The organism is Stenotrophomonas cyclobalanopsidis (genome assembly GCF_008710035.1).
GTDB classification, from domain to species: Bacteria; Pseudomonadota; Gammaproteobacteria; order Xanthomonadales; family Xanthomonadaceae; genus Stenotrophomonas; species Stenotrophomonas cyclobalanopsidis.
Map to the genome: position 1 here is coordinate 1 of NZ_VYKI01000018.1, position 56,583 is coordinate 56,583.

50 protein-coding genes, 1 pseudogene and 1 riboswitch are annotated in these 56,583 nt (G+C 67.4%); of the genes and pseudogenes, 27 read left to right on the forward strand and 24 right to left on the reverse strand.

Translation table 11 applies throughout. From position 1 onward, the window contains the following. From FJU31_RS19470 to FJU31_RS13645, 3 genes are all read left to right on the forward strand, one after another. A partial coding sequence (locus tag FJU31_RS19470; RefSeq protein ID WP_246161340.1) for a hypothetical protein occupies window positions 1–309 on the forward strand: 309 nt, incomplete at its 5' end. Between the two features lie 57 nt (window positions 310–366). Further along, entirely contained in the window at window positions 367–594 is a 228-nt protein-coding gene (locus FJU31_RS13640) for a helix-turn-helix domain-containing protein (RefSeq protein ID WP_425473706.1), read from the forward strand. A 103-nt stretch (window positions 595–697) separates the two neighbouring features. Further along, window positions 698–1,369, forward strand: a complete 672-nt coding sequence (locus tag FJU31_RS13645; RefSeq protein ID WP_150455237.1) for an Ivy family c-type lysozyme inhibitor — start codon at window positions 698–700, stop codon at window positions 1,367–1,369. Between the two features lie 540 nt (window positions 1,370–1,909). Here the strand turns inward: FJU31_RS13645 and FJU31_RS13650 are convergent. Beyond that, window positions 1,910–2,275, reverse strand: coding sequence for a hypothetical protein (locus FJU31_RS13650; protein WP_150455238.1), 366 nt, complete (start codon window positions 2,273–2,275; stop codon window positions 1,910–1,912). A gap of 521 nt (window positions 2,276–2,796) precedes the next feature. Here FJU31_RS13650 and FJU31_RS13655 point away from each other — a divergent pair. Continuing rightward, complete coding sequence (locus tag FJU31_RS13655; protein WP_150455239.1) at window positions 2,797–3,234, forward strand: hypothetical protein; 438 nt, start codon at window positions 2,797–2,799, stop codon at window positions 3,232–3,234. 30 nt (window positions 3,235–3,264) lie between these two features. Here FJU31_RS13655 and FJU31_RS13660 read toward each other — a convergent pair whose 3' ends face one another. Continuing rightward, a complete protein-coding gene (locus tag FJU31_RS13660; protein WP_150455240.1) occupies window positions 3,265–3,504 on the reverse strand; it encodes a hypothetical protein in 240 nt (79 codons plus the stop codon). 124 nt (window positions 3,505–3,628) lie between these two features. On the opposite strand from FJU31_RS13660, the gene FJU31_RS13665 reads away from it, so the two are divergent. Next, window positions 3,629–6,280: an excinuclease ABC subunit UvrA gene (locus FJU31_RS13665; RefSeq protein ID WP_150455241.1), complete on the forward strand. Its 2,652-nt coding sequence runs from the start codon at window positions 3,629–3,631 to the stop codon at window positions 6,278–6,280. A 180-nt stretch (window positions 6,281–6,460) separates the two neighbouring features. Continuing rightward, entirely contained in the window at window positions 6,461–9,454 is a 2,994-nt protein-coding gene (locus FJU31_RS13670) for a TonB-dependent receptor (RefSeq protein ID WP_150455242.1), read from the forward strand. Between the two features lie 440 nt (window positions 9,455–9,894). Here the strand turns inward: FJU31_RS13670 and FJU31_RS13675 are convergent, their stop codons facing one another. From FJU31_RS13675 to msuE, 3 genes are read right to left on the reverse strand one after another with little or no spacing between them, the layout of a single operon-like run. Beyond that, on the reverse strand, window positions 9,895–10,926 hold the full coding sequence (locus FJU31_RS13675; protein WP_150455243.1) for a methionine synthase: 1,032 nt from the start codon (window positions 10,924–10,926) through the stop codon (window positions 9,895–9,897). Window positions 10,927–10,968: 42 nt separating this feature from the next. Beyond that, the gene (locus tag FJU31_RS13680) at window positions 10,969–11,946 is read right to left on the reverse strand and encodes a DUF1852 domain-containing protein (protein ID WP_150455244.1); all 978 of its coding nucleotides are present in this window, start codon (window positions 11,944–11,946) and stop codon (window positions 10,969–10,971) included. Next, a complete protein-coding gene (gene msuE, locus FJU31_RS13685) occupies window positions 11,943–12,554 on the reverse strand; it encodes an FMN reductase (RefSeq protein ID WP_150455245.1) in 612 nt (203 codons plus the stop codon). The genes FJU31_RS13680 and msuE overlap by 4 nt, the downstream gene beginning before the upstream one ends. Window positions 12,555–12,629: 75 nt before the next feature. On the opposite strand from msuE, the gene FJU31_RS13690 reads away from it, so the two are divergent. After that, on the forward strand, window positions 12,630–13,541 hold the full coding sequence (locus tag FJU31_RS13690; RefSeq protein ID WP_150455246.1) for a LysR family transcriptional regulator: 912 nt from the start codon (window positions 12,630–12,632) through the stop codon (window positions 13,539–13,541). Next, window positions 13,541–14,398 carry a methylenetetrahydrofolate reductase gene (locus FJU31_RS13695; protein WP_150455247.1) on the forward strand — a complete coding sequence of 286 codons (858 nt, stop codon included), beginning with the start codon at window positions 13,541–13,543 and terminating at the stop codon, window positions 14,396–14,398. The genes FJU31_RS13690 and FJU31_RS13695 overlap by 1 nt, the downstream gene beginning before the upstream one ends. Here the strand turns inward: FJU31_RS13695 and FJU31_RS13700 are convergent. Then, complete coding sequence (locus FJU31_RS13700) at window positions 14,389–15,051, reverse strand: L,D-transpeptidase family protein (protein ID WP_246161342.1); 663 nt, start codon at window positions 15,049–15,051, stop codon at window positions 14,389–14,391. The two genes, FJU31_RS13695 and FJU31_RS13700, sit on opposite strands and share 10 nt — an antisense overlap. Window positions 15,052–15,204: 153 nt before the next feature. Beyond that, window positions 15,205–15,471 carry a hypothetical protein gene (locus FJU31_RS13705; RefSeq protein ID WP_108763660.1) on the reverse strand — a complete coding sequence of 89 codons (267 nt, stop codon included), beginning with the start codon at window positions 15,469–15,471 and terminating at the stop codon, window positions 15,205–15,207. Between the two features lie 397 nt (window positions 15,472–15,868). Here FJU31_RS13705 and FJU31_RS13710 point away from each other — a divergent pair, with 397 nt between their 5' ends. The 3 genes and pseudogenes from FJU31_RS13710 to FJU31_RS13720 all read left to right on the forward strand — a co-directional run bounded on the left by FJU31_RS13710 (window position 15,869) and on the right by FJU31_RS13720 (window position 18,325). Further along, window positions 15,869–17,065, forward strand: a complete 1,197-nt coding sequence (locus FJU31_RS13710; protein WP_188115505.1) for an MFS transporter — start codon at window positions 15,869–15,871, stop codon at window positions 17,063–17,065. Between the two features lie 52 nt (window positions 17,066–17,117). Beyond that, window positions 17,118–17,507, forward strand: a pseudogene (locus FJU31_RS13715) (DUF4291 family protein); the annotation flags it as partial. A 242-nt stretch (window positions 17,508–17,749) separates the two neighbouring features. After that, window positions 17,750–18,325 (forward strand): OmpO family porin, encoded by a 576-nt coding sequence (locus FJU31_RS13720; protein ID WP_150455250.1) that lies wholly within the window; start codon window positions 17,750–17,752, stop codon window positions 18,323–18,325. 190 nt (window positions 18,326–18,515) lie between these two features. Here FJU31_RS13720 and FJU31_RS13725 read toward each other — a convergent pair whose 3' ends face one another. The 10 genes from FJU31_RS13725 to FJU31_RS13770 form a co-directional block, all read right to left on the reverse strand. After that, a complete protein-coding gene (locus FJU31_RS13725) occupies window positions 18,516–19,118 on the reverse strand; it encodes a hypothetical protein (RefSeq protein WP_150455251.1) in 603 nt (200 codons plus the stop codon). Next, the gene (locus FJU31_RS13730; protein ID WP_246161344.1) at window positions 19,115–19,618 is read right to left on the reverse strand and encodes an RNA polymerase sigma factor; all 504 of its coding nucleotides are present in this window, start codon (window positions 19,616–19,618) and stop codon (window positions 19,115–19,117) included. The genes FJU31_RS13725 and FJU31_RS13730 overlap by 4 nt, the downstream gene beginning before the upstream one ends. A gap of 9 nt (window positions 19,619–19,627) precedes the next feature. Beyond that, entirely contained in the window at window positions 19,628–20,359 is a 732-nt protein-coding gene (locus tag FJU31_RS13735; RefSeq protein ID WP_150455252.1) for a hypothetical protein, read from the reverse strand. A gap of 377 nt (window positions 20,360–20,736) precedes the next feature. After that, on the reverse strand, window positions 20,737–21,294 hold the full coding sequence (pnuC, locus tag FJU31_RS13740) for a nicotinamide riboside transporter PnuC (RefSeq protein ID WP_150455299.1): 558 nt from the start codon (window positions 21,292–21,294) through the stop codon (window positions 20,737–20,739). A gap of 8 nt (window positions 21,295–21,302) precedes the next feature. Continuing rightward, the gene (locus FJU31_RS13745; protein ID WP_150455253.1) at window positions 21,303–23,492 is read right to left on the reverse strand and encodes a TonB-dependent receptor; all 2,190 of its coding nucleotides are present in this window, start codon (window positions 23,490–23,492) and stop codon (window positions 21,303–21,305) included. A 70-nt stretch (window positions 23,493–23,562) separates the two neighbouring features. After that, window positions 23,563–23,657: riboswitch (TPP riboswitch) on the reverse strand. 61 nt (window positions 23,658–23,718) lie between these two features. After that, complete coding sequence (locus FJU31_RS13750; RefSeq protein ID WP_150455254.1) at window positions 23,719–24,846, reverse strand: phosphotransferase enzyme family protein; 1,128 nt, start codon at window positions 24,844–24,846, stop codon at window positions 23,719–23,721. 141 nt (window positions 24,847–24,987) lie between these two features. Next, window positions 24,988–25,359: a glycine zipper 2TM domain-containing protein gene (locus FJU31_RS13755; protein ID WP_079224772.1), complete on the reverse strand. Its 372-nt coding sequence runs from the start codon at window positions 25,357–25,359 to the stop codon at window positions 24,988–24,990. Window positions 25,360–25,633: 274 nt separating this feature from the next. Next, on the reverse strand, window positions 25,634–27,643 hold the full coding sequence (locus FJU31_RS13760) for a peptidoglycan-binding protein (protein WP_150455255.1): 2,010 nt from the start codon (window positions 27,641–27,643) through the stop codon (window positions 25,634–25,636). Window positions 27,644–27,747: 104 nt separating this feature from the next. Further along, on the reverse strand, window positions 27,748–28,689 hold the full coding sequence (locus FJU31_RS13765) for a hypothetical protein (RefSeq protein ID WP_246161346.1): 942 nt from the start codon (window positions 28,687–28,689) through the stop codon (window positions 27,748–27,750). 214 nt (window positions 28,690–28,903) lie between these two features. Continuing rightward, a complete protein-coding gene (locus FJU31_RS13770) occupies window positions 28,904–29,542 on the reverse strand; it encodes a response regulator (RefSeq protein WP_150455256.1) in 639 nt (212 codons plus the stop codon). A 75-nt stretch (window positions 29,543–29,617) separates the two neighbouring features. Here FJU31_RS13770 and FJU31_RS13775 point away from each other — a divergent pair, with 75 nt between their 5' ends. Further along, window positions 29,618–33,226: an ATP-binding protein gene (locus FJU31_RS13775; protein WP_150455257.1), complete on the forward strand. Its 3,609-nt coding sequence runs from the start codon at window positions 29,618–29,620 to the stop codon at window positions 33,224–33,226. Between the two features lie 8 nt (window positions 33,227–33,234). On the opposite strand, the gene FJU31_RS13780 is transcribed toward FJU31_RS13775, so the two are convergent. Continuing rightward, window positions 33,235–33,636 carry a c-type cytochrome gene (locus FJU31_RS13780; protein WP_150455258.1) on the reverse strand — a complete coding sequence of 134 codons (402 nt, stop codon included), beginning with the start codon at window positions 33,634–33,636 and terminating at the stop codon, window positions 33,235–33,237. A 65-nt stretch (window positions 33,637–33,701) separates the two neighbouring features. Then, window positions 33,702–35,378 (reverse strand): electron transfer flavoprotein-ubiquinone oxidoreductase, encoded by a 1,677-nt coding sequence (locus FJU31_RS13785; protein WP_150455259.1) that lies wholly within the window; start codon window positions 35,376–35,378, stop codon window positions 33,702–33,704. A 223-nt stretch (window positions 35,379–35,601) separates the two neighbouring features. Between FJU31_RS13785 and FJU31_RS13790 the strand changes: the two genes are divergently transcribed. Continuing rightward, a complete protein-coding gene (locus FJU31_RS13790; protein WP_150455260.1) occupies window positions 35,602–36,765 on the forward strand; it encodes an acyl-CoA dehydrogenase family protein in 1,164 nt (387 codons plus the stop codon). A 99-nt stretch (window positions 36,766–36,864) separates the two neighbouring features. On the opposite strand, the gene FJU31_RS13795 is transcribed toward FJU31_RS13790, so the two are convergent. Together FJU31_RS13795 and FJU31_RS13800 are read right to left on the reverse strand one after the other, a co-directional pair. Beyond that, window positions 36,865–37,344, reverse strand: a complete 480-nt coding sequence (locus tag FJU31_RS13795) for a tRNA (cytidine(34)-2'-O)-methyltransferase (protein ID WP_150455261.1) — start codon at window positions 37,342–37,344, stop codon at window positions 36,865–36,867. Window positions 37,345–37,415: 71 nt separating this feature from the next. Then, window positions 37,416–37,892 carry an XAC0231 family protein gene (locus FJU31_RS13800; RefSeq protein ID WP_150455262.1) on the reverse strand — a complete coding sequence of 159 codons (477 nt, stop codon included), beginning with the start codon at window positions 37,890–37,892 and terminating at the stop codon, window positions 37,416–37,418. A 405-nt stretch (window positions 37,893–38,297) separates the two neighbouring features. Between FJU31_RS13800 and FJU31_RS13805 the strand changes: the two genes are divergently transcribed. The 4 genes from FJU31_RS13805 to FJU31_RS13820 all read left to right on the forward strand — a co-directional run bounded on the left by FJU31_RS13805 (window position 38,298) and on the right by FJU31_RS13820 (window position 43,805). After that, entirely contained in the window at window positions 38,298–41,147 is a 2,850-nt protein-coding gene (locus FJU31_RS13805; RefSeq protein WP_150455263.1) for a M16 family metallopeptidase, read from the forward strand. Between the two features lie 203 nt (window positions 41,148–41,350). Beyond that, window positions 41,351–41,668, forward strand: coding sequence for a DUF4156 domain-containing protein (locus FJU31_RS13810; RefSeq protein WP_108767322.1), 318 nt, complete (start codon window positions 41,351–41,353; stop codon window positions 41,666–41,668). A 101-nt stretch (window positions 41,669–41,769) separates the two neighbouring features. Then, entirely contained in the window at window positions 41,770–42,786 is a 1,017-nt protein-coding gene (locus FJU31_RS13815) for a 3-oxoacyl-ACP synthase III (protein ID WP_150455264.1), read from the forward strand. Window positions 42,787–42,914: 128 nt separating this feature from the next. Next, window positions 42,915–43,805 (forward strand): alpha/beta fold hydrolase, encoded by an 891-nt coding sequence (locus FJU31_RS13820; RefSeq protein WP_150455265.1) that lies wholly within the window; start codon window positions 42,915–42,917, stop codon window positions 43,803–43,805. 89 nt (window positions 43,806–43,894) lie between these two features. Here FJU31_RS13820 and FJU31_RS13825 read toward each other — a convergent pair whose 3' ends face one another. Then, the gene (locus FJU31_RS13825) at window positions 43,895–44,266 is read right to left on the reverse strand and encodes a YkgJ family cysteine cluster protein (protein WP_108767324.1); all 372 of its coding nucleotides are present in this window, start codon (window positions 44,264–44,266) and stop codon (window positions 43,895–43,897) included. A 104-nt stretch (window positions 44,267–44,370) separates the two neighbouring features. On the opposite strand from FJU31_RS13825, the gene oleC reads away from it, so the two are divergent. The 3 genes from oleC (at window position 44,371) to FJU31_RS13840 (ending at window position 47,289) form a co-directional block, all read left to right on the forward strand. Beyond that, the gene (gene oleC, locus FJU31_RS13830; protein ID WP_150455266.1) at window positions 44,371–46,029 is read left to right on the forward strand and encodes an olefin beta-lactone synthetase; all 1,659 of its coding nucleotides are present in this window, start codon (window positions 44,371–44,373) and stop codon (window positions 46,027–46,029) included. Then, window positions 46,026–47,012 carry a 2-alkyl-3-oxoalkanoate reductase gene (gene oleD, locus FJU31_RS13835; RefSeq protein ID WP_150455267.1) on the forward strand — a complete coding sequence of 329 codons (987 nt, stop codon included), beginning with the start codon at window positions 46,026–46,028 and terminating at the stop codon, window positions 47,010–47,012. Before oleC ends, oleD begins: the two co-directional genes overlap by 4 nt. Before the next feature lie 121 nt (window positions 47,013–47,133). Continuing rightward, window positions 47,134–47,289: a DUF1328 domain-containing protein gene (locus tag FJU31_RS13840; RefSeq protein ID WP_005407633.1), complete on the forward strand. Its 156-nt coding sequence runs from the start codon at window positions 47,134–47,136 to the stop codon at window positions 47,287–47,289. Between the two features lie 108 nt (window positions 47,290–47,397). Here the strand turns inward: FJU31_RS13840 and ddlA are convergent, their stop codons facing one another. Beyond that, a complete protein-coding gene (ddlA, locus tag FJU31_RS13845) occupies window positions 47,398–48,483 on the reverse strand; it encodes a D-alanine--D-alanine ligase (protein ID WP_150455268.1) in 1,086 nt (361 codons plus the stop codon). A 173-nt stretch (window positions 48,484–48,656) separates the two neighbouring features. Between ddlA and FJU31_RS13850 the strand changes: the two genes are divergently transcribed. From FJU31_RS13850 to FJU31_RS13865, 4 genes are all read left to right on the forward strand, one after another. Continuing rightward, window positions 48,657–49,292, forward strand: coding sequence for a ubiquinone biosynthesis accessory factor UbiJ (locus tag FJU31_RS13850; protein ID WP_150455269.1), 636 nt, complete (start codon window positions 48,657–48,659; stop codon window positions 49,290–49,292). Next, complete coding sequence (gene ubiB / locus FJU31_RS13855) at window positions 49,289–50,944, forward strand: ubiquinone biosynthesis regulatory protein kinase UbiB (protein ID WP_150455270.1); 1,656 nt, start codon at window positions 49,289–49,291, stop codon at window positions 50,942–50,944. The genes FJU31_RS13850 and ubiB overlap by 4 nt, the downstream gene beginning before the upstream one ends. Further along, entirely contained in the window at window positions 50,941–51,528 is a 588-nt protein-coding gene (locus FJU31_RS13860; protein ID WP_150455271.1) for an O-methyltransferase, read from the forward strand. The genes ubiB and FJU31_RS13860 overlap by 4 nt, the downstream gene beginning before the upstream one ends. 97 nt (window positions 51,529–51,625) lie before the next feature. Beyond that, window positions 51,626–52,360, forward strand: coding sequence for a pseudouridine synthase (locus FJU31_RS13865; protein ID WP_150455272.1), 735 nt, complete (start codon window positions 51,626–51,628; stop codon window positions 52,358–52,360). Between the two features lie 116 nt (window positions 52,361–52,476). Here FJU31_RS13865 and FJU31_RS13870 read toward each other — a convergent pair whose 3' ends face one another. Then, on the reverse strand, window positions 52,477–53,004 hold the full coding sequence (locus tag FJU31_RS13870; protein ID WP_150455273.1) for a DUF2059 domain-containing protein: 528 nt from the start codon (window positions 53,002–53,004) through the stop codon (window positions 52,477–52,479). Between the two features lie 134 nt (window positions 53,005–53,138). Here FJU31_RS13870 and arfB point away from each other — a divergent pair, with 134 nt between their 5' ends. From arfB to dcp, 3 genes are all read left to right on the forward strand, one after another. Next, window positions 53,139–53,570 (forward strand): alternative ribosome rescue aminoacyl-tRNA hydrolase ArfB, encoded by a 432-nt coding sequence (gene arfB, locus FJU31_RS13875; protein ID WP_108767332.1) that lies wholly within the window; start codon window positions 53,139–53,141, stop codon window positions 53,568–53,570. 4 nt (window positions 53,571–53,574) lie between these two features. After that, complete coding sequence (locus FJU31_RS13880) at window positions 53,575–54,177, forward strand: lysophospholipid acyltransferase family protein (RefSeq protein ID WP_150455274.1); 603 nt, start codon at window positions 53,575–53,577, stop codon at window positions 54,175–54,177. A gap of 111 nt (window positions 54,178–54,288) precedes the next feature. Further along, window positions 54,289–56,445, forward strand: a complete 2,157-nt coding sequence (gene dcp, locus FJU31_RS13885; RefSeq protein ID WP_150455275.1) for a peptidyl-dipeptidase Dcp — start codon at window positions 54,289–54,291, stop codon at window positions 56,443–56,445. Window positions 56,446–56,583: the final 138 nt, after the last annotated feature.

The following is a 56,583-nucleotide window of genomic DNA, read 5'->3' on the forward strand; positions in this document are numbered from 1 at the left end:
GTCGGAGAAGTTGAACAGGTCACCAAGGTCGAGCAATTGCTGTTGGATGGGCACAAAAAATCCGATGCCAGAAGACTGGCATCGGATTCTGATTGGCCCGGCTGCTTAAGTGAACAGCATTACGGCCACGCGCCGGGGTTTTTGTTTGCGGGTGAAACCCGACGGTATCGCCGGGCCATGCCCGGTGGCATGTATCGCTTCGCCCATAGAGGCGCGTTGATAGACCTACTTGTTTCGGGCATGTTTTGGGGAAAAGACTTTGCGCGAAGGCAAGCCGCACTGAGGTGCATTGTGAGCAAGATCATTTAATCGCTGCGCGGCGATCTGGCCACACTCGTTGAAGCGGGCGCGATCAACAAGGTGACGATGCGCGAGTTCGACGCGATTTGTCCCCCGCCGGTACGCGCGTTCGGCGCTGCCGATATCAAGCGCCTGCGCGAACGGTTGAAATTCAGTCAGCCGGTATTTGCGCTTCATCTGCATACGTCGGCATCGACCGTGCGCAAGTGGGAGCAAGGGGAAACCCATCCCGCCGGCCCGGCACTCAAGCTGCTGAACATCATCGCTGACAAGGGCTTGCAGGCCATCATCTGATGCCCGCCGATGCAATCCGGTCGGTAGCGCCGGGCGATGCCCGGCGGAATGCCCGCACCACGTAGAATCCCTCCGTCGCACTCTACACACCCAAGGACAGGGAATGACGTCTCGCCATATCGGCCTCTCATGGATGATCGCGCTGCTGGCCGCGTGTTCGCAGGCCCCGGCACCGCAGCCGGGTACCGAGCCTGCACCGGCCGCTGCAACGCCAACCGACGCGCCCGCCGCCGCCGCCGTGGTCGAGCCCGAACCGAATATCGAAGAGGATGTGGACCCTTCGGTGTGGGACAACGAAGGCGAGCCGGAACAACAAACCCCCGGCGCGGAACTCACCTGCAAGGACAATCCGCTGGCCACCCACTTCTCCACCCTGGTGGGCGGCAACACCGTGGACGACTGCGGCCGCGAGGACCCGAAGGTGCTGGCCGCGTTCAACGCACTGATGCAGAACACCGTAGCGGCCGAAGCCAGCGACAAGGACATTCCCTCACTGCGCAAGCGCCTGCTGAGCGGGCCCAGTGGGCCGGGCGAGCTGGTGGTGCTGCAGGGCGAGCCGTGGTGGTTCTATACCGCCTGCCAGGCCCACGATTGCCCGGGCACCGCGCTGGCGATGCTGTACTCGCCCGAGCAGTCGAAGATGGTCGGCCGCCTGACCGCGCGCTGCCGGGTGTGGTGGCTGGGCGAGCCTACGGCTGCAGAACGTGAGCAGATCGAGCAGCTGCGCCCGCTGGATGATGCTGCGTTGACGGAAGACAGCGCGCTTTGCGAGTGAGGCAGCGGAATGCATGACCGCGCGTGGCCCATCCACGCATGGCGTGGATCTACCGCGGGAATCGCAGAGGTAGCGCCGGGCCGTGCCCGGCGGAATGCTGGCACCGCGCGTGGCCCATCCACGCATGGCGTGGATCTACTGCGGCAACCGCACAGGTAGCGCCGGGCCATGCCCGGCGGAATGCCGGCACCGCGCGTGGCCCATCCACGCATGGCGTGGATCTACCGCGGGAATCGCAGAGGTAGCGCCGGGCCGTGCCCGGCGGAACGCCGGCACCGCGCGTGGCCCATCCACGCATGGCGTGGATCTACTGCGGCAATCGCAGAGGTAGCGCCGGGCCGTGCCCGGCGGAATGCTGGCACCGCGTGTGGCCCATCCACGCATGGCGTGGATCTACTGCGGGAATCGCAGAGGTAGCGCCGGGCCATGCCCGGCGGAATGCCGGCACCGCGCGTGGCCCATCCACGCATGGCGTGGATCTACTGCGGGAATCGCACAGGTAGCGCCGGGCCATGCCCGGCGCATTGCCTGCACCGCGCGTCATTCCTGCGGACGCATGCGCGCGCTGGCCTGCCCATTGATGGCCATGCAGGCCATGATCAGACCTTCCATCACCCGGTCGCCGGGGTAATCCTCATCCGGACCGTTCTGGCGGATGCGTTCGCCTGCCAGCAGCATTTCCAGGGCGATGGTCAGGCCGGCGCGTGCGCAATCTACATCGGCCAGAGCAATGCGGCGGCCGATGCGCAGGTCCGGTTCGGGCCACGGCTGGCCATCGGCGGCGGCACCACAGCCGATGTCTTTCAGGGCGTTGATGAAGGCGCTGCCCGGGCGGGTGGGTGGGATGTCGCTGTCGTCGTCTTCATTGTTGGCAGGCGTGTGGGCGGGAAACTTCGGTGTGGTCATGGCGAGAGCTCCGTGCAGACAGTCGGTAGCCGCCACACGAAGGTGGCGGGCGGAGACGTGGCTCGAAAACCGGGACATTGCGCAAGACCGGCAGGCACAAGGCCTCCACGCTCCGCCCGCCATAGCCGGCAGACGGATTGCCGGCCGGCGCCACGTGGAGTGACGCCGACCGGCAAGCGTAAACAACTTACGCAGTGTCACGGGTTTTCGATGCCCGGCCACCCGTTGTCGGTGGCACGTCATCTGTACTCGCTTGCTTGCGCCGCGCCTATCAGACGAGTTGCAAACCCGTCCGACGCAAGACGCTTTCGGCATTCTTGCACGCTGTTAAGTCGCGCCAGAGGTAGGCGCCGCAAGGCCCGCCGGGGTGTGGGGAATATGCGACATGCGTCGAGGTTGCCGGGCAGGCCACGGGCGCCACTGCCGGTCGATGGCGACATGTCTGGCGGTCGCGCGGGGTACGCGCTGGCAGCTGATACGCTTGGGCCCAATGGTCCGTGCGACCAAGGAGTGGATCGGCAATGGAGTTTGATTCGATCAGCCCTGCCATCAGCGGGGTGATGGGCGGAATGCTCGCCACGTCGCTGGTCGCGCGCTGGTCGCGCAATCTGCCTGGCGGCTACAGAGGTAAATCCCGCCAGCGCCTCGGCCGCGAGCATCGTGCGTCCATCTGGACGGCGAATGCACTGTTCTTTGTCGGCCTCTTTTCTGGCGTGGCGCTCTACCCGCTAGGTGGTTTCGCGAATACGGATTGGCGGCCACTCCTCTGGGGCTTCGGCCTGGCATCCGTGCTTCCCCTGCTTGCGATTGCCGTTGTTTCGCTTCTCTCTGGTCGCAGGCTGAAAGAGGGATTTGTTGCGTTCGCGCTGGGCCAGGGCAGCCCTGTGTGGGTGACCTATCTTCCCTTGGGTGCGGGTGTCGTGGCATTTGGATTTGCGGTTGCAGATCTGGCGAGCTGATTCATGTTGGCGATGCGCGTCTGCCGCCCACTACTTCCCCCAGCGCCACCCCGGCGGCGCGCCTTTCAGCCAGCAGACCAGCACAAGCACCAGAATCACCGCCCACGTGTACACCTGGAATGCCACGGGCCGTTGGATCGGGGAGAACAGGATAGGACCCGCCGACAGCAGAACCAGTGCAATGGTATAAACCACCCAGCCTTGCCAGGCGCAGGGCAAGCCCCAGCCCCAGCCGTATCGCTTCCGTGTGAACCAGTATTTCTTGTCCATGCGTGTCTTGTACCACCTTGTGGACGCGGGACCAACCGTCACCTCCGCTCACCCCGACAGCAGCGAGAATAGGGCACCGGGCACGCGCTGAAGCGGGCCGCTCACTGCCTGCAGGATAGCAACGATGTCCAACACTCCTTTTGGCGAGTCGTCATGCGCTGCCGCCACCAGCGGTTGCGTCGAGGTCCGCGGTGCGCGCGAGCACAACCTGAAGAATGTCGACGTCTCCATTCCGCGCAACGCACTGGTGGTGTTCTCCGGCGTCTCGGGTTCCGGCAAGTCATCGCTGGCCTTCGGTACCGTTTACGCGGAAGCGCAGCGACGCTACTTCGAGTCCGTCGCGCCCTATGCGCGGCGGCTGATCGACCAGGCCGGCGTGCCCGATGTGGATGCGATCGATGGTCTGCCGCCTGCGGTGGCGCTGCAGCAGCAGCGCGGTGCCAGCAACGCGCGGTCATCGGTGGGCAGTGTCACCACGCTGTCCAGCCTGGTGCGCATGATGTATTCGCGGGCCGGTACGTATCCGGCCAAGCAGCCCATGCTGTACGCCGAGGATTTCTCGCCCAACACGCCGCAGGGTGCCTGCACCACCTGCCACGGCCTTGGCCACGTGTACGAGGTGACCGAGGCGCTGATGGTCCCCGATCCTTCCCTCAGCATCCGTGAGCGCGCCATCGCCTCCTGGCCACCGGCCTGGCACGGCCAGAATCTGCGCGACATCCTGGTCACGCTGGGCTACGACATCGATGTGCCGTGGAAGAAACTGCCGAAGAAGGACCGGGACTGGATCCTGTTCACCGAGGAAGCGCCGAGCGTACCGGTCTATGCCGGCTTCACCCCCGCCGAGACCCGTGCCGCACTCAAGCGCAAGCTCGAGCCCAGTTACATGGGCACCTACACCGGCGCGCGACGCTACGTGCTGCACACGTTTGCCAACACGCAGAGTGCGCTGATGCGCAAGCGCGTGTCCCGCTACATGGAAGGCAGGCTGTGCCCGGCCTGCGAGGGCAAGCGGCTCAAGCCCGAAGCCCTCTCGGTCACCTTCGCAGGCGTGGATATCGGCGAGTTCATGCGGCTGCCGCTGGATCAGCTGGCAGAGCTGCTGGATCCGATTGCGGCGGGGGATTTCAGCGCGCACAACCCGGGCGCAGGCACCAGCCGCACCGCTACCGGTCGCGATCGCCGCCAACGGGCGGCCGCTGGCCGTGCAAGCCACGCGGCAGCACCGGATGCGCGGCGTACGTCGGCACTGTCCGAAGAAAAGCAGCTGGCCGCCCAGCGGCTTGCGGGCGGGGTGATGGCGCGCGTGCACCAGCTGCGTGGCCTGGGCCTGGGGTATCTGTCACTGGATCGCGCAACACCGACGCTGTCTGCCGGCGAACTGCAGCGCCTGCGGTTGGCCACGCAGCTGAGCTCGCTGCTGTTCGGCGTGCTGTATGTGCTCGATGAACCCTCGGCGGGCCTGCACCCCGCCGACAGCAACGCGCTGTACGACGCAATGGACCGGCTGCGCGACGGCGGCAACTCGGTCTTCGTTGTCGAGCATGATCTGGAGCTGATGCGCCGCGCGCAGTGGCTGGTAGACGTGGGCCCGGAGGCGGGCGAGCACGGTGGACATGTTCTTTACAGTGGCGAGCCCGAAGGCCTGCGCCAGATCGCGGACTCGCGCACGGCCCGCTATCTGTTCGACCAGGTACCTGCACCCGCCAGCCGGCAACGCAGCGCGGAAAGCTGGTTGGAACTGCACGACATCCACCGCCACAACCTGAAGGGGGTGGACGCGCAGGTGCCGCTGGGCCTGCTGACCGCGGTGACCGGCGTTTCCGGCTCGGGCAAATCCAGCCTGATGGCGCAGGCCTTGCCGGAGCTGATGCTGTTGCACCTGGGCCATGAGCCGGTGGAGGACACCGCCGAGAGCACGCCGACCGATGGCCCCACGGTGATTGAGGCAACGCGCGGCCGGCTGGCTGGCGATGTGGATGCCATCCAGCGGGTCGTGCAGGTGGACCAGAAGCCGATTGGCCGCACGCCGCGTTCCAACCTGGCCACCTACACCGGACTGTTCGACCACGTGCGCAAGCTGTTCGCCGCAACGCCGGCCGCGCGTCGTCGAAAGTTCGACGCAGGGCGCTTCTCCTTCAACGTGGCCAAGGGCCGCTGCGAAACCTGCGAAGGCGAGGGTTTCGTCAGCGTCGAGCTGCTGTTCATGCCCAGCGTCTATGCGCCGTGCCCCACCTGCCATGGGGCGCGTTACAACGAGGCCACGCTGAAGGTGCTGTGGAACGAGCGCACCATCGCCGAGGTCCTGCAGATGACGGTGGACGAAGCGCATGCGTTCTTCAGCGAAGAGGATGCCATCGCGCGCCCGCTGCACCTGCTGCAGGAAATCGGCCTGGGCTATCTGCGGCTGGGGCAGCCGGCCACCGAGCTTTCAGGTGGCGAGGCCCAGCGCATCAAGCTGGCCACCGAGCTGCAGCGCAGCCAGCGTGGGCGCAGCCTGTACGTGCTGGATGAACCCACCACCGGTCTGCACGCATCTGACGCGGACCGGCTGATGGTGCAGCTGCAGCGCCTGGTGGAGGCGGGGAACACGGTGGTGATGATCGAGCACGACATGCGCGCGGTGGCGCAGGCGGACTGGGTGATCGACGTCGGGCCGGGCGCAGGCGGGGCGGGCGGCACCATCGTGGCAAAGGGAACGCCGCACCAGGTCGCGCGTGCGAAGGGCAGCAGGACGGCGCCGTTCCTGGCGCAGGAGCTGACGAGGAGCGCTTGAGTTGAGTTCTGCATGACCGAGCGTGGCCTGCCGGGCAACCGGGTATGGCCATCGGCCAGCAGCACATAACCACTCGGCATTTCTGCAGTGGGGCGCGAGCGGGGTTAATGAATGTGCAATGTCTGACACGCCCATTGCGGCGCGCGGGCAGCGCTTCCCCCACTACCCGTACGCCCCACGATGACGACTGCTCGTTCCTCTCTGCGCCCGCGATTGCTGGCGTTGGCGGTGTTGCTTGCCACCGCGTCCCCCGCACTGCATGCCCAGTCCACCACCGGCGCCATCGCCGGCCTCGCGCCTCCTTCGGCGCAGCGCATCTTCGTCCGCAGCGACACCGGCCTCACCCGTGAAGTGACGGTGGATGCGCGTGGCCGCTACACCATCAGCCAGCTGCCGCTGGGCCGCTATTCGGTGCAAGCACGCGATGCCGACGGCAAGGTGCTGCAGACCCGCGAGGGCGTTGCGCTGACGGTGGGCACCAGCACCGAGGTCTCGTTCGGCGAGGTCACGCGCCTGGAGGGCGTGCAGGTCAGTGCCGACCGCGCGGCCGCCGCGATCGACGTCAGCAGCGTGGATTCGCGCACGGTGATCACCGCCGAGCAGCTGCAGCGCCTGCCGCTGGGCCGCTCGGCCGAGGCCATCGCCCAGCTTGCACCGGGCGTGGTCGGCAACGGTGGCAATGGCAGCTATGCCGGCCCGACCGGCGCGCAGCTGGTCAGCTTCGGCGGCTCGTCGGCGGCCGAGAACGCGTACTACATCAATGGTTTCAACAGCACCGATCCGCTGCGTGGTCTGGGCGGCCTGACGCTGCCCTACGGCAGCATCGACCAGCAGGAAATCTATACCGGCGGCTACAGCGCCAAGTACGGCCGCTCCGATGGCGGCGTCATCAATGCCGTCGGCAAGCGCGGCACCAACGACTGGCACTACGGCGGGCAGTTCACCTGGGAACCGGCCTCCACCCGCTCGGACAAGGACGACGTGCGCTACCCGGGCGACGGTGCGCTGTACTCGCCGGAGAGCAAGGACCGCGACTGGGTGACCACGCAGAGCCTCTACGCCGGTGGCCCGCTGATCGAAGACAAACTGTTCTTCTTCGGATCCTACGAACTGGAGCGCCGCGAAGGCACCGACGTCAAGAACGTCGAGGCGACCAACTCCTACTCGAAGTATGAGTACAACCGTCCTCGCTGGTACGCCAAGCTGGACTGGAACATCACCGACAACCACCTGCTGGAACTGACCGGCGCCTCCAGCCGCAACGTGTTCCGCGGCGACATCTTCGCCTACGACTACGACACGCTGACCCGTGGCGCGCAGCGCGGCAAGGAAGACACCACCAAGACCGGCGGCGACCTGTGGACGGCCAAGTACACCGGCTACCTGACCGACCGCCTGACGGTCAGCGCGCAGTACGGCGAGATGAAGACCGATGACTACATCGGCAATCCCGCCTACGACGGCAGCCTGACCTACATCAACAGCGCCAACCTGCAGAACCCGGCACTCAACGGTGGCACGCCGATCACCAATGCGCAGACCACCTCGCTGCTGGTCGATCCCGCGCGCGGCAACCGCAGCAACAACCTGCGCCTGGATGCGAACTATGTGCTGGGCGACCACAGCATCACCGTGGGCATCGATAACCAGAACGCCCGCGCGCTCAACCGTGGCTCTGTGGCATCGGCCGATGGTTACTACTGGATCTACGGCCAGTCGAACCCGAACGTGCCGATCAACACCGGCCTGGGCGTGCCGGCCACCGGTGGCATCCGCAATGGCCAGGACGGCTACTACGTGCGCCAGTACATCTACAGCGCACTGGCCTCGGTGCGCGCATCGCAGCGGGCGCAGTACATCGAGGACAACTGGCAGGTGACCGACCGGCTGCTGCTGAACCTGGGCCTGCGCCTGGACCAGTTCACCAACTACAACCGCGATGGCGACGCCTACATCAAGCAGACCAGTGGGCAATGGGCGCCGCGCTTGGGCTTCAGCTGGGATGTCGGCGGCGACGGTCGTTTCAAGGTGTTCGGCAACGTGGGCCGCTACTACCTGGCGCTGCCGCTGAACCCGGCGTTCAATGCGGCCGGTGCGACGTTGGCGACGTCCACCTACTACACCTACGGCGGCATCGACAGCAACGGCTACCCGACCGACCTCACCCAGTTCTCCGATGCAGTGTCGTCCAACAACAACTACGGTCTGCTGCCGGACGCGAAGACGGTGGCCACCTCCGGTATCAAGCCGTCCTTCCAGGATGAGTTCATCGTGGGCTTCACCAAGGCACTGGGCCAGGACTGGGTGTATGGCGCGAAGGCGACCTACCGCGTGCTGCGCAGCGGTGTGGATGACTACTGCGATATCGATGCAGTGCTCGGCAAGGCCAGCAGTCTGGGCTACAACGTGACCAAGGACAGCAATCCGGTCAGCTGCTGGCTGATCAACCCCGGCCGCGCGAACACCTTCAATCTGGTCGACACCGGCGGCAACTACGTGAGCGTGCCGCTGACCAATGCCGAGATGGGCTTCCCGAAGTTCAAGCGCAACTACTACGCGGTGAACCTGTCGCTGGAACATCCGTTCGATGGCCGCTGGTACGGCCGTGCGGACTATACGTGGTCGCGCAGCTACGGCACCACCGAAGGCCAGCTGCTGTCGGGCATCGGCCAGACCGCGGTGTCGACCACGCAGGCCTGGGATTACGCCCAGCTGATGGAGCACACCAACGGGCCGCAGAGCAACGACCACACCCACCAGTTCAAGCTGCACGGCTACTACCAGCTGACGCCGGAATGGCTGGTCTCGGCCAACGTGCGGGTGATCTCGGGTACGCCCTTCAGCGCACTGGGTTCGTATGGCCCGGACTTCGAAGATCCCTCCGGCTATGGCATCGCCTACCACTTCTACAACGGCCAGCCGGCGCCTCCGGGCAGCCAGGGGCGCCTGCCATGGCTGAAGCAGCTGGACCTGGGCGTGTCCTACCGCCCGGCTGCGGCGGATGGCCGACTGGGCTTCAACCTGGATGTGTTCAACGTGTTCAACAGCCAGGTGGCGCTGTGGAAGTCGCCGTACTCCGAGCTGGACCCGGGCCAGCCTGACCCGCTGTACGGCGCAGCGACCGTGCGCCAGGCACCGCGCTCGCTGCGGGTGAGCGTGAGTTACGACTACTGAGGGAGGGGCTCGGCGCTAGCGTGGTGGGAAGCCCCGTGTAGAGCCGAGCCCATGCTCGGCTGCGGTCAGCCGGATGAAGAGCAGCCGAGCGTAGGCTCGGCTCTACAGCTGAGCAACCGGGCAAGATCGACGCTGCGGAAGCCCCGTGTGGAGCCGAGCCCATGCTCGGCTGCGGTCAGCCGGATGCAGAGCAGCCGAGCGTAGGCTCGGCTCTACAGCTGAGCAACCGGGCAAGATCGACGCTGCGGAAACCTCGTGTAGAGCCGAGCCCATGCTCGGCTGCGGTCAGCCGGATGCAGAGCAACCGAGCGTAGGCTCGGCTCTACAGCCGAGCAACCGGGCAAGATCGACGCTGCGGAAACCTCGTGTAGAGCCGAGCCCATGCTCGGCTGCGGTCAGCCGGATGCAAAGCCGCCGGGCGTGGCCCGGCGCTACCGCCATCACCGCCCGGCCAGTTCCTCGCGCACGATCTGCGCACCCGCACTCAGCGCGCGCAGCTTGCCGCGCGCCACCTCACGCGACAGCGGTGCCATGCCGCAGTTCGTGCACGGGTAGAGCTTGTCGGCGTCCACGAACTGCAGCGCCTTGCGCAGGGTGTTGGCCACGTCTTCGGGCGTCTCCACCTTGCTGGAGGCCACGTCGATGGCACCGACCATCACCTTCTTGCCGCGCACCAGCTCGATCAGGTCGATCGGCACGTGCGAGTTGTGGCACTCCAGCGAGATCAGGTCGATACTGGATTTCTGCAGCTTCGGGAACGACTCTTCGTACTGGCGCCATTCCGAGCCCAGCGTCTGCTTCCAGTCGGTGTTGGCCTTGATGCCGTAGCCGTAGCAGATGTGCACGGCGGTCTCGCACTTCAGACCTTCAATCGCGCGCTCCAGGGTGGCCACGCCCCAGTCGTTCACTTCGTCGAAGAACACATTGAAGGCCGGTTCGTCGAACTGGATGATGTCCACGCCGGCTGCTTCCAGTTCCTTCGCTTCCTCGTTGAGGATCTTCGCGAATTCCCAGGCCAGCTTCTCGCGGCTCTTGTAGTGTGCGTCGTACAGCGTGTCGATCATGGTCATCGGGCCGGGCAGGGCCCACTTGATCGGTTGCGCGGTCTGCCGGCGCAGGAATTTCGCGTCCTCGACGAATACCGATTTCGGGCGGCTGACTGCACCGACCACGGTCGGCACGCTGGCGTCGTAGCGGTTGCGGATACGCACGGTCTCGCGCTTGTCGAAGTCGACGCCGTCGAGATGCTCGATGAAGGTGGTAACGAAATGCTGGCGCGTCTGTTCGCCGTCGCTGACGATGTCGATGCCGGCGTGCTGCTGTTCCTGCAGGGACAGGCGCAGCGCGTCCTGCTTGCCCTCGGTCAGTCCCTCATCCCGCAGTTTCCAGGGCGACCAGAGCTTTTCGGGTTCGGCCAGCCACGAGGGCTTGGGCAGGCTGCCGGCGGTGGAGGTGGGCAGTAGTTTCTTCATCGTGTTCGGGGTCTTTGTCCTGGGGGAGGGGGAAGCGCTGAATCAGCGGGCAGCCCACTGCTCAAGCCTGGCGCCGTAGGGCTTGATGAAGTGCTCTTCGGTGAACCTGCCCTGCTTGACCGCCAGCTGGCTGCGCTCTTCACGGTCGTAGACGATGCGGGTGGACGAGTAGTCCTGGTGCTTCAGGCTGGGCTGGTAGACCTTGCCGGCCACCGAATTGGCGTTGTAGATCTCTGGGCGGTAGATCTTCTGGAACGCTTCCATGGTGCTGATGGTGCCGATCAGTTCCAGGTTCGAGTAATCGCCCAGCAGGTCGCCCTGGAAGTAGAACGCCAGCGGCGCGACGCTGCCCGGCGGCATGAAGTAGCGCACCTGCAGGCCCATCTTGTCGAAGTACTGGTCGGTGGGCGAGAACTCGCCCTGGCGGTACTCCACGCCGAGGATGGGATGATGGTTCTCGGTGCGGTGGTAGGTCTTGCTGCTGGACACGCTGATGCAGATCACCGGCGCCTTGCTGAAGTTGGCGCGGTAGGCATCCGACTCCAGGAAGTGCTTGAACAGCTTGCCGTGCAGATCGCCGAAGCCTTCGGGGATGCCGAACGTCGCCTTGCCTTCATTGCTGGCCGGCAGCACGACGCTGAAGTCGTAGTCGCGTACGTAGGAGGAGAAATTGTTGCCGACGATGCCTTCGGTACGCGCGCCGGTGTGCGTGTCGACGATGGTCGGGCGCAGTACTTCGATCAGCGGGAAGGGGTCGCTGCCGTCATCGCCATCGATGTGCATCTCCACCGAGATGATGTCCAGCTCGACCGCGTAGCGATCCGCGCTGGGGTTGTCCCAGTGGGCCAGATCGTTGAAGCGGTTGTTGATCATGCCGATCGTGTTGCGCAGGTTTTCCTGGCGCGAGGCGCCGCGGGCCAGATTGGCGAAGTTGGTGGTGATGCGCGTGCCGTCGGCCGGCTGGTAGTCCTCGTTGAACGGGATGCGCGTGATCTGGAAGGTGAAATTGTCGGCAGTCATGGCAGTGTTCCGGTTACCTGGAGGGCGTCGGCGGTTTCAGCGGGCACGGGCGCGGGGCGATGGGACAGCGTCAGCAGGGGCAGGGCCCGCTGCACGGCCAGGCGTGCGCGCTGCAGCAGGGCCTCGTCATGCACGCGGCCGTCGGAGAAGTCCTTGTCGGTGGCGTAGACGCCCAGTGGCAGAGTGCGTGCCTGGAAGAAGCTGAAAAGCGGCCGCAGCTGGTGGTCGATCATCAGCGCGTGGCGCTCGCTGCCGCCGGTGGCGGCCAGCAGGGTGGGAGTGTCGACCAGCGCGTCCTGGTGGATGAAATCGAAGAAGTGCTTGAACAGGCCGGTGTACGAACCGCGGTAGACCGGGGTGGCGACCACCAGCACGTCGGCCCGTTCGACCGTGGCCAGGGCTTGTTCGGCGGCGGCGGGCAGCTGCGAGCGCCACAGCGCACCGGCCAGCTGCGGGGCCAGCTCGCCGAGTTCGACCAGGTGCGGTTCGCTGGGAACGTGCTCGCCGATCAGGTCCAGCAGGTGCTCGCACAGGGTGGCGGCCCGCGAGGGGCGCTGCAGGCCGCCGGAGACGGCGACGATACGGAGGGGGCGGTGGGGAGAAAGCATGACCCGATCCTAGTCAGGCCTTCCCATGACGTAAAATGGTTTTACTTCACACATCCATGAGTGGGATTCATCGACATGCTGGAACGAATCCACCTGAGCATCGTGCAGCAGGTCGAACTGCAGGGTTCGCTGACCGCTGCCGCCGGCGTGCTCAACCTGACCCAGTCGGCGCTGAGCCACAGCATGAAGAAGCTGGAACAGCAGCTGGGCACCGACGTCTGGCTGCGCGAGGGCCGCAGCCTGCGCCTGACCCAGGCCGGCCAGTACCTGCTGGCAGTGGCCAACCGGGTGCTGCCGCAGCTGGACCTGGCCGAGGAGCGGCTGGGCCAGTTCGCCCAGGGCGAGCGCGGCTCGCTGCGCATCGGCATGGAGTGCCACCCCTGCTACCAGTGGCTGCTGAAGATCGTCTCGCCCTACCTGGCCTCGTGGCCGGACGTGGACGTGGACGTGAAGCAGAAATTCCAGTTTGGCGGCATCGGCGCCCTGTTCGGCTACGAGATCGACCTGCTGGTGACGCCCGACCCGCTGTTGAAGCCGGGCCTGACGTTCGTGCCCGTGTTCGACTACGAGCAGGTGCTGGTGGTGGCCAAGAACCACCCGCTGGCCAAGGTGGAGTACGTGAAGCCGCGGCAGCTGACCCAGGAAGTGCTGATCAGCTACCCGGTGCCGTTCGAGCGCCTGGACATCTACAACCAGTTCCTGCTGCCGGCCGGGGTGACCCCGCGCCGCCACAAGGCCATCGAAACCACGGACATCATGATGCAGATGGTGGCCAGCGGCCGCGGCGTGGCCGCCATGCCGCGCTGGCTGGTGGAGGAGTACGCGACCCGCATGGACGTGGTGCCGGTGCGGCTGGGGGCCAACGGCATTCCCAAGCAGATCTATCTGGGCGCGCGCGAGGCCGACACCGCCATCGATTACCTGCAGGCCTTCGTTGAACTGGCGCGGGGCAGCTCCATCGCCGGCGCGCCGCGCGGGGCCAAGTGATGCCTGCAGGAACCGTGCAGGGCGCACGCGCCTTTATTGATGCCTGTTCGCTGGAAGTCAGTGCGAAAGCCATGCCCGCGCTGCGCGCCGAGGCCGGCCGCATCGCCCCGGGGACCACGATCTCGATCCCCTACCTCGCCAGCGAAGACGACGAGGCCCGGCTGGCCGCGGCACGCACCGTGCGCGAACTGGGGCTGCAGCCGATGCCGCACTTGTCGGCGCGGCGCATCGGTTCGCACGCGGCGCTGGAGCACTTCATCACCCGCGCGGTGGGCGAGGCCGGTGTCGAGCAGTGCCTCCTCATCGCCGGTGACCTGGCCACGCCCGCCGGTCCGTTTGCAGACAGCACGGCGATCATCGAGACGGGGCTGCTGGAACGCGCCGGAATCAAGGTCGTTGCCGTGGGCGGGCACCCCGAGGGCCATCCGGTGATGGACGCTGCCGGGCGCTGGCAGGCACTGGAACGCAAATGCCAAGCCATCGAAGCGCGCGGCATGGTGCCGAGGATCATCACCCAGTTCGCCTTCGATGCCGACCTCGTGCTGGCTTGGCTGGATGCGCTGCGTGCGCGCGGCATCGGCCATCCGGTGCTGGTGGGTGTGCCCGGGCCGGCCAGCGTCACCCGGCTGCTGCGCTATGCGGCGATGTGTGGCGTGGGTGCCAGCGCCTCGATGCTGGCGCGGTACGGGATCTCGATCGGCCGGTTGCTGGGCACCGCCGGGCCGGATGTGTTCGTGGACCGCCTGGTGGCAGGGCTGACCGACACACATGGGCAGGTCAGCCCGCATCTGTTCCCGTTCGGTGGCATTGCACCGTCGCTGGACTGGGTGGCGCAGTACCGGCTACGTCAGCGATGACGCGACGCCGTGGCTTCGCCATCCGCCTCCGCGGCGTTTGCACGGCTCTGCGCGAACCCGGGGAAGGTCTTTTCCAGTGAGTCCTTGTCCGGCAGCACGTAGAACACGCCGCCCTTCTCGAACGTAGAGGCGACCACCTGCTCGTAGAAACCAGGGCTGACGTTGATGCAGCCGTGGGTAATGCGGTTGTCATCCGGTGTTGGCGTTGCCAGGCGCTGAGCACGCTTCTCTTTCGGGCTGCCCGGCGGCAGCGGGTGCATGGAGACCGCCGAATCGTAATCCACCCACAACACACGGCCGGCGTCGTCGGACGGGCCGAAGCCACCAATGAAGCGGCCGGCGGGGGTTGTGCGGTCGTGGCCGGGAATCGCGCTCAGCGCAACCTTGGCCACATTCGGTGCGGAATGATCGCCCTTGGCCGACCCAAACAGCGCCGGTGCCGCGCCACGCAGCTTGCCGTCACTGCCGAAGATCAATACCTGTGCGGCGGCCTTGTCCATGATCGCGAACGGATAGCCTTCGCTGTCCTTGCTGGCCACGATCCAGCCGGCGAGCTCGATCACCAGGTCAGACACTTCCTGGCCCTGCGGTAGTTCATCGATGGCAGCCACCGGTTGCGTAGCGGCATCCCTGCTGCCCTTGGCGCTGGCCACACCGGCCCCTGACAGTGCGAGCGCGAGGGTAAGCGCGGCGCACGCAGTGCGGATTGGGGAGGACGTGTACGTACGGATGGCTGGATTCCTTCGATGAGTACGATGATTCAAGGTAACCAGTGGCCGCGGACGACCACTGGCTCCCACATCAACTTAGCCGCGCGGAGTCCGGCGGGGAGCCGTTTCCAGACGCTGCACACGACCTTCAATCTGGTCCAGGCGCTGGTTGGCCTGCTGTGCGGACTGGTTGGCGGACTCGGCGCTCTGCGCCGCGCCCTGGACCTTGACGTCGAGCGCATCGAGACGCGAATTGACCTTGGCGAAGTCTTCCTTGTAGCTGGCACAAGCGCCAAGGCTCAGGGCCAGGATGGCCACACCAAGGGGACGAGCGATCTTAAGGTGCTGCGTGGAAAGGGTCATTGCATTCCCTCCTTCGTCTGGGGAGTCTGGAATATAGCGGGCTTTTTGTTAGTTCCATGAATGGGTTTTCAGCTGCAGTTGGCCGACGTGCAGGCGCCGTGAAGAGCGCATGGTCGTGGTCCATCTGCTGCGAATGCAGATGCCTGTGCCCTGGGTGATCGCCAGCGCAGAGGCCCGCCGACGTAACAGGCAGGGCGGGCGGCGGGCCACGTTTGCTATCATGCGCGCCCTTGGCCGCCCGCACGATGTTGATCGTGCGCCTGCGCATCCTTCCTTTTCCGAAGAGGACGCTGCTGCGGCCAATCGCAGCGAAACCTTGCCCGGCCAGGCGCCTGCCAGCCGGGCCCCCGTACAGATCGAACAAGGAAAGCCGGCCGCATGCCTGCGGCCGTACTACATGAATTCACCTGCAACTTCGCGTCCCGGGTTGATCCCGGTGCTGGCCCTCCTGCTGGTCGGCCTCAACCTGCGCCCGGTGCTGGCCGTGGTCAGCCTGCTCACCGATTCCATCCGTGCCAGCAATGGCATGAGCTTCGAACAGATCGGCTGGCTCACCAGCCTGCCGATGATGGCTATGGGCCTGATCGCCATGGCCGGCGGCCTGGTCTATCGCATGGGCTATCGGCGCGGCGTGGCCATCGGCCTCGCGCTCACCGCGGCCTCGGCGCTGGCCAAGCTGGCCTCGCACGAACCGCTGTGGCTGATGGGCTCCAGCGTGGCCGCCGGCCTGGGCATCGGCATCGTGCAGTCGCTCATTCCCGGCTACATCAAGACCCGCTTCCCGCACCGCGTCGATCTGCTGATGGGCCTGTACGTGAGCATGATCATGGGCGGCGCGGCGTTGGCGGCGGCCAGCGCGTCGGCCCTGCTGCACTGGCTGGACTGGCAGGGCACGATGGCGTTCTGGGCGGTGCTGGCCATCGCTGGCATCGCGCTGTGGCTGCCCAACAGCGGCCATGCCGATGTGCCGTCCAACGGCAGCTCCATCAAGGCAGCCACGCCCAGCGCATTCCGTCCCTGGCAGCACGGCCGCACCTGGTTGCTGGTCGCGCTGTTCTGCGTGTCCAGCAGCTGCTACACGCTGTGCCTGGCCTGGATCGCGCCATACATGATGGAAGCAGGCGTGCGCGCCAACGAGGCGGGCTTCATGCTGGCGGCATTGAGCCTGTCCGAAGTGGCCGGTGGCTTCCTCGTCTCCTGGCTGGCGCCGCGCTTCCATGACCGCCGCGTGCTGCTGGGCCTGTTCCTGGCCGCCACCGCACTGACCTACGTGCTGATCGGCGTGGCGCCGATGTATGCGCCGTGGCTGATGATGTGCCTGCTCGGCCTGTCGATCGGCGGCCTGTTCCCGATGACCCTGATCCTGGTGATGGACCACTGCAGCCAGCCGGCCAAGGCCGGCATCCTGGTGTCCTTCGTGCAGGGCGTGGGCTATCTGGTCGGCGGCATCCTGCCGTTCGTGGCCGGTTCCATCCGCGACACCGTGGGCGACCTCAGTGTCGCGTGGGTGGCGATGGCCTGCGTGACGGCTGCTGCACTGGTGCTGGCGGCACGCGCAACGCCGGCCAGCGCGGAGCGCTTTGACGCGCGATGATCGTGCATGATGCAGCGGCGTGGCGTCTGGCCACGTGCTGCCAAGGAAGGCGATGTATCGCGCCGGACGGGGCGAAAAAGAGGAAGGCCAGAAGCGGATCCTGGCAATCGACATCCGTCGCGAAGGCTTCGAGTGGGCGCTGACCCATGGCTTTGACAGCCGTGCCGAACCCGGCATGGAGGCGGCGGCGTGGGAGCAGCTCAAGGCTCGATCCCCGGTGCGCATCCAGTGGGATCCCGAGCGCGATCTGCTGCTGCGTCCGTTACCCCACCGTGCAATCCAGATAGGTCTGGGCAGGGAGGCGGTGCGTGCCTATGTCGGTGAATGGATTCGAGGCATCACCGATGTGACGGCGCAGGCGCACGCCATCCATGCGCTGGTGAAGGAGAGAAGGATGGAGGAAGCGCAGTCCGCACTTCCCCGCGAGCGGGTCTACCCTTAGCGTTAGGCCTGCGCTGGATGCTGGCAGGACGACCGGCGCTCCCCAGGGCGCACGGAAATGGCGCCGCCAACACCTCGACAGAGTTCCCTGAACCGCAACTTCATTCATGTACTGGTAAGTTCAATATTCAGGGTCGATTTCACCAGCAAACGGATAATTCACACCTGTCGAGCGCCTCTTCTCTCTCCCTCTCTCCCGGGCAGGCGGCCGGCGAAACCAAAAATAATTAAAGGTGTGCCCCGATGAACAAGAATTCGCTGCTCGCTCTGGGTCTGCTGGCTGCCCTGCCGTTCGCTGCATCGGCTGCCGATGGCCTGTCGTACAACTACGTCGAAGGCGGTTACGTGAACACCGATGCCAAGGGCGGCGACGCCGATGGCTGGGGCGTCAAGGGCTCGGTTGCCGTGCACCCGAACTTCTCGGTCTTCGCTGATTACAGCAAGCAGGAAACCGACACCTTCAAGAACGACGTTGACCAGTGGCGCATCGGCGCCGGCTACAACTACGGCATCGCACCGAACACCGACCTGGTGGCTCGTGTTGCGTACCAGAAGTTCGACATGAAGCACGGCCTGGACTTCAACGGCTACTCCACCGAAGTGGGCCTGCGCACCGCGTTCAACCCGTACCTGGAAGGCTACGCGCTGGCCGGCTACGAGGACTACAGCAAGAAGCACGGGATCAACCCGGACGGCGAGTTCTACGGCCGCGTCGGCGCCACCGCCAAGTTCACCCCGAATTGGGGCCTGAGCGGCGAAGTGAAGCTGGCCAAGGCCGGCGACCGCGAGTGGTTCGTGGGCCCGCGCTTCACCTGGTAATAAGCAGTACCGCAGTAAAAAGCGTTACCGGCGTGTGCTCTCTCTCTCTCCCACACGCCACCCGAAGCCCGGCCTCGCGCCGGGCTTCTTTTTTTCTGCCTTCGCCGCCCCGCCCGGTGGCACACCCACGCCATCGCTCCAGTTGAACCGCCACGCGTGGCTGCTCTCCTCAGCCACGCACGGCGCGGCTCTACTGCAGTTGTGCTTCCAATTCGGCCAACCGGTCCAGCCGCCGCTGCCGGCGGCGGCCAGCCCATGCGCCAGTCAGTGCCGCCACCACCACGACCGAGCCGTTCAACCACAGGTTCAGTGCCCAGGTCTGAGGCGGCAGTGCACCGGGAACATCGGGTCCAGCCTGCATTGCGGTAAGCGCCATCCACACCAACCCCGCCCAGACTGCCAGGGAAAGCCAGATGTTGACCCGCCAGATCTGCATCGAGATGCGCGCGCGCTGGCGCTCGAACGCCAGCAGTGCGGCCGGAGCCAGGCCGCGGCTGCGCCACTGTCGCCGCCGCTGCACGAAGATCCAGCCAGCCACGGCCAGTACGAACGCGATCAGGCCCCACAGCAGACCATGCGCGATCAGCTTGCGCGGATCGAGCAGGGCGCGGACGCAGTTGGCCACGGCCACCACGGTGATCAGTAGTTCAATGGCCGATCGCAGGCGGATCCAGCGGCTGCGACGCTCCGCCTCGCGCTGCAGAGCGGCCACATCCACCGCGGGCGGGCCTGGCTGCTGCTGCCACAGGGCCTGCAGATCGCCCCACTCCGGGTTGTGGGTTACCGGTTTCATCGGGTGCCTCCCATCCGCTCACGTAGTTGCCGGCGTGCGCGGCTTAGGCGCTGGGCAACGGTGTTCTCTTCCAGGGCCAGTGCCTGGCCGATCTCGCGCTGCGAAAAGCCCTCCAGGGCAAGAAGCACTACCTGGCGCAGGCCCAATGGCAGCTGCTGTACCGCCCGCAGCAGGGTGCCCTGCTGCTGGGCGCGCGCGGCCTGCTGCTGAGGGTCCGCATCGGGATCGGGCAGGTGGTCGTCCAGCGCGCTGCCGCGATGGCGCTGCTCACTGGCCAGTGCATCCATCGCACGGTTGTGCGCCACCCGCGCGATGAAGGCGCGCAGCGTGCCTTCTTCGCCGCGCCAGCGCGGCAGCGCCTGCCACAAGGCGATGCTGATCTCCTGCAGCAGATCGTCGCGACGCGCAGGTTCGCGCGCGTAGCCGCTGGCCATGCGTGCGAGCAGAGGCCAGTGTGCCTGCAGCACCTCTGCGATATCGATGGACTGCGTCCTGCCCACCCGCGCTCCTCAGCCGATGCCGTCCGCGAAGACATCGCGGTAGATCCAATAGGATACGTAGCCGAGAAGCAGCAGGGGCAGCAGCAGCCACGGCTGGTACGGCAGCGCCAGCAGCAGCACCGCATTGAGCAGCAGGTAGGCACCGAGCGGACGCCAGCCTTCGCGCAGCAGCCGCAGGTTGTCGCGCAGGGCAGCACGTGCAGGGATGCCATCCAGCAGCGCACGCGGCAGTGTGGTCAGCAGCAGCATGCCCAGCGGCAGGCCGCTGGCCAGCACCAGGGCGATCTGCAGGCGAGTGACCGTGGTGGCCAGCACCGCGCTGTCACCGAGGGCGAAGGCTGCCGCGGCCGCAGGCCCGGCCAGTACGCCGGCCATCGCCACCTGGCCGGCGAAGACCACTGCCGAGAGCAGCGCCAGTACCGCGACCGTCGCGGGACGTGCACGCAGCCGGCGGCCAGCCTGCAGCGGCGCGAAGCGCCCACCGCGGACGAACTGATCCAGCATCAGCAGGGCCCACATCGATACCATCGGCACCACCAGCTTGGACACCACGACGCCGGCGACCGGCACGCCCAGCTGCAGCACGAGTTCCACCAGCATCGGCAGCAGCGCCAGCAGGAACAGCCGCAGCGGTGCGCGCCGCAGCATGCCCGCGCTGCGCGCAAGCCAGTGCAGGAGGCGGCCGGTGGGCCAGCGGCGGCTTGGTTGAGTGGTGGTGGCAGCAATGTCCGGGGCGTGCATGCGGGCTCCAAGCGGCGTGTAGTGATGATTGAAGACGCCGCCGACGGGAAAAACCTGACATCGATCTTCATCACGCCGTACTCTCATGCCAGCGCTTCAGTAGAGCCACGCCGTGCGTGGATGTTCTCCTCAGCCACGCATGGTGTGGCTCTACTGCGTCAGCATCTGCAGGGGGGGGCTTCCGCTGGAATCGGCCGCACTTCGCCCCTCGCACCTGATTGCTGCGGGAGCGCCAACCAAGGTTGGCGACTACCAGTAGATCCACGCCATGCGTGGATAGCATGACCAGTAGATTCACGCCATGCGTGGATAGCATGACCAGTAGATCCACGCCATGCGTGGATGAGCGCGCGCAAGGCAGTCGAGCAAGCTCGACTCTACCGCTGCTCGCGCGCCGCAGCACTCCACGCCCGCAGGCCGAACACCGCCAGGCCCAGGAAGAACACGTACAGCGCCGCGGTCACGTGCAGCGACTTGAACAGGTATGTGCCCACGTAGACCACGTCCACCGCGATCCACACCCACCAGCACGCCACGTGGCGGCGCGCCTGCCACCACTGCCCGACCAGGCTCAGCGCGGTCAGCATCGCATCCAGCCACGGCAGCGCCGCATCGGTGAAGCTGTGCATGGCCGTGCCCAGGGCGATGCCACCGCACAGGCCGATGGCCACGTCGCGCAGCGCCTTGCCACGCGCCAGCGGCACGATGCGGATGCTGCCTTCGTCGGCGGCATGCTGGCGCCAGTTGATCCAGCCGTAGACCAGGAAGCCACCGAAGGCGACCTGCAGCAGCGTGTCCGAATACAGCTTGGCCTCGGCGAACACCGCGCCGTACAGCGCCACCGACAGCAGGCCCACCGGCCACGCCGCCAACCGGCGCCGGGCCATCAGCCAGACGCCGAGCACGCTGCACAGCGCGGCAGTCCACTCGAGCAGCACGCCGCTCACAGCGCGAACGTGACCGACAGGCGCGCCTGTCGCGGTGCACCCGGGAACAGGTAGTAATCACCACCGCTGCTGCCGGTATCGCGCCAGTAGAAGCGGTTGAACACGTTGTCCACCGACAGGTTCCAGGTCACCGCGCGCTCATGCAGGCGATGCTGGAAGCGCAGGCCGGCATCGAACACCGAGTAGTCCGGCGCATGCACGCTGCCATCGGCGCGGGCCACGTTGGAGGCGGCATAACGCCAGCCACCGGTCACATCCAGGCCCTGCACGAAGGGCAGCGCATAGGCCAGGTGCACGCTGGCACGCACCTTGGGCACGTTTACCAGCTGGTGGCCCTCATACGCCGGCGTACCTGCATCGCGTGCGCGTGCCTGCAGCACGCTGGCGCTGGCGACGATCTGCAGCGCATCGGTCAGCTGGCCATTGGCGGTCAGTTCCAGGCCGCTGTGGGCCTGCGTGCCCTGCTGAAGGAAGGTGTAGCCCGCTTCGCTGTCGTCCGGCTGGGCGAACTGGTACGGCTGGGAAATGCGGAACAGCGCCGCGCCCAGTGTCAGTGCTTCCACCGGCACGTACTTCACGCCCACTTCCAGCTGGCGCGACTGCACCGACGGCAGGAACTCATCGGCGTTGGAGGTCCAGAACGGCGCCTCCTGGCCCAGCGAGATGCCGCGCACGTAGCTGCCGTAGACGTTGAGCTGGTCGTTGGCCTTCCACACCAGCGCGGTCTGCGGCAGGAAGCGCGACAGGCGGCTCTGCCGCTGCAGGGCGCCGCGCTTGTCATAGGCACGCTCGTCCAGGCGCACGAAACGGCCACCGGCCAGCCACTGCCAGTCATCGCCGAAGCTGACGCGGTCCAGCGCGAACACGGCAGTCTGGCGGCTGTCCAGGCGGCGCGCGGACGGGCCCGGCTGCAGCGGCGAGGGCGCGTACACCGGCACCTGTGCATCGTGGATGTTGGCGCTGCCCACGTACTCGTTGACGCTGGGGCGGCGGTCGACGGTGCGGCGGAAATAGTCGGCGCCGACGGTCAGCTCATGGCCGACGCTGCCGGTATCGAAACGGCCGCGCAGTTCGGCGCGCGCCTGCTGGTTGCGGCGGGTGTCATCCGGGCTGCGGTAATCGTAGATGTCGTAGTCGCCATTGGGCGCGAAGTAGTTGCCCGGCGTGCTGCCATCGGCGCACTGCGCGGTGTAGTAGCAGCCGTAGGCGAAGGCCACGTTGTCATCGATGACCGAGCGGCTGTAGCCCACCGACACGCGCGACTGCCAGCGCTCGCTGAAATCGTAGGTGTGCAGGGCAGTGATGTTGGTGCTGGCGATATCCACCGCGCGCTGCCACGGCTGGTAGCCGAGCAGGTGCTTGCGGTCGACGCCGCGCGGCAGCTCGCTGGCGCCCAGCAGCTGGTAGCCGGACACCGAGCGCTGCGTGCTGGTCTGGTAGTTGGCATCCACTTCCAGCTTGCCGCGTTCGCCGATGAACCAGTCAGCGGCCAGCGAGTAGAAGTTGCGGTTGCCGTCGGCGTGCTCGACGTAGGAATTGCTGGCGTCCCAGGCGGCATTGAGGCGCACGCCGAACCGCGGCGTGATCCAGTGGCCGACATCGGCCGCGACATAGCGCGAGCCTTCCGAATCGGTGCCCAGGGTGACGGTGCGCACTTCGGCGGGGCGCTTGCCCACGTAGTTGATGATGCCGCCCGGCGCCATCACGCCGGCAGCGAGGCCGGCTTCACCCTTGAGGATCTGCACTTCCTGCACGTTTTCCAGGGCAAGGCGCTGTTCGCCGGCGATGGCCAGGCCGTTGAAGCGGTAGCCGGTGGCCGCGTCCAAGGCGAAACCGCGGATGGCGATGTTCTGGTAATAGCCGACCGGTGCGTAGGCATCACCCAGCGAGGCATCGTTGCTGGCCAGCTCGGACAGCGAACGCACCTGGCGGCGGTCGAGGTAATCGCGGTCGAGCACGTTCACCGAGGCCGGCGTGTCCTTCCAGCTGCCGCCGCCGAAGGCATTGGCGCGCGCGGTATCGGCCGCGGGTTTGCCGGCCTGCACGCGCACGGCGGCCAGCTCGGTCGGCGAGCGTTCGGCGCCGGTGGCGTTCACGTCGGTGGATGCCTCGGCAGCGCTGGCGTGCAGCGGCAGGGTGGCGCAGAGGGCAAGGGCGAGCAGGGTGGGGCGCAGGCAGCGGTTCATTCGGTTCGTCTTCTGACAGCAAGGGAGACGAAGCGACGGCGCACGGACGCACCTGCCCGGAACGGGGGTGCGACTGCTGCTCAAAGCTCCCTACGCCGGTGCAAACCGGATCAGGTTCCAAGGGACTCTCTCAGCCTGGCAATCCAGGCACCCCCGCTTCAGATGACCATTTCACTACAAATGGTGGCGATTTGCGAGCCAGGGGTCGGATGAGGGGTCAGAGCCCTCACGCCGCCGCGCGCAGCGCCCGCAGCAGCCCTTGTCCCGCCTCACTGTGGAACCACGCCGGGTGCCCCAGCATGAACGGCTGCCAGGCCACGTCGGCATTGGCGGTGGAGCCGGTGATGCCTTCGAAGTACTCCACTTCGGACAGTGCGAAGTCGAAATGGACCACCGGCAACAGGTCGGCCAGCAGCTGCACGCGTCCGGCCGACAGCGGCAGCACCTCGCGGTAGCCCTGCAGCAGGGCCAGGGCGATGTCGATGCGCACGGCGTCGTCGCCACGTTCCAGTTGCAGCCAGGCCACGGCGTTGCGCTCGATGGCGGTGGCCAGGTCGAACAGCGCGCTGGTGGGCGAAGCCAGGCCGAAATCCAGCACGGTGGCCACCGCGCCGTCGGCATCCCACAGCAGGTTGGAGACGTGCCAGTCGTTGTGCGCCCACAGCCGTGGCTCGTCGCGCAGGCGCGTGGGCAGGCCCTTGTGCCAGGGCAGCACTTCCGCGTGCAGCTGCGCCTGCCAGGGAATGCGCGCCAGGTAACGGGCCAGGCCGGGGCGGTTTGGCAGATCGGCCTGCAGCGCCCCGATGGGATCCTCGGCGCGGATCAGGTCATCGCGCGCCACCAGGATGTGGGTACTGCGCTGTGGCGCGTGGAAACTGGCCGAGGCCTGGTGCAGGCGCGCCAGCATGCGCCCGGCCTGCAGCGCCTGCGCGCTGTCGGTCAGCAGCGACCACGACACCGCATCGCGGTACAGGTCCGCACCCGCGCCGGCGGCGTGCAGTTCGTAGGTCCACGGCCCATGCTCGACCGCAGTCGCGCCATCAGCAGCGGCCAGCACCTGCACCACCGGCACGCCGTGTGCGGCCAGATGGGCGATGAAACGGTGTTCTTCCTGCAGGCAGGCGGCGCTGCGCACGCTGTGGTGGTGGCGCTTGATGAACACCTGGCCCATCGCGCCCTGCACGATCGCCGCCGCCGACAGCGGGCGCGGGCTGTGCCAGTGCAGCGTGCTGTCCGCCGCCAGTGCCGGGTACCGCGTGCACAGCCACGCCACTTCGTCGGCGCGGATCGCTGGCCAGTCGGCAGCGACCTCGTCGTTGTTGAGGCCCTGCACGCGATGGGGGGAAGAAGTCATGCCGCAGCCGCTGCCCGGAAAGGAGTCACCAAGGCTGCGCATTCAACGCCATGGGCGCTGCCGGCGCAAGCTGCGGGGGACAAACGAAAACGGGCAGATCCAGGATCTGCCCGTTGCCGGAATCATCAAGCGGCGGCGCGCTTACCAGCCGCGATGACGGCCGCGATCGTGGTAGTGGCGGCGGTCGTGGCCACGGTCGTGGTAGCCGCGGCTGTAACCCCGGTTGTAACCGCGGTCGTAGCGACGGTTGTCATAGCGACGGTCATAGCGGCGGTCGTGGTGGTCCTTGGTGGTCAGGTTGCCGATGGCACCACCGGCCACCGCGCCACCGACGGTCGCGGTCGGGTCGCCGTTGGAGATCAGATGGCCGGCCACGCCGCCCACCACCGCACCGACCACGGTGCGCTTGTCCTTCCTCGACATCGCGCTGGCATCGCTGACCACCGCCACGCCGGCCAGCAGGGCAAGGGCCATCGCCAGGCCACGGAAGCTGATTGCGGACGTACTGATCATGTTCGGTTCTCCTGTCTGGGGCTTGCCACGGTGGGCAGGGAGGGCGGGGGCGCCCTGGCTGCCGTGCTGTCCAAACTGGTCTTCCAACATTGTCGGAACATTGCGCCTGGACGGCCTGCGGCGTGCGTATTCATCTAGCGTCATGGGCGATGAAGCGCACCTGAAAATCCGCCTGAACGGGAGCTGCAACACACGGGGCCGAAACGTTTCCTTCAGGAAAACAGGAACGGGGCCGGAGCCCTTTCGCGCGGAAAGGGATCCGACCCCGCCTGGATCAATGACCCATCGCGCGCTGGGTCTGGCGTTCCTGTTCCTGGTGCTGCTGCTGGCGGTCCTGCTGCAGCACGCTCGGTGCACCCTGCACCGCGCCGCTGTTCAACGCCATGCTCTGTTCGCTGGCGGCCTTCACGTCCACCGCCGCGCGCATCGCGGCCGGGTCGTTCATCGCGCCCTGCACGGCGAACAGGCGCTCGCCGTTGGTGCTGGGCACCACCGAATCGATGCGCTGCAGGCCGGCTTCGTGCGACTGCCGGGTCAGCGATGCGGCAGCTGCTTCCAGCGAATGGCGGTCCTTGAAGGTGCCGGCGGGCAGCTGCTCCAGGCTGTTCACCGCCTGGTTGTACATCGGGTTGCGCGGGTGGCGCTCGTCGTTCAGCAGCGGGCGTTCGCGTGCCTCCTGCATCGCGCCCTGGGTCTTCGGACCGATGATGCCGTCCACGGCCAGGCCGTTGTCCTTCTGGAACTGGCGCACCGCCGCTTCGGTGTTGCGGCCGAACTTGCCGTCCTCGAACAGCGGCTTGCCATCGGCGCCGACATAGCCCAGGTGGCCGAGGTTTTCCTGCGCCTTGCGCACGCCTTCGCTGTGGTCGCCGTGGCGATGGATCTCGTTGCGTGCTGCCTGCGGTGCGGCCGCGGTGGCCTGCGCCGGCGCGTCCTTGTGCTGGCCCTGCTGCTGCGTCTGGGTGCGGGTCTCCAGCAGGTCACGCGCCTTGTGCAGCGGGTCGGAGGCGAACAGCTTCCAGTTCGGGTGGTTCTCCACCTGCTTCAGGTAGTCCTCCACCGGCATGGTGTGCACGCCCTGCTTGCCGGTGGACTGGCTGATCAGCAGCTTGTCGGTGTTGGGGTCGCGCACCACCATCACGATGTGGTCGATGCCGTTCCAGTGCTCGTGCTTGGTCTTGGCCGTATCCAGGCCGATCACCATGCCTTCCTTCAGCGCACCCGGCTTGAGGATGTCGTCGCGCTGCAGCAGCACGCCCGAATCCTTGTACGCCTGCTGCACGATGCCGCCGGAGCCGGCGAAGCCCAGCTTGATACGGTCCGCATCACCGTAGACGGCGTGGCCGGCCTTCTGGTTGATCTCGTCCTGGGTCTTGTTGAGCATCGTGCCGACCCAGCCGGAGCAGTCCACGTAGCCCTGGTCGACGTTCTTGCCGGTGATGCCGTTGCCACGGTAGTACTGGCTGGACGGAATGTTGATGGCGTACTTGACGTCGTCGTACTTCACGCCGGCCTCGTAGGCGGCGCTGAGGCTGATGCCCGGCTTGTCCTGGTTGGCGGCCACGGGTGCGGCCACGGTGGCGGCGGTCGGTGCCGGCACCGTCTGCGTCGGGCCGGCCGGTGCCGGCACCGGGGCGCTGCGTGCCGGCGCATCGGCGCTGATCGGCGCGATGTTCTTTTCCGGAATGCTGATGCCGTCGTACTTGCGGTCGTAGTACTGGGCGAAGGTGCTGGCCAGGTCCTTGTCGTTCATCGCGCTCATTTCCGCACGCGTGTGGCCGGTCAGCGCCTGGATGTCACTGCCGATCTGGCCCATGATCCGCGGCCGCATGTTGATCACATCGCCGTGGCCATCACGCACCACGCCGAAGGTGCCGGTGGCGATGGCGGTCTGGATCGAGCCATAGCCGGCCGCACCCTGCTGGTGTGCCAGGTACAGGTCCAGGCCGGTCGGCGAGGCTTCGCCGGACAGGTACGGGTGGCCGGTGCGTTCATGGCGCTTCTGCATGTCGGCCAGGTTGCGCTGGAACATGTCCGCGGCCGCTTCGGTGTTGCGGGTCGGGTCGTACTCGTGGCCGGTCAGGCCGTACTGGCGCGCCGAGGATGGCAGGAACTGGAACAGGCCCTTGGCGTCGGTGCGGTTGTTGTGCGCGCGTTCGTCGAACTGCCCGCCGGTCTCGATGTGGGCGAAGCGCAGGAAATCCTCGCTGGAAATACCCTTGCGCTGGGCGACCTGTTCGATGATGTCGAGAACTTCCTGTCTGCTGTAGTCACGCTGTGCCATGACGTTTTCCTCTGGGGTTGATGGAGCGGCCTGGGCCGCGTTTCGCCAACCGGACTCATCCTTGAGTCATCAACATGTCGGTCAACAGGTACTGCGATGTGTGCTTACGGTGCGACGTAGGCCTTGCGGGCGGCGTCGTAGCGGTACTGGCGTGCGTCGGCGGCACCCAGCGCACGGGTCTGGCCCGGGCCGGCGATGGTGGTGCCGGTCTCGCTCACGCGGATGGCCGGCAGGTCGCTGCCCGGCACGGCCTCGAAGGCCAGCGTGCCCTGGCTGCTGACGCAGGGCATCACCGCACCGTCGTCGCAGGCCGCCGAATTGTCCTCGCCGGTGATGACGGTGCCGGCGCTGGCCCAGACCTGGCCATCGTCGGATTTCTCGTAGTCCGGGTTGAACAGCAGGATCTCGTAGCTTTCCACGCTGACGCCGCTGCTTAAGGCGCGGGTCGGCACGGCCAGCACCAGCTTGCCCGACGCCGTGCGGTGTTCCACCGGCGCGCGCTTGCTGTCCACGTCCGGCGCGCTGCCGTAGGCACCGATGGTGCCGATCCACGGTTCAGCGCCCTTGAACACCCACGGGCGGTCCGGCTTGTCGCCGGTCAGGGTGAAGGTGGCTTCGGAGAGAGTGACGCGGCTGTCCGGGCCAGCCTCGTCTTCGCCGGCCTTGCCGAACTTCTGCGGGGTGTTCCAGGCAAAGCCGGTGTAGTAGCGGGTGCCTGCCACTTCATAGGTGTGGCCGAACCAGAACGTGGCCACGCTGCCGTTGGCCACTTCGTAGGAAACGGCGCCATCGCCGTCCACCTGGTAGATGAAGTACAGCACGCTGCCGGCATCGGGCGGCGTGGCAACGGCCGCGGGGGTCGCGGCGGCGGTAGCGGAGCTCTGCATCGGGGCAACTTCCTGTCGTGGCGCGTCGGCGCCCTGCGGTGAAGCGGTCGAGGTAGAAGGGGTGCATGCGCTGGCCAGCAGCGAAACAGCAAGACCAGCAAATGCCAGGCGCAATCGCGTATGGGCCGGTGCCAGGCAGACGGTGGGGGAATGGATCATGCGCCTCTCCATGGTGTGCGGGCGCTGGGCAAGACGGCCAACGCAGAAAACCGGCCGCCCACAGGGGCGGCGCGATGTAGTGATGAGCCGGTCGATTCCTTCGACCTCGCATGGGAAAGCCCATCCCGGCCGATCATTGCACAGCTGCGACCGCGATCACAGGGGGAGGCGGGCGGGAAGGCGTGGGCAACTCCGTGAAACTGAGAACCAGTTCTCAGATTTTCCCGTCACGCAGATAGTCGAACAGTTCGGCGTCGCCCTTCAGGCCCAGCTTGAGCATCGCATCGCCCTTCTGCCGGCTGATGGTACTGACACTCTTGTGCAACTGCAGGGCGATTTCCTTGACCGTCATCCCGGTGCCTAGCAGGCGCAGCACTTCCACCTCGCGCGGTGACAGCGGCTTGCCATCCCCTTCACGCATGCGCCAGCCGCCCGCTTCCTCCACCCGCTCGCGCAGGCTGCGGCTGATGTAGGACTGGCCCCGATACACCGTCTGGATCGCCTGCGGCAGTTCCTCCATCGACGAACTCTTGTCGACCAGGCCGAGTACGCCGCAGTCCAGCACCATGCGCAGGATGGCCAGGTTGTTGGAGACGCTGAGCATCAGCACCGGCAGGTCGGGGTAGCGCCGGCGGATCATGCCGATCATCGCGAAGCCATCCGCCTGCGCGCTGCCGGGCATCGAGTAGTCGGTCACCAGCATGTCGCAGGGCTGGCTGGCCAGCATGGCCATCAGCGCCTGCACGCTCTCCGCTTCGCCGACGACCCGGCCGACGCCGCTGGCTTCGATCACGGCACGGGTGCCGATGCGTACTACGGGGTGGTCGTCTGCGATGATGATGCGCAAGGTCATGCTCTAGTATGGCCTTTCGGGCAGTGCGGCCGCGAGCTGCGCGGTACCAGGCGGGTTTCTCGGAGAACGTCGCAGATGCGGAACCGGGCAGTGCGTGGATGGGTCCTCCTGCTGGGGCTGCTGGGCCTGTCCGTGCTGGCGCAGGCCGAACCGGGCCCCCTGCCGTTGACTGTCCTGCAGCGCCAGTTCCTGGCCGCGCATCCGGTCATCGTTGCGGGCCAGTATGACAGCGGTTGGCCACCGTTCGAGGACCTGCAGCAGGGCCAGCCGGTGGGCCTGGGCCCAGAGTACCTGTCGCTTCTGGCTCGTCAACTCGGGGTGGAATTGCAGTTCCGTCGCTATCCGGACTGGAATGCCGTGCTGGATGCGGCATGCCGCGGCGAGATCGACGTGGTGATGAACACCGCGCTCAGTCCCGAACGCGCCCGCTGCATGGTCTATACCCGCGCATATGTGGAAGCACCGCTGGCGATCGTCGGGCGCCCGGGTGATCTGCGCGCATCCGAAACGCCGGACCTTGACGGGCTCCGGGTGGTCATCGAACAGGACTTCATGACTGCCCCGCAGGTGCGCGCGCGCTTCCCTCGGGCCCGACAGCTTGTCGCAAATGACACGCAGACAGCGCTCGCCATGGTCAGAGACGACAAGGCGGACGTCTTCATCGGCAATGCCTACGTCGCCACCGAACTGATCGCGCTGAAGAAGATCGACGGCGTGGTGATGCTGCGGCCCAGCGATCTGCCGCCCGAGCGCCTCCACTTCGGCGTGCCCAATGGCAGCCAGCCGCTGGCCGAAGCGCTGGATGTGGCGCTGGCCGCCAGCAGCCCCTCCCAGCGCGAGGCGTTGATGGAGCACTGGCTGCCGCCGCTGACGTGGTCGGCGTCCGCGCAGCTGGCACTCAGCCAGGCCGAGAAGCGCGTGCTGCAGGAACCATTGACGATCGGCTTCGCGCCCAATGCGGCCCCGCTGTCCTTCGCCGACGACAACGACCAGCCCAGCGGCTTGGCCAGCGACTACCTGCGCCGCCTGCTGCAGGCCGGTGCCCACCTGCAGATCGATCCCAGCCACGACTGGTTCGACGTGCGAGCCAAGGCGAAGCGCGGTGACCTGCAGGCGGTGATGGGCATGCCGATCGATTCGCAGTACCTGGGCCCGGACTGGGTGTTCAGCCAGCCCTTCATCAGCGTGCCCAACGTCATTGTGACCGCCCGCGACAGCCCGGTGCTGCTGGGCCTGTCCGACCTGCAGGGCAAGCGCGTGCTGCTGTCCGACCCGGAACGGGTGCGTGGCTACGTGCTGCAGCAGGCACCGCTGGCGCGCATCATTCCCACGCGCAGTGCCGAACAGGCGATGCAGCGGCTGGCCGACGGCGAGGCCGATGCCTACGTGGGCAACCTGGCGCTGGTCGACCAACTGCTGCGCAACCAGTTCGCCGGCCGCCTGCAGATCGCCGCCCCGGCCAACTTCAACGACGAACTGGCGCTGGCCGTCGACCGCCGCTATGCCGCACTGGCCACCACCTTCGACCGCCTGCTGCTGCAGATGACGCCACGCGAACGCGAGGCCCTGCGCGGCGACTGGCTGGCCACCGAATACCACTACGGCGTGCAGTGGAGCACCCTGCGGCGCTGGGGCATCCCGCTGCTGCTGATCCTGCTGACCGCGCTGTTCGTGTATGCGCTGGGCTACTGGCGCCTGCGCCGTGAGGTGGCCGGGCGCCGGCATGTGGAGCAGCGCTTGGCTGATGTCACTGACAACCTGCCGGCCATCGTCTACCAGGCGCGTCGCGCCGCCGATGGCGCACTCAGTTTCCCCTTCATCGCCGGCGACGTGCCGGCTCTGTTCGGCATCTCGGCGCAGCAGGCGATGGACGATGCCGATGTGCTGCTGCAGCGGATCGACGCGGAGGATCGCGTGCTCATCGTGCGTGGCACCGCCTTGGCCGCGCGCAGCTTCGCGCCGCTGTCGTTCGAGTTCCGTGTGCGCACCGAGGATGGCAGCGCGCGTTGGGTGCGCACACAGGCGCACCCGTACTCGGCCGAGGCCGGTGCGGTGACCTGGAGCGGCTACTGGGTGGACGTGAGCGAGGCCCGCGCGCAGGCCGATGCACTGGCGACGGCCAAGGTCGAGGCCGAGCAGGCGGTGGAAGCCAAATCGCGCTTCCTGGCCACCATGAGCCATGAGATCCGCACGCCGATGAGCGGCGTGCTGGGCATGCTGGAAGTGCTCTCGCATTCGCCGCTGGACCAGGAGCAGCAGCGCATCATCGGGGTGATCGAGGATTCCGCGCAGATGCTGCGGCAGATCCTCGATGACATCCTCGATTACTCGCGCATGGAAGCCGGCGCGCTGCGCCTGGCACCGGTGCCGATGCCGCTGCGGCCGCTGCTGGAAAGCGTGTGCCGGCTGCTGTCGGCGCAGGCCACCGCGCGTGGCCTGGACCTGCAGGTGGAGATCGATCCGCGGCTGGCGCAGGCGCATGAGGTCGATGGCGTGCGCGTGCGGCAGATCATCTTCAACCTGCTCAGCAACGCCATCAAGTTCACCGCGCAGGGCAGCGTCCGCCTGCAGGTGGATGTGCTCGGTGCCACCACCGAGGAGGGCAGCCAGCCACTGCGGCTGACCGTCTCGGACACCGGCATCGGCATTGCCGACGAGCAGATCCCGCACCTGTTCGCTCCGTTCGCCCAGGCCGGCGCCCACATCCAGCGCGAGCACGGCGGTACCGGCCTGGGTCTGAGCATCTGCCACCGCCTGGTACAGAAGATGGGCGGCGAGATTTCCCTGCACAGCGTGCTGGGCCAGGGCACGCGGGTGGAGGTGCTGCTGTCGCTGGTGGAGGCGCGTGCCGACGACGTGCAGGCGCTGCTGTCCGAACAGGAGCAGACGGCGCTGCTGCCGCCGGCGCTGCGCGAGGCCCGCGTGCTGGTAGTGGAGGACCATCCCACCAACCAGGCGATGATGGCCTGGCGCCTGCAGCAGCTGGGCGTGCCGCATGTGCTGGTGGATGACGGCCAGCAGGCGCTGGACCGCCTGTCGGTGGAGACGTTCGACCTGGTGATCACCGACTGCCGCATGCCGGTGCTGGATGGCTTCGCCTTCGCCCGCCTGCTGCGCGAACGCGAAAGCCGCAACGGCCAGCCGCGCCTGCCGATCCTGGCGCTGACCGCCAGCGTGCTGAACGATGATGCACGCCGCTGCCGCGATGCCGGCATGGACGATGTGCTGGCCAAACCGCTGTCGCTGGCCACGCTGCGGCAGGCGCTGCTGCGCTGGTTGCCGCAGGCGGCGGCACTCGAAGCGGAGCCGGCGGCTGAAGCACCGGCACGGGCAAGCGATGACGCGTCCGCGCTGGAACTGCCAGACCTGGCGGCCCTGCAGCAGCGCTTCGGCTCACTGCAGGTGGCCACCCAGCTGCGCGACAGCCTGCTGCAGGCCAGCGCGGCGGACATCGCGCAGCTGCAACGGGCGCTGGGCGAAGGTGATCGCGCCAGTGCGATCCAACAGCTGCACCGCATGGGCGGCGCGTTGGGGTCGGTGGGCGCGCGTGGCCTGGCCGAGCGCGCGGCGGCGCTGGAACAGCAGCTGCAGCAGGCCAGCGATGCCGATGCGGCACCCGTGCTGCAGCAGGTCGGCCAGTTCGTGCAGCACCTGCAGCAGCAGCTGCAACGGCTGGCAGGCTGAGTGGCCGGCTACTGCGACGCCTGCTCCTGCAGGTAGGCGATCACCAACGCGCGGCGTTCGGCGCTGGGGAAGGCGTTGTACATGCGCGTGCCGGGCACCACGTGGGTGGGCGACTGCAGGAAGGTGTCCAGGGCCTGCGCGCTCCACACGAAGCCGGCGCGGCGCATGCCGTCCGAATAGGCGTAGTCGGGCAGGCTGCCGGCGCGGCGGCCGATCACCCCGTGCAGGTTGGGGCCGAAGCGGTGGATGCCACCGGCCTTGGCCGTATGGCAGCCGGCGCAGATCTCGAAGGCCTGTTGCTGGGCCTGCAGGCGCGCCTGTGCGGGCGTCAGCGGTGCCGGCGGCGTGCGCTGGCAGGCGCTGGCCACCAGGACGAACGTCAGCAGCAGGGGCAGGCGAAGGGCGCGCATGGGCGGGCAGGATAACGGTGTGCCCGCGGCAGCGGGCTGCGACATGCGGTCGCAGCCCGGCGCCATCACATGCCCGAGTAGTTCGGGCCGCCGCCGCCCTGCGGGGTCACCCAGACGATGTTCTGGGTGGGGTCCTTGATGTCGCAGGTCTTGCAGTGCACGCAGTTCTGCGCGTTGATCTGCAGGCGCGCGCTGTCACCTTCGCCGACGAACTCGTAGACACCGGCCGGGCAGTAGCGCGCTTCCGGGCCGGCGTACTCGGCCAGGTTCACCTGCACCGGCACGCTGGCGTCCTTCAGCGTCAGGTGGCTGGGCTGGTTCTCGTCATGGTTGGTGCTGCTCAGGAACACCGAGCTGAGACGATCGAAGGTCAGCACGCCGTCGGGCTTGGGGTAGGCGATGCGCGTGTGCTTGGCCGCCGGCTCCAGGCAGGCGTGGTCCGGGGTGCTGTGGCGCAGGGTCCACGGCGGGTTGCGCACGCCGAGCTTGGGCAGCAGCCACTGCTCGATGCCGGTCATCAGCGTGGCCACGGTCTGGCCCTTCTTGAACCACTGCTTGAAGTTCTTGGCCTGCTGCAGCTCGGTGAACAGCCAGCTGGCTTCGAAGGCCTTCGGGTAGGCATCCAGTTCATCGTGCTGGCGGTCGGCGGCCAGGGCATCGAAGGCCGCATCGGCGCACAGCATGCCGGTCTTGATCGCGGCGTGGCTGCCCTTGATGCGGCTGACGTTGAGGTAGCCGGCCTCGCAGCCGACCAGCGCGCCACCGGGGAACACGGTCTTCGGCAGCGACATCAGGCCACCAGCGGTGATGGCGCGGGCGCCGTAACCGATGCGGGTGCCGCCTTCCAGGTGCTTGCGGATGGACGGGTGGGTCTTGAAGCGCTGGAATTCCTCGAACGGGCTCAGCCACGGGTTCTTGTAGTCCAGGCCGACCACGTAGCCGATGGCGACCTTGCCGGCGTCGGCGTGGTACAGGAACGCGCCGCCGTAGGTGTCGTTGTCCAGCGGCCAGCCGGCCGCGTGCACCACCAGGCCCGGCTCGTGCCTGGCCGGGTCGATCTGCCACAGCTCCTTGATGCCGATGCCGTAGGCCTGCGGGTCCTTGCCTTCATCAAGCCTGTAGCGGGCGATCAGCTGGCGGCCGAGGTGGCCGCGCGCGCCTTCGCCGAAGATCGTGTACTTCGCATGCAGGGCCATGCCGCGCTCGAAGGCCGGGCCGATGCTGCCGTCCTTCTCGATGCCCATGTCGCCGGTGGCCACGCCGACCACTTCACCGTTGTCGCCGTACAGCACCTCGGCGGCGGCGAAGCCGGGGAAGATCGCCACTTCCAGCGCTTCGGCCTGCTGCGCCAGCCAGCGGGTCACTTCACCCAGGCTGATGATGTAGTTGCCGTCGTTGTGGAAGCACTCCGGCAGCAGTGCATGCGGCGTGCTGCGCGCGCCGGTCTCGCTGAGGAACAGGAATTCGTCGCGGGTGACCTTCTGCTTCAGCGGCGCACCGCGCTCGGCCCAGTCGGGGAACAGCTCGGTCAGCGCGCGCGGGTCCATCACCGCACCGGACAGCACGTGCGCGCCCGGCTCGGAGCCCTTTTCCAGCACGCACACCGACAGCTCGCGGCCGGCTTCCACCGCGCGCTGGCGCAGGCGGATCGCGGTGGCCAGGCCGGCCGGGCCGGCACCGACGATCACCACGTCGAATTCCATTACTTCACGCGGGGGCAGGGCGTTGGCTTCAGCGCTCATCGATTGCATGACTCTTGGGTAGGGCCGGCATCGGGGCCACCGGCGGTGCCTGGGAATCGCGCGTGCGGCCACGGGCGAAACGGTTGTTTGAATGTGTCAGGGTACCGGGACGCGCGTGATCGAGCTAGATAGACGCCGTTCACCGCACGATTGCTGCAGCGCAGCGTAATGTCCCGGCCCCGGATGACCGACAATGGCCCGGTCCTGACTGCGCGTGAGTGCCATGGCTTTGCATCCGTACGATCTGTTCGATGTCCGTTCCCTGCTCAGCGAGGAAGAGCGCGCGGTGCAGGACAGTGTGGCCCGCTTCACCAACGAGCGCGTGCTGCCGATCATCGGCGATGCCTTCGACCAGGCCCGCTTCCCCGAAGAACTGGTACCGGAGGTGGCGGCACTGGGCCTGCTCGGCGCGACCCTGCCGGCCGAATACGGCGGCGGCGACCTCGGTGCGGTCAGCTACGGCCTGATCTGCCAGGAGCTGGAGCGCGGCGATTCTGGCCTGCGCAGCTTCGTGTCGGTGCAGAGTTCGCTGTGCATGTACCCCATCTACGCCTACGGCAGCGAGGAGCAGCGCCGCCAGTGGCTGCCGGCGATGGCGCGCGGCGAACTGATCGGCTGCTTCGGCCTGACCGAGGCGCACGGCGGCTCGGACCCGGCCAGCATGAAGACCCGCGCGGTGCGCGACGGCAGCGACTGGCGCATCACCGGCAGCAAGATGTGGATCACCAGCGGCCCGGTGGCCGACCTGGCCATCGTCTGGGCGCAGACCGAGGACGGCATCCAGGGCTTCGTGCTGGAAAAGGGCATGGCCGGTTTCACCACGCAGGAGATCAAGCACAAGATGAGCCTGCGCGCCTCCCTGACCGGTGCGCTGTACTTCGATGACGTGCGCGTGCCCGACAGCCACCGCCTGCCGAACGTGAAGGGCCTGAAGGGCCCGCTGGGCTGCCTGACCCAGGCCCGCTTCGGCATCAGCTGGGGCCCGATCGGTTCGGCCATCGCCTGCCTCGATGAAGCATTGGGCTACGCCAAGGAACGCGTGCTGTTCGGCCGCCCGCTGGCCGCCACCCAGAGCGCGCAGATCAAGCTGGCCGAGATGGCCCGCCGCATCACCACCGCGCAGCTGCTGGCCCTGCAGCTGGGGCGGCTGAAGGAAGCCGGCCAGCTGCAGCCGCAGCAGGTCAGCCTGGCCAAGTGGAACAACTGCCGCATGGCCATTGATATCGCCCGCGAATGCCGCGACCTGCTCGGCGGCGCCGGCATCACCACCGAGCACGTGGCGATCCGGCATGCGCTGAACCTGGAATCGGTGATCACCTATGAAGGCACCGAGACCGTGCACCAGCTGGTGATCGGCCGGGAGCTGACCGGGATCAGCGCGTTCTGACGCTATCTGGTTTCCGGACGCGATACGGGGGAGCCGAGCGCGGGCTCGGCTCTACAGGAGCGTACGTGTAGAGCCGAGCCCATGCTCGGCTGCTTTCTTTCACGCGCCGCCGGCAAACCCGTGCTGGCGCCAGGCCTCGTACATCACCACGGCCACGGTGTTGGACAGATTGAGGCTGCGGTTGTCCGGGCGCATGGGCAGGCGCAGGCGGCGGCCTTCGGGCAGGGCATCGAGCAGGTCCTGCGGCAGGCCGCGGCTTTCCGGCCCGAACAGGAAGGCATCGCCTTCTTCGAACGCCACGTTGTCATAGCGCACGCTGGCCCGGGTACTCAGGGCGAACAGCCGCCTCGGTGCGATGCGCGCCAGCGCGGTATCCAGGTCAGGGTGCACCTGCAGGCGCGAATACTCGTGGTAGTCCAGCCCGGCGCGCTTGAGCTGCTTGTCTTCCAGTGCGAACCCGAGCGGTTCGACCAGGTGCAGCTGCGCGCCGGTGTTGGCGCAGAGCCGGATCACATTGCCCGTGTTGGGCGGGATTTCCGGCTGGAACAGGATCACGTGGAACAGGGGCGCGGCATTCATCGCTGCAGTGTACCTGCGACCGGTGCCGCCATTACGGGCGCACGCCCTGCGCGGGGCAGGGCGGACGCCACTTACGGGCGCAGCAGGACCTGGGCGGTTTCGGTGGCCAGGGCCTGCAGATCGGCAGAACTCGGGCGTACCTGCAGGGCCGGCAGGTTGGTGATGACTTGGTTGGCGACGCTGGTGGCGGCGGCAGCCAGGGTGGCGGCGTAGCGCTGGGCTTCCAGCTCGGCGGCCAGGGCCACGCGCTGTTCCAGGCTCGGGCGCACTTCAACGGCGGCCAGGGTGGTGATCGGCAGGGCGGCAGCGACCGGGGCGGCGATGAAGCCGTCGCGCTCGGCCAGTTGGTCGGCGCTGGGGCGCACTTCCACGGTGGCGAGGGTGACGATGCCGCTGGCCTGTTCCCAGGCCTGCTGGGCCAGCTGGTCGGCGGCCGGGCGGACCTGCACGGTGGACAGGGTCTTGATGGATTCGGAGGCCTGCACCGACGAAACAACCGCGGTGCCGGCAATCAGGGCGATGGCGATGGCAATGGTCTTGGCGTTCATGACGGGGCCTGTTTAGTGTTGGTGAGCGGTGGTGTGGTAGTAAGGTAGAACACCAGTCCAGGGCTTGCAAGGAAAATTTTCAATCTCCTTCTTGTGTTCAGCATCCAGTCATTTTGGATCTGAAGCCCTTCCTGGCGCAGGAACAGCAGAGCAATCCCCGTGCCAACTTCATGCCATTGATTTAAAAGAGTTTTATTTGCGGCCTGGAGTGTCCGCGGGGCGTACACCTGTCCGTTCGAACTGCCGTGGACACTGTCCGGACGATGAATCCGGCTGCACGTGACCGTGTGGAAGGCAGGCCTGACGGCGCTGGGTGGCGGATACCCCCAGTGACTGGTGGCCGATACCGGCGGCCGCGCCCGCGCGCTAGGATCGCGATTCACCAACGTGACCAAGGATCCGGAAATGTCTCTCGCACTGCGCCCGCGCACCGCGCTGCTGGCCGTCGCCCTCAGTACCGCCCTCGGCACGCTTGCGCCGACCGCCGCACTGGCGGCCAAGCCGGCCGCCGCCACCAAGGTCGATATCCCGTTCGAGCAGTTCACCCTGCCCAACGGCCTGCGCGTGATCGTGCATACCGATCGCAAGGCGCCGATCGTCGCGGTCAACATCTGGTACCACGTGGGCAGCAAGGACGAGCCGGCCGGCCGTACCGGTTTCGCGCACCTGTTCGAGCACCTGATGTTCCAGAGCAGCGAAAACCACGACGGCGAGTACTTCGAGCCCTTCAAGCAGGTGGGTGCCACCGGCCAGAACGGCACCACCAACACCGACCGCACCAACTACTTCGAGAACGTGCCGACCACCGCCCTGGACATGGCGCTGTGGATGGAATCGGACCGCATGGGCCACCTGGTCGGTGCGATCGACCAGGCGGCGCTGGACGAGCAGCGCGGCGTGGTGCAGAACGAGAAGCGACAGGGCGAGAACCAGCCCTATGGCCAGGTGTGGGAGAAGATCAACCGTTCGCTGTACCCGGTCGGCCACCCGTACCACCACAGCGTCATCGGTTCGATGAACGACCTCAACGCCGCCTCGCTGGATGACGTCAAGACCTGGTTCCGCACCTGGTACGGCCCCAACAACGCGGTGCTGGTGCTGGCCGGCGACATCGACCTGGCCACCGCCAAGGAAAAGGCCGCCAAGTACTTCGGCAGCATCCCGGCCGGCCCGACCATGGCCCAGCCGAAGGTGGACGTCGCCAAGCGCGATGCCGACACCCGTGAAGTGATGACCGACAAGGTGCCGCAGGCGCGCATCTACCGCGCCTGGAACGTGGCCCAGGTCGGCACCACCGACATCGACCAGCTGCAGCTGCTGGGGCAGATCCTTGGTGGCGCCAAGTCCTCGCGCCTGAGCCAGCGCCTGCAGCACCAGGACAAGCTGGTCGACAACATCAGCGCCGGTGCCTACGGCTCGCAGCTGGGCTCCAACTTCATGGTCATGGCGACCGTGAAGCAGGGCCAGGACCCGGCCCAGGTCGAGAAGATCATTGACGAGGAAATCGAGCGCCTGCTGAAGGACGGCCCGACCGCCGACGAGCTGTCGCGCGCCAAGACCGGCTTCCGCGCCGGCTTCATCCGCGGCATCGAGCGCATCGGTGGCTTCGGCGGCAAGGCCGACGCGCTGGCCGAGTGCGCGGTCTACACCGGCGACCCGGGCTGCTTCCGCACCTCGCTGGCCAACATCGACAAGGCCACCGCCGCCGACCTCAAGCGCGTGGGCGCGCAGTGGCTGGACAAGGGCAGCCACACCCTGGTGGTCGAGCCGGGTGAGCGCGTCGCGCTGCAGGAAGAAGCCTCGGCCACGCCGAAGCCGTTCAACGTGCCGGCCGTGGACAGCAAGTACAGCACCCTGCCGGAACAGGTCGACCGCAAGGCCGGCGTGCCGCAGACCCGCGAGTTCCCGCAGCTGAAGTTCCCGGCGCTGCAGCGCGCCACCCTGAAGAACGGCACCACCGTGGTGCTGGCCGAGCGCCACGAGATTCCGGTGGTGCAGTTCAGCTACCAGTTCCCGGGCGGCTTCACCGCCGACCAGGGCCGCAAGCCGGGCACCGCCAACTTCACCATGAACCTGATGACCGAAGGTGCCGGCAAGCGGGGTTCGCTGGCCTTCGCCGATGCGGCCGACGCGCTGGGCGCCAGCCTGGACGCGGGCGCCGGCCTGGATTCGGTGACCGTCGACCTGTCGGCACTGAAGGAGAACCTGGTGCCGTCGCTGGCGCTGTACCGCGACCTGCTGCGCGAGCCGCGCTTCGAGCAGGGCGAGATCGACCGGGTCAAGGCCTCGTGGATCGCCGGCATCAAGCAGGAGAAGGTCAACCCGAACGCGGTGGCCATGCGCGTGCTGCCGCCTCTGCTGTACGGCAAGGGCCACCCGTACGCCATTCCGTTCACCGGCAGCGGTGACGAAGCGGCGATCACCAGCCTGGGCCGCGAAGACCTGGTCGACTTCCACCGCGACTGGCTGCGCCCGCAGGACGGCACCCTGATCGTGGTCGGTGACACCACCCTGGCCGAGATCGTGCCGCTGCTGGACAAGCAGCTGGGCGACTGGAAGGCCAGCGGCGATGCGCCGGTCATCAAGGCCAGCACCGCCGTGGCCGTGCCGACCGCTCCGCGCGTGTTCCTGATCGACCAGCCGGGTGCGGTGCAGGCCAACCTGTTCGCCGGCCAGGTGGTGGCGCCGTCCAGCGACACCGGCTCGACCCGCTTCGACATCGCCAACGGCGTGCTCGGCGGCGACTTCACCTCGCGCCTGAACATGAACCTGCGCGAGGACAAGCATTGGTCCTACGGTGCCCGTACCAGCGCCAGCAGCACCGTGGGCCAGCGCCCGTGGATGGCGATGGCGCCGGTGCAGATCGACAAGACCGGTCCGGCCCTGGCGGAAATGCGCAAGGAGATCGCCGAGTTCGCCGATGGCAGCAAGCCGGCCACCGAGGCCGAGGTCAACCGCATCCGCAACATCCAGACCCTGAGCCTGCCGGGCGCCTATGAGACCGCCGCTGCGGTGGCCTCGACCATCGGCGGCATCGTGCAGTTCAAGCGTCCGGACGATTACGTGGTGCGCCGCAAGGCCGAGATCGAGGCGATGACCCCGGCGCAGGTGCAGCAGGCCGCCGCCGCGATCAAGCCGCAGGGCTTGACCTGGGTGGTGGTGGGTGACCTCAAGCAGACCGAAGCGGCCGTGCGCGCGCTGAAGCTGGGCGAAGTGACCGTGATCGATGCCGAAGGCAACCCGGTCAAGAAATAAGGAATGTGCCTGCCCGCCCAGGCGGGCAGGCCTCCTGTGGTAGCGCCGGGCCAGGCCCGGCGGTTTTTCGGCGGCCAGCGAGGCCGCGCTGCGCGCTCGCCGGGCATGGCCCGGCGCGACCGGGGGGATCCGCCCCCACTCCCGGCTACCCCCGATTCAGGCTGTTCAGGCAGAATCGCCCCATACCCTCCCAGGATCTGCCCATGCGCCTTCTGCTGCTGTCGTCCCTGCTGCTCACCGTCACGGCCTGCACCTGGGTGCCGATGGAACCGGCCGGCAAGACCGTGCGCGTGCTCCCGGCGGGCCCGCTGCCGGCGGGTTGCATCACCAAGGGTGAGGTCGTGGTGACCGTGAAGAGCAAGGTCGGCTTCTACAACCGCAACCCGCTGCGCGTGCAGGAAGAGCTGGAAACCCTGGCCCGCAACGAGGCCCCCAGCGCCGGCGCCAACGCCGTGCAGGCCGCTGCGGCCCCGGCCGATGGCAGCCAGCGCTTCGCCGCCTTCCAGTGCCCGCCGCGCTGAGCGGACACCATACGGCCAAGGCTGAATTCGTAAAGATGCGGTTAAAGCCCCGGAGTTATAGAATAGCGCCCCCTTTTGCCTGAGCCTTGGCGCTAACCTCGATGCTCTTCAAGAATGTCTCGATCGCCGGCCTGGCACACGTCGACGCGCCGCATACGCTGACGACCAAGGAAATCAACGAACGGCTGCAGCCGACGTTGGATCGCCTCGGCATCCGCACCGACGTGCTCGGCGATATCGCCGGCATCCACGCCCGCCGCCTGTGGGACCACGGCGTCCTCGCCTCCGATGCTGCCACCATGGCCGGCCGCAAGGCGCTGGAAGACGCCGGCATCACCGCCGGCCAGGTCGGCCTGCTGGTCAACACCTCGGTCAGCCGCGACTACCTGGAGCCGTCCACGGCCTCCATCGTCTCCGGCAACCTCGGCGTCAGCGACGAGTGCATGACCTTCGATGTCGCCAATGCCTGCCTGGCCTTCATCAACGGCATGGACATCGCCGCACGCATGCTCGAGCGCGGTGACATCGACTACGCGCTGGTGGTGGACGGCGAGACCGCCAACCTGGTGTACGAAAAGACCCTGGAGCGGATGACCGCGCCGGACGTCACCGCCGACGACTTCCGCAACGAGCTGGCCGCCCTGACCACCGGTTCGGGTGCCGCCGCCATGGTGATGGCGCGCTCGGAACTGGTGCCCGACGCCCCGCGCTACAAGGGTGGCGTGACCCGCTCCGCCACCGAGTGGAACCAGCTGTGCCTGGGCAACCTGGACCGCATGGTCACCGACACGCGCCTGCTGCTGATCGAAGGCATCAAGCTGGCGCAGAAGACCTTTGCCGCCGCCAGGATCGCCCTCGGCTGGGCCGTGGAGGAACTGGACCAGTTCGTCATCCACCAGGTCAGCCAGCCGCACACCGCCGCGTTCATCAAGAACTTCGGCATCGACCCGAAGAAGGTCATGACCATCTTCGGCGAGCACGGCAACATCGGCCCGGCCTCGGTGCCGATCGTGCTGAGCAAGCTCAAGCAGCTGGGCAAGCTGAAGAAGGGCGATCGCATCGCACTGCTCGGCATCGGCTCGGGCCTGAACTGTTCGATGGCTGAAGTGGTCTGGTAAGACCTCCTGTAGAGCCGAGCCCATGCTCGGCTCACGCGCCCCGCGCGGTTCCACCGCGGCCTGACCGGAGAGCAGCCGAGCATCGGCTCGGCTCTACACTGCGCCGCGATTCACACTAGGTGCTCCGCATGCGCGATCTTCCCGGTTACCCCGCCCACCCGCAGCGTTTCGAGGTCCGTCCCGGCCTGTCGATGAGCTATCTCGACGAAGGCCCGCGCGATGGCGAGGTGGTGGTGATGGTGCACGGCAACCCGTCGTGGAGCTATTACTGGCGCACGCTGGTGGCCGGCCTGTCGGACAAGTACCGCTGCATCGTGCCGGACCACATCGGCATGGGCCTGTCGGACAAGCCCGACGACCAGCGCTACGAGTACACCCTGCAGTCGCGCGTGGATGACCTGGAGGCGCTGCTGAAGCACCTGGCTATCACCGGCCCGGTCACCCTGGCCGTGCACGACTGGGGCGGCATGATCGGCTTCGGCTGGGCGCTGTCGCACCACGCGCAGGTGAAGCGCCTGGTGGTGCTCAACACCGCCGCGTTCCCGATGCCGGCGGCCAAGAAGATGCCGTGGCAGATCGGGCTGGGCCGCCACTGGAAGATCGGCGAGTGGATCATCCGCAGCTTCAACGCCTTCTCGTCCGGGGCCTCGTGGCTGGGCGTGGAGCGGAAGATGCCGGCCGACGTGCGCCGCGCCTACGTGTCGCCGTACAACAGCTACGCCAACCGCATCAGCACCATCCGCTTCATGCAGGACATCCCGCTGTCGCCGGCCGACAAGGCGTGGTCGCTGCTGGAGCGCGCCGGCCAGGCGCTTCCGTCCTTCGCCGACTGCCCGGCCTTCATCGGCTGGGGCCTGCGCGACTTCGTGTTCGACCACCACTTCCTGAAGGGCTTCCAGGCCGCGCTGCCGAAGGCCCAGGTGCATGCCTTCGAGGATGCCGGGCATTACGTGCTGGAAGACAAGCACGAAGTGCTGGTGCCGGAAATCCGCGCCTTCCTGGACGCGAACCCGCTGTAAGCGACCCGCGGCCGGCACTACCACTACGTCGCGATCCGGATGCGGGGTCGGATCCCTCTCGCAGAGAGGGCTCTGACCCTATCCAGGCCTCAGGCCGCGATCGGGTTGTTGTCGCCGCCTTCCCAGTCCGCCGCGGTCAGCGGGTCCAGGCCATAGGCGATGCGCGCCTTGTCGCACTGCGGGCTGGCCTTGCCGTACTCCCACGACGCATCCACCTCGCGGCACACGCTGGGCCGGTTGGGGTGGATGGTGCAGCGCGAATACACGCCGATCTGCGCGTCCAGCGCCACGCAGCGCACGGGCTTGGAGTGCGTGCCGCGCATGCACAGGCGGTGCGGGTCCAGCACTTCGGTCAGCTGGTGCGGCACGCCGCCGGGGGTGACCTCGTCCGATTCCATCCAGTGGAAGGCCACGCGGTACTGGGTGCAGCAGGCGCCGCAGGTCATGCAGGGATGTTGCATGGGCAAGCCGCCTCGGGCGGCAGTGGGAATCGGGAACGAGGCTGCGGATTTTCCACGAAGCGGGCGGCCGCGCAAGAAATTCCGTAAGCGGCGACAATGAACGGATGAACGAACCCTGCAATATCGCGGCGCGGCTGCCTGAACTGGCCCGCGAACGCCCTGACCAGATCGCCATCCGTTGCCCCGGCCGCCGCAGTGCCGGCAACGGCATGGCCGCCTACGACGTGACCCTGGATTACCGCCAGCTGGATGCCCGCAGCGACGCCATGGCCGCCGGCCTGGCCGGCTACGGCATCGGCCGCGGCGTGCGCACGGTGGTGATGGTGCGGCCCTCGCCGGAGTTCTTCCTGCTGATGTTCGCCCTGTTCAAGCTGGGCGCAGTGCCGGTGCTGGTCGACCCGGGCATCGACAAGCGCGCGCTGAAGCAGTGCCTGGACGCAGCGCAGCCGGAGGCCTTCATCGGCATCCCGCTGGCCCACGTGGCGCGGCTGGCGCTGCGCTGGGCGCCGTCGGCCACCCGCCTGGTCACCGTCGGCCGCCGCCTGGGCTGGGGCGGCACCACCCTGGCCGCGCTGGAGCGCGCCGGTGCCAGTGGCGGCCCGATGCTGGCCGCCACCGATGGCGAGGACATGGCCGCCATCCTGTTCACCAGCGGCTCCACCGGCGTGCCCAAGGGCGTGGTCTACCGCCACCGCCACTTCGTCGGCCAGATCCAGCTGCTGGGCAGCGCCTTCGGCATGGAGGCCGGCGGCGTCGACCTGCCGACCTTCCCGCCGTTCGCCCTGTTCGACCCGGCACTGGGGTTGACCTCGGTCATTCCGGACATGGACCCGACCCGGCCGGCGCAGGCCGACCCGGCGCGCCTGCACGATGCCATCCAGCGCTTCGGGGTGACCCAGCTGTTTGGTTCGCCGGCGCTGATGCGGGTGCTCGCCAAGCACGGCCGGCCGCTGCCGACGGTGCGCCGGGTGACCTCGGCCGGTGCGCCGGTGCCGCCGGACGTGGTGGCCACCATCCGCCGCCTGCTGCCCGTCGACGCGCAGTTCTGGACGCCCTACGGCGCCACCGAATGCCTGCCAGTGGCCGTGGTCGAAGGCCGCGAACTGGAGCGTACCCGCGCCGCCACCGAGGCTGGTGCCGGTACCTGCGTGGGCAGCGTGGTCGCGCCCAACGAAGTGCGCATCATCGCCATCGACGATGCGCCGCTGCCCGAGTGGTCGCAGGCGCGCGTGCTGGCCACCGGCGAGGTGGGCGAGATCACCGTGGCCGGGCCGACCGCCACCGATACCTACTTCAACCGCCCGCAGGCCACCGCTGCGGCGAAGATCCGCGAAACCCTGGCCGATGGCAGCACCCGCGTGGTCCATCGCATGGGCGACGTTGGCTACTTCGACGCGCAGGGCCGCCTGTGGTTCTGTGGACGCAAGACCCAGCGCGTGGAAACCGCGCGCGGACCGCTGTACACCGAGCAGCTCGAGCCGGTGTTCAACACCGTGCCCGGCGTGGCCCGCACCGCGCTGGTGGGCGTGGGTGCTGCCGGTGCGCAGGTGCCGGTGCTGTGCGTGGAGCTGCAGCGCGGCCAGTCCGACAGCCCGGCGCTGCAGCAGACCCTGCGCGCGCATGCGGCCGCCCACGCCGCCGACGCCGGCCTGCAGCGCTTCCTGGTGCATCCGGCCTTCCCCGTCGATATCCGTCACAACGCCAAGATCGGCCGCGAGAAGCTCGCCGTCTGGGCCCGCGCCCAATTGGAGAAGCGCGCATGAAGATCCTGGTCACCGGTGGTGGTGGTTTCCTTGGCCAGGCGCTGTGCCGCGGGCTGCTTGAACGTGGGCACCAGGTGCTGGCCTTCAACCGCAGCCACTACCCGGACCTGCAGGCGATGGGCGTGGGCCAGATCCGCGGCGACCTGGCCGATGCGCAGGCGGTGCTGCACGCCGTGGCCGGCGTCGACGCGGTGCTGCACAACGGCGCCAAGGCCGGTGCCTGGGGCAGCTACGACAGCTACCACCAGGCCAACGTGGTCGGCACCGACAATGTCATCGCCGCCTGCCGCGCACACGGCATCGGCAAGCTGGTCTACACGTCCACGCCAAGCGTGACCCACCGCGCCACCCATCCGGTGGAAGGGCTGGGGGCGGACGAAGTGCCTTACGGCGAGAACTTCCAGGCGCCGTATGCGGCGACCAAGGCGATTGCCGAACAGCGCGTGCTGGCGGCCAACGACGCCACGCTGGCCACCGTGGCGCTGCGCCCGCGGCTGATCTGGGGCCCGGGCGACCAGCAGCTGGTGCCGCGCCTGGCCCAGCGCGCCCGCCAGGGCCGCCTGCGCCTGGTCGGCGATGGCAGCAACAAGGTCGACACCACCTACATCGACAACGCCGCGCTGGCGCACTTCCTCGCCCTGGATGCGCTGGCGCCGGGCGCGGCGTGTGCCGGCAAGGCCTACTTCATTTCCAACGGCGAACCGCTGCCGATGCGCGAGCTGCTCAACAAGCTGCTGGCCGCGGTCGGCGCACCGGCGGTGGAAAAGACCCTCAGCTTCAAGTCGGCCTACCGCATCGGCGCGATCAGCGAGCGCCTGTGGCCGTTGCTGCGGCTGCCGGGCGAACCGCCGCTGACCCGCTTCCTGGCCGAACAGCTGTGCACGCCGCACTGGTACAGCATGGAACCGGCGCGCCGCGATTTCGGTTACGTGCCGCAGGTGAGCATCGAAGAAGGGCTGCGCCGACTAAAGGCCGCGTCGTGACGGCAGCGTCACGGCGCTGAAGGCTTCATCAGCCGAAGAGATCGCCGTCACCGGTTGCACACCGGCAGATCCGCAGGATGGACCCAACGCCACACCGGCCGGACCACCCGCGAGGAACTCCATGCTGCATTACGCCATCATCTTCTTTGTCATCGCCATCATCGCCGCCGTGCTCGGCTTCTCCGGTATTGCCGGTGCCGCCACGAACATCGCCTGGATCCTGTTTGTCGTCTTCCTGATCCTTGCGGTCATCTCGATGTTCCGCAAGCGCGGGTAAAGTCGAGCTTGCTCGACTGCTTTTCCCGCTTTCTCGTAGAGTCGAGCCATGCTCGACTGCCCAACACCAGTCGAGCGAGCTCGACTCTACGAGAGCGGGTCAAGCGGGTTACACCAGCGCCCGATCGGCCGCATGCCGTTCCAGCGCCAGTTCGATCAACTGCGTGATCAGGGCGGTATAGCCCAACCCGCTGGCGCCCCACAGTTTGGGGTACATGCTGATGCGGGTGAAGCCGGGCAGGGTGTTGATCTCGTTGATGACGATCTGCCCCTCCGCGGTGAGGAACACATCCACCCGCGCCATGCCCGCACACTCCAGGACCTGGTAAGCCTGCAGCGCGATCTGCTGGATACGCGCCTGTGCATCGCCATCGATTGCCGCCGGCACCACCACGTCCGCCCCATCGGGGTTGATGTACTTGGTGTCGTAGGCATAGAACTCGTCGTGCACCACCACCTCGCCGCAGACACTGGCCTGCGGCAGGTCGTTGCCGAGCACCGCGCACTCGATCTCGCGGCCGACCACAGCCGATTCCACCAGCACCTTGTGGTCATGCCGCAGCGCCAGCTGCAGCGCTTCGGCGAAATCACCGGCCTGCTTGACCTTGCTGACCCCCACCGACGACCCCTGGTTGGCCGGCTTGACGAACAGCGGAAGCCCCAGCTGTGCGATCAACGCCTGCACGTCCACGCTCTCCGCCTCGTGGCGACGGATGCACACCCACGGCGCCACCGGCAGCCCCGCATCGCGCAGCAGCCGTTTGGCGACGTCCTTGTCCATCGCCGCCGCCGAACCCAGCACCGGCGAACCGACGAAGGGCAGGTTGGCCATGCGCAGCAATCCCTGCAGCGCGCCATCCTCGCCCAGCGGCCCGTGCACGATGGGCAGCACCACATCGATCTGGCCCAGCGCGGTGGACGCATCCACCGGCTGCAGCTGCGCCTGCCCGGCACCGGGCCGCACCGCCAGCGCCATGCCCGAAGGGTGCAGCGCGATGCGCGCCGGATCATCGGCATTGATCAGGAAGGTATCGGGCTGGCTGAGGTGCCACTGGCCCTGCTTGTCGATGCCCACCAGCACCGGCTCGAAGCGCTCGCGATCGAGCGCATCGAGGACGTTCTTCGCCGACTGCAGCGACACTTCGTGCTCGGAGGACATGCCCCCGAAAATGATCCCGACCCGGGTCCGTGCCATGCGCGTTGTCCTGTGTAACAAGGCTACACAGCATGAACCGCCGTGCGGCACGGGGAAAGGTAGAGTCGACCGTTGGTCGACTGGCAGCCGCGGAAGGGCAGTCGACCAACGGTCGACTCTACCGCGGCAACCTGCCTGCATCCGCCCACCACCCACGCAGGTAGAATGCACCCATGGCTCTCTCCCTGCTCTCGTCCCTCAAGCCAGTCGCCGGCCGTGCCCTGCAGACCGCACTGAACCGCGCACTGGCGCTGGATCCGGATACCCGGCACGCCCTGGCCAGCCTCCACGGCCGCCACATCGACCTGACCCTGGACGCACCGTCGCTGGCGATGCGCATCAGCGTCGATGGCGACATGCTGCGCGTCGGCCCGGTGGATGCACAGGAAGCCGACCTGGCCGTGCGCAGCAGCCTGGCCGGCGTGCTCGCCCAGCTGCCGCTGCTGGCCAACGCCCGCCGCAGCAGCGACAACGGCAAGGGCCGCGTGCGCGTGGCCGGCGATGCCGAACTGGCGCGTCGCCTGCAGCAGCTGGCCAAGGGCTTCGACCCCGACTGGCAGCAGCCCTTCGTCAGCGTGTTCGGCGAGGTGCTCGGCGTGCAGGTCGCCAACACCCTGCGCAGCGCCCTGCAGCACGCGCGCAAGGGCGCCATCGATCTGGCCCACAGCGCCGCCGAATTCATCACCGAGGAGTCGCGCGACGTGGTCCCACGTGCCGAACTGGATGCCTTCCACGACGACGTGGACGTGTTGCGTGACGATGTCGAGCGCCTCGGCGCACGCGTGCAGCGCCTGCGGGGTGTCGCATGAAGGCGCTGCTGCGGGCCAACCGCATCGGCCGCATCATCCTGCGCTACCGCCTCGACGACCTGCTGCAGGGCACCCCGGCCGAGCGCTGGCTGCGCCTGGCCAAGCCGTTCGTGCCGCGTGCCTCGGCCGACATCGCCTCACAGTCGCGTGGCGCACGCCTGCGCTTGGCGCTGCAGGACCTCGGCCCGATCTTCGTCAAATTCGGCCAGATCCTGTCCACCCGCCGCGACCTGGTGCCGCCGGACGTGGCCAATGAACTGACCCTGCTGCAGGACCGGGTCAAGCCTTTCGATGGCGACGCCGCGCGCCGCATCGTTGAAGAAGCGCTGGGCCTGCCGGTCAGCGAAGCCTTCGCCAGCTTCGACACCGAGCCGCTGGCCTCGGCGTCGATCGCGCAGGTGCATGCCGCGACCCTCGCCGATGGCCGGCAGGTGGTGGTGAAGGTGCTGCGCCCGGGCATCGAGAAGCAGATCGACGCCGACATCGCCCTGCTCAATTCGCTGGCCGCGCTGGTCGAGCGCACCCACCCGCGCGCCGACAAGATCCGCCCGCGCGAAGTGGTGGCCGAGGTCGAGAACACTCTGGCCGCCGAACTGGACCTGCAGCGCGAAGGCGCCAATGCCAGCGTACTGCGCCGTTTCTGGGAAAACAGCGACGACCTGTACGTGCCGGAAGTGATCTGGAGCCACACCGCCGAGCGCGCGCTGACCCTGGAGCGGGTGTGGGGCATTCCCTCCGATGACATCGCCGCGCTGGACAAGGCCGGCATCGACCGCAAGGCGCTGGCCGCCAAGGGCGTGCGGGTGTTCTACACCCAGGTGTTCCGCGACAACTTCTTCCACGCCGATGCGCACGCCGGCAACATCTGGGTCGACACCGATCCGGCGCGCCGCGACAACCCGCGCTTCATCGCGCTGGACTTCGGCATCATGGGCCAGCTCTCGCAGGAAGATCAGTACTACCTGGCCGAGAACTTCATGGCCATCTTCAACCGCGATTACCGCCGCATCGCCGAACTGCACGTGCAGGCGCGCTGGATGCCGGACAACGTGCGCATCGACGACCTGGAAGCAGCGGTGCGGTCGGTGTGCGAACCGTACTTCACCCGCCCGCTGTCGCAGATCTCGCTGGCCGAGGTGCTGCTGAAGCTGTTCCGGGTGGCCCAGCGCTACCAGCTCACCCTGCAGCCGCAGCTGATCCTGCTGCAGAAGACCCTGTTGAACATCGAAGGCGTGGGCCGCCAGCTGGATCCGCAGATCGACATCTGGGCGGTGGCCAAGCCGGTGCTGGCGAAGATCCTGCGCGAGCGCTACAGCCCGCGCCGGGTCGTACGCGAGATCGGCAAGCGCCTGCCGGAAATCATGACCCACGCGCCGGACATGCCGCGCCTGGTGCATGCCTGGCTGACCCAGCAGGTGGAAGGCCGCCACGAACTGGCGATGCGCTCGCGTGACCTGGTCACCCTCGATGCCAGCCTGCAGCGCCTGCAGAAGCGCGCGGTCGGCGCCATCACCGGCGTCGGCATGCTGGCCATCGCCACGCTGATGTACGTGCTGCAGCCGCCGGGCTGGTACTGGGGCGACCTGCCGGTGCTGAGCCTGGGTGCGGCCGCGGTGGGTGCCTTCGCCCTGGCCCGCGCGTGGTGGCGATGAGTACGGCGCTGCAGGCGCTGAAGGGCGAACTGGCCCGCCACGGCGCGGCCAACGATGCGCGCGAGACCGAGCGCGGCCGGCGCATGCTGAACATCACCGCCGACACGGGTGAGCTGCTGTCGGTGCTGGTGCGCTTCGGCCAGGCGCGGCGGGTGCTGGAAATCGGCACCTCCAATGGATATTCCACGCTATGGCTGGCTGAAGCCGCCGCAGCCATCAATGGCCACGTCACCACGCTGGAGTACGCCGCCGACAAGATCGCGCTGGCGCAGGCGAATTTCGAACGCAGCGGCCTGGCCGGGTGCATCCACCTGGTGCACGGTGATGCGGGGCAATGGCTGGCCAGCGCCGCCGATGCCAGCATCGACCTGCTGTTCCTCGATTCGGACCGCGAACAGTACGCCGGCTGGTGGCCGCAGCTGCGTCGCGTGCTGCGCCCCGGCGGCATGCTGGTGGTCGACAACGCCACCTCGCACGCCGCCCAGATGGAACCGCTGCGCGCGCTGCTGGATGCCGACGCGGACGTCAGCACCAGCCTGGTACCGGTGGGCAACGGCGAACTGCTGGCCGTGCGCAACAGCTGAGCACCCCTTTGTAGAGCCGAGCCCATGCTCGGCTGCTTCTTGGCAGCCGAGCATGGGCTCGGCTCTACAGGGGAGGGGGCGCCCTTATAATCGCGCGGTGAGCACCGAACCTGACACCCTCGCCGCGGTCGAGATCGAAACCGCCCCCCTGCAGCTGCTGCACCTGGACGAGCGTCTGGCCGTGGTCAACAAGCCGGCCGGTCTGATGGTCCATGACAGCAAGCTGGCCCGTGGCGAAGACGATTTCCTCGCCGATCGCCTGCGCGAGCAGTTGGGCCGGCCGATCTTCCTGGTGCACCGCCTGGACCGCGCCACCAGCGGCTGCCTGCTGCTGGCCTTCGATCGCGAGACCGCCAGCGTGCTGGGCAAGGCGCTGATGGGCGGCGAGGTGAGCAAGGATTACCTGGCCATCTGCCGTGGTTGGCCGGCCGAGGAGGCCTGGCAGGTCGACCATGACCTGGACGGCGGCCCCGGCAAGCCGGTGAAGAAGCCAGCGGTGACCGATTTCCAGCGCTTGGCCACCGGCGAACTGTCGGTGCCGGTGGGCGACTTCGCCAGTTCGCGCTATGCGCTGCTGCGCTGCCAGCCGCAGACCGGCCGCTTCCGGCAGATCCGTCGCCACCTCAAGCACCTCTCGCATCACCTGATCGGCGATACCAGCCACGGTGATGGCCGCCACAACCGCAATTTCCGCATGCAGGGCGTGCACCGCATGCTGCTGCACGCCGAACGCCTGCGTTTCCCGCACCCCGGCGGCACAGTGGACGTGCGCGCGCCGGTGGACGATGAATTCCGGAAGGCCCTGGATCTGTTCGGCTGGCAGGTCGCCTGACGTTCCCGGGGTCGCGTGCGGGGTCGGATCCCTTTCCTGCAGGGAAAGGGCTCCGACCCCATCCAGCCGAAACGGCCGCGCTGCGCGCTCGCCGGGCATGGCCCGGCGCTACCGCCTCACTTGGTTTCCGGCTCGTTGAGGATCGCCTGCATGTCCTTCTCCAGGTCGGCCATCAGCGGCTTCATCTTTTCCTGGATGGCGATCATCACGTTCTGCATCAGCAGCGGGGTCTTGTCCAGCAGGCTCTGCCCGGCCGAGCTCTCGTAGAACTCGGCCATCGCCAGCACGTCTTCCTTGCTGAAGCTCTTCTTGTAGAGATCCACGTACATCGGCCGCAGCTGCTGCCAGGACAGCGCCTTGGTCAGGGTGGCGGTGGTGCGCTGCTGCATGCGCTGCAGCTGTTCGGTCTGCTGCGGGGTCAGCTGGCGCTGCTGCGCGATGTCCTCGAACTGCTGGCGCTGCATCGTCTCCAGCTGCGGCAGCATGCCGTCCAGCATGCTCTGCGCACGCGAGGCGGCCAGCAGGCGGTTGATGTCGGCGTCGGTGGGCGCCGCGGCCAGGGCCGGCGCGCTGGCCGCTGCCAGTGCCAGCAGCAGCACGGTACGGCGCAGGACGGTGGACAGGGCGGGAATGAAGCGGGTCATGCGAAGCTTCCTGCGGTACATGGGATGGCCAGCATACCCGCTGCACAGGCGAAGGCGACGTGTTCGGTGCCTGATCGGCGGCATACGGCGCGCGATGACGGCCACGGCAACGCCGCTGCCGCTACAATGCGCGGATGGGCAGTGGACCGGTCACCATCAGCGCGCAGCTTGAAATCCCCGACGGCGAGATCGTCGAGCGGTTCGTGCGTGCCAGTGGTGCCGGCGGGCAGAACGTCAACAAGGTTTCCACTGCGGTGGAACTGCGTTTCGACGTGGCCAACTCGCCCTCGTTGCCCGACCCGTTGCGTGAGCGCCTGCTGGCGCGGCGCGACCGGCGGATGACCGGCGAAGGCGTGCTGGTCATCGACGCGCAACGGTTCCGGACCCAGGATCGCAATCGCGAGGATGCGCGCGAGCGGCTGGCGGCCTTCATCCAGGCCGGGTTGAGCGTGCCCAAACCACGCAAGGCCACCAAGCCGACCCACGGGTCGAAACTGCGTCGTCTGGACGCCAAACGCGGGCGCGCGCAGATCAAGCGCGGTCGCTCATCACGTGACTGGGAGTGATTGCTTGAACAAGCCGACTTCATTGCTGCCGGCCGTGCCGCCGCAGATGCCGCAGGTCAAACCCAACGCCTTCCTGCGCTGGCTGGCACGCTGCACCCTGCGTGTGGGGGGCTGGAAGGTGGTCGGCACCCTGCCCAACGTTCCCAGGGTGGTCTTCATCATCGCCCCGCATTCGTCCAACTGGGATGGCCTGTGGGGCATGGCGGCCAAGATCGCGCTGGGCATGAAGGTGAAGGTGCTGGGCAAGGCCTCGCTGTTCTGGTGGCCGCTGGGCCCCCTGCTGCACACGCTGGGCGTGATCCCGCTGGACCGCAGCGCGCCGCAGGGCACCGTCGGCCAGGCCGTGGACCTGCTGCGCAACAACGAGAAGATGTGGTTTGCCATTACCCCCGAAGGCACCCGCAAGGCCGTGAAGGACTGGAAGGCCGGCTTCCTGAAGATCGCGCGGATGGCCGACGTGCCGATCCTGGCCGCCTATTTCCACTACCCGGAAAAAACCATCGGCATCGGCCCGCTGTTCCAGCCGACCGGCGATGATGCCGCCGACATGGCCGCCATCCGTGAGTTCTACCGGCCCTGGATGGGCAAGACCCGCGGCACGGTCTGAGCCGGCCACGGCCGGCAACCGAGGCGCCATGTCCGGCACATGCCGGGCGAGCGCGACAGGAGTAGGGTGGAGGGCTGGTATCCCATACCGTCCGCCCAAGGAGCGTTTTACATGTCGCGTACCGTAGTCCTGGCCGCCGCCATCAGCCTGGCGCTGGCGGCCTGTTCCGGCAAGGAGTCCACCCCCGTGTCCGAAGCACAGAAAGCCCCGGCCCAGCAGCCGGCCGAAGCCTCCACCAACCCGCTGCTGAGCGCCAGCACGCTGCCGTTCCAGGCGCCGCAGTTCGACAAGATCAAGGACAGCGACTACACGCCGGCCTTCGAAGAAGGCATGCGCCAGCATCTGGCCGAAGTCCGCAAGATCGCCGACAACGCCGAGCCGGCCACCTTCGACAACACCATCGTGGCGATGGAGCGCAGCGGCGAGACCCTGAACCGCGTGTCGCGCATCTTCTTCGGCCTGGTCCAGGCCGATGGCACCGAAGCGCGCCAGAAGATCCAGGAAGACATCGCCCCGAAGCTGGCCGCGCACCAGGACGAGATCAACCTCGACCCGAAGCTGTTCGTCCGCGTGAAGTCGCTGTACGACCAGCGTGACACGCTGGAGCTGGACCCGGTGCAGAAGCGCCTGGTCGAGCATTACTACGACGGTCTGGTGCGCGCTGGCGCGCAGCTGTCCGACGCCGACAAGGCGAGCCTGCGCAAGCTCAACGTGGAAGAGACCACCCTCTCCACCCAGTTCCACACCCGCCTGGTGGCCGCGACCGCCGCTGCGGCCGTGGTCGTCGACGACAAGGCCAAGCTGGCTGGACTGGATGAGAACGCGATCAACAACGCGGCCAACGCCGCCAAGGATCGCAAGCTGGATGGCAAGTTCGTGCTGCCGCTGCAGAACACCACGCAGCAGCCGGTGCTCGGTTCGCTGAGCGACCGCGACCAGCGCGCTGCCGTGCTGAAGGCCTCGGAAACCCGTGCCGAGCGTGGCGACAAGAACGACACCCGCGAGACCGTGCAGCGCCTGGCCCAGCTGCGTGCGCAGAAGGCCAAGCTGCTTGGCTTCGAGACCTTCGCCGACTACCAGCTGGGCGACCAGATGGCCAAGACCCCGGCTGCGGCGCTGAAGCTGCTGACCGACACCGTGCCGGCCGCCACCGCCAAGGCCCGTGCCGAAGCTGGTGAGATCCAGAAGGTGATCAACGCCCAGAAGGGTGGCTTCCAGGTTGCCGCTTCGGATTGGGACTTCTACGCCGAGCAGGTGCGCAAGGCCAAGTACGACCTGGACGAATCGCAGGTCAAGCCGTACTTCGAACTGGACAACGTGCTGCAGAACGGCGTCTTCTACGCCGCCACCCAGCTGTACGGCATCACCTTCAAGCCGCGCACCGACATTCCGACCTACAACCCGGACATGAAGGTGTACGAAGTGTTCGACAAGGACGGCACCTCGCTGGCCCTGTTCTACACCGACTACTTCAAGCGTGACACCAAGTCCGGCGGCGCCTGGATGGACGTGTTCGTCGAGCAGGACGGCCTGACCGGTGCCAAGCCGGTGGTCTACAACGTCTGCAACTTCACCAAGCCGGCCGATGGCCAGCCTGCGCTGATCAGCTTCGACGACGTCACCACCATGTTCCATGAGTTCGGCCACGCCCTGCATGGCATGTTCTCGAACGTGAAGTACCCGTCGATCGCCGGCACCGCTACCTCGCGCGATTTCGTCGAGTTCCCCTCGCAGTTCAACGAGCACTGGGCGCTGGACCCGAAGGTCTTCGCCCACTACGCCAAGCACTACAAGACCGGCGAAGCGATGCCGCAGGAACTGGTCGACAAGATCCTCAAGGCACGCAGCTTCAACCAGGGCTACGCGACCACCGAGTACCTGTCGGCCGCACTGCTTGACCTGGCCTGGCACACGCAGAAGGCCGATGCCCCGCTGCAGGATGTGGGCGCCTTCGAAGCCAGCGCGCTGAAGAAGTTCAAGGTCGACCTGCCGCAGGTGCCGCCGCGTTACCGCACCACCTACTTCGACCACATCTGGGGCGGCGGCTACTCGGCCGGTTACTACGCCTACTTCTGGGCCGAAGTGCTGGACCATGACGCCTACCAGTGGTTCACCGAACACGGTGGCCTGACGGCGGCCAACGGCCAGGAGTTCCGCGACAAGATCCTCTCGCGCGGCAACAGCGTGGAACTGTCGACCCTGTACCGCGATTTCCGCGGCAAGGACCCGTCGGTGGAACCGCTGCTGAAGTTCCGCGGGCTGAAATAAGAAATAGAAAACGGCGGGGGCAACCCCGCCGTTTTTCTTTGTGTAGAGTCGAGCCATGCTCGACTGGCCGTTGTGTAGAGTCGAGCCATGCTCGACTGCTTTTCCAGCGCAGTCGAGCATGGCTCGACTCTACAGAAG

Bases quoted from the DNA above. Each gene is read 5' to 3' on its own strand.
- FJU31_RS13640 (WP_425473706.1), top strand. From the start codon at position 367: ATGCGCGAGTTCGACGCGATTTGTCCCCCGCCGGTACGCGCGTTCGGC.
- FJU31_RS13645 (WP_150455237.1), top strand. From the start codon at position 698: ATGACGTCTCGCCATATCGGCCTCTCATGGATGATCGCGCTGCTGGCC.
- FJU31_RS13650 (WP_150455238.1), bottom strand. From the start codon at position 2,275: ATGACCACACCGAAGTTTCCCGCCCACACGCCTGCCAACAATGAAGAC.
- FJU31_RS13655 (WP_150455239.1), top strand. From the start codon at position 2,797: ATGGAGTTTGATTCGATCAGCCCTGCCATCAGCGGGGTGATGGGCGGA.
- FJU31_RS13660 (WP_150455240.1), bottom strand. From the start codon at position 3,504: ATGGACAAGAAATACTGGTTCACACGGAAGCGATACGGCTGGGGCTGG.
- FJU31_RS13665 (WP_150455241.1), top strand. From the start codon at position 3,629: ATGTCCAACACTCCTTTTGGCGAGTCGTCATGCGCTGCCGCCACCAGC.
- FJU31_RS13670 (WP_150455242.1), top strand. From the start codon at position 6,461: ATGACGACTGCTCGTTCCTCTCTGCGCCCGCGATTGCTGGCGTTGGCG.
- FJU31_RS13675 (WP_150455243.1), bottom strand. From the start codon at position 10,926: ATGAAGAAACTACTGCCCACCTCCACCGCCGGCAGCCTGCCCAAGCCC.
- FJU31_RS13680 (WP_150455244.1), bottom strand. From the start codon at position 11,946: ATGACTGCCGACAATTTCACCTTCCAGATCACGCGCATCCCGTTCAAC.
- msuE (WP_150455245.1), bottom strand. From the start codon at position 12,554: ATGCTTTCTCCCCACCGCCCCCTCCGTATCGTCGCCGTCTCCGGCGGC.
- FJU31_RS13690 (WP_150455246.1), top strand. From the start codon at position 12,630: ATGCTGGAACGAATCCACCTGAGCATCGTGCAGCAGGTCGAACTGCAG.
- FJU31_RS13695 (WP_150455247.1), top strand. From the start codon at position 13,541: ATGCCTGCAGGAACCGTGCAGGGCGCACGCGCCTTTATTGATGCCTGT.
- FJU31_RS13705 (WP_108763660.1), bottom strand. From the start codon at position 15,471: ATGACCCTTTCCACGCAGCACCTTAAGATCGCTCGTCCCCTTGGTGTG.
- FJU31_RS13710 (WP_188115505.1), top strand. From the start codon at position 15,869: ATGAATTCACCTGCAACTTCGCGTCCCGGGTTGATCCCGGTGCTGGCC.
- FJU31_RS13720 (WP_150455250.1), top strand. From the start codon at position 17,750: ATGAACAAGAATTCGCTGCTCGCTCTGGGTCTGCTGGCTGCCCTGCCG.
- FJU31_RS13725 (WP_150455251.1), bottom strand. From the start codon at position 19,118: ATGAAACCGGTAACCCACAACCCGGAGTGGGGCGATCTGCAGGCCCTG.
- FJU31_RS13735 (WP_150455252.1), bottom strand. From the start codon at position 20,359: ATGCACGCCCCGGACATTGCTGCCACCACCACTCAACCAAGCCGCCGC.
- FJU31_RS13745 (WP_150455253.1), bottom strand. From the start codon at position 23,492: ATGAACCGCTGCCTGCGCCCCACCCTGCTCGCCCTTGCCCTCTGCGCC.
- FJU31_RS13750 (WP_150455254.1), bottom strand. From the start codon at position 24,846: ATGACTTCTTCCCCCCATCGCGTGCAGGGCCTCAACAACGACGAGGTC.
- FJU31_RS13755 (WP_079224772.1), bottom strand. From the start codon at position 25,359: ATGATCAGTACGTCCGCAATCAGCTTCCGTGGCCTGGCGATGGCCCTT.
- FJU31_RS13760 (WP_150455255.1), bottom strand. From the start codon at position 27,643: ATGGCACAGCGTGACTACAGCAGACAGGAAGTTCTCGACATCATCGAA.
- FJU31_RS13765 (WP_246161346.1), bottom strand. From the start codon at position 28,689: ATGATCCATTCCCCCACCGTCTGCCTGGCACCGGCCCATACGCGATTG.
- FJU31_RS13770 (WP_150455256.1), bottom strand. From the start codon at position 29,542: ATGACCTTGCGCATCATCATCGCAGACGACCACCCCGTAGTACGCATC.
- FJU31_RS13775 (WP_150455257.1), top strand. From the start codon at position 29,618: ATGCGGAACCGGGCAGTGCGTGGATGGGTCCTCCTGCTGGGGCTGCTG.
- FJU31_RS13780 (WP_150455258.1), bottom strand. From the start codon at position 33,636: ATGCGCGCCCTTCGCCTGCCCCTGCTGCTGACGTTCGTCCTGGTGGCC.
- FJU31_RS13785 (WP_150455259.1), bottom strand. From the start codon at position 35,378: ATGAGCGCTGAAGCCAACGCCCTGCCCCCGCGTGAAGTAATGGAATTC.
- FJU31_RS13790 (WP_150455260.1), top strand. From the start codon at position 35,602: ATGGCTTTGCATCCGTACGATCTGTTCGATGTCCGTTCCCTGCTCAGC.
- FJU31_RS13795 (WP_150455261.1), bottom strand. From the start codon at position 37,344: ATGAATGCCGCGCCCCTGTTCCACGTGATCCTGTTCCAGCCGGAAATC.
- FJU31_RS13800 (WP_150455262.1), bottom strand. From the start codon at position 37,892: ATGAACGCCAAGACCATTGCCATCGCCATCGCCCTGATTGCCGGCACC.
- FJU31_RS13805 (WP_150455263.1), top strand. From the start codon at position 38,298: ATGTCTCTCGCACTGCGCCCGCGCACCGCGCTGCTGGCCGTCGCCCTC.
- FJU31_RS13810 (WP_108767322.1), top strand. From the start codon at position 41,351: ATGCGCCTTCTGCTGCTGTCGTCCCTGCTGCTCACCGTCACGGCCTGC.
- FJU31_RS13815 (WP_150455264.1), top strand. From the start codon at position 41,770: ATGCTCTTCAAGAATGTCTCGATCGCCGGCCTGGCACACGTCGACGCG.
- FJU31_RS13820 (WP_150455265.1), top strand. From the start codon at position 42,915: ATGCGCGATCTTCCCGGTTACCCCGCCCACCCGCAGCGTTTCGAGGTC.
- FJU31_RS13825 (WP_108767324.1), bottom strand. From the start codon at position 44,266: ATGCAACATCCCTGCATGACCTGCGGCGCCTGCTGCACCCAGTACCGC.
- oleC (WP_150455266.1), top strand. From the start codon at position 44,371: ATGAACGAACCCTGCAATATCGCGGCGCGGCTGCCTGAACTGGCCCGC.
- oleD (WP_150455267.1), top strand. From the start codon at position 46,026: ATGAAGATCCTGGTCACCGGTGGTGGTGGTTTCCTTGGCCAGGCGCTG.
- FJU31_RS13840 (WP_005407633.1), top strand. From the start codon at position 47,134: ATGCTGCATTACGCCATCATCTTCTTTGTCATCGCCATCATCGCCGCC.
- ddlA (WP_150455268.1), bottom strand. From the start codon at position 48,483: ATGGCACGGACCCGGGTCGGGATCATTTTCGGGGGCATGTCCTCCGAG.
- FJU31_RS13850 (WP_150455269.1), top strand. From the start codon at position 48,657: ATGGCTCTCTCCCTGCTCTCGTCCCTCAAGCCAGTCGCCGGCCGTGCC.
- ubiB (WP_150455270.1), top strand. From the start codon at position 49,289: ATGAAGGCGCTGCTGCGGGCCAACCGCATCGGCCGCATCATCCTGCGC.
- FJU31_RS13860 (WP_150455271.1), top strand. From the start codon at position 50,941: ATGAGTACGGCGCTGCAGGCGCTGAAGGGCGAACTGGCCCGCCACGGC.
- FJU31_RS13870 (WP_150455273.1), bottom strand. From the start codon at position 53,004: ATGACCCGCTTCATTCCCGCCCTGTCCACCGTCCTGCGCCGTACCGTG.
- arfB (WP_108767332.1), top strand. From the start codon at position 53,139: ATGGGCAGTGGACCGGTCACCATCAGCGCGCAGCTTGAAATCCCCGAC.
- dcp (WP_150455275.1), top strand. From the start codon at position 54,289: ATGTCGCGTACCGTAGTCCTGGCCGCCGCCATCAGCCTGGCGCTGGCG.